Origin of the sequence: Streptomyces sp. AK08-02 (assembly GCF_033795085.1) — a bacterium.
In the GTDB taxonomy this organism is placed as follows: domain Bacteria; phylum Actinomycetota; class Actinomycetes; order Streptomycetales; family Streptomycetaceae; genus Streptomyces; species Streptomyces echiniscabiei.
Map to the genome: position 1 here is coordinate 57,672 of NZ_JARAZV010000028.1, position 57,671 is coordinate 115,342.

The following is a 57,671-nucleotide window of genomic DNA, read 5'->3' on the forward strand; positions in this document are numbered from 1 at the left end:
CCCGGCGGTATGCGGGCGCGACAATCTTCTGCAGGTTTCGTGCCTGAGGGAAACGGGCAATCGGCCGTGTTTCGGGGGACTGCGGGCACGGGTTTGGCCTGGCGTTCGAAGATTGTTCGAATTTCGCAGGTCGTTCAGCGCTCATGACCGGCCTGTGGGAAGGGTTTTGGGCGGGCCCTACGCCACGGTCAGGCCGCCTGTTCGCGCCCGGTCGGACCGTGCTCCGGCGGTGAGGACGTCGTCGCTCTGGTCCAACGCCTCCCGTATCCCGGTCGCGACGGCCGGGTGCACGGGCAGGGCGAGGTGACCGACGCCGGTGACCTGCACGTTCTGTGCCGACAGATCCGGGTGGTCGACGCGGGCCGTCTCCGGCGGGTCCATCACATGGTCCAGATCGCTCCAGAAGCTGACGAAGCGCGTACGGCAGTCGGGTGCGGGCAGGCGCAGTTCCTCGATGACATCCGAGCCGGGGCGCATCTGCCGGACGATGGGATGCGCGTCCGCCAGCGGAACGACGCGGGTGCCGCAGTGCGGGGTGCCGAGGGTGACGAGCGTACGGACGCGGAGATCACCGCCGAGGCGCTGGACGTAGTACCGCGCGATCAGGCCGCCCAGGCTGTGCCCGACGATGTCCACCCGCGGCTGGCCCGTGCGCCGGCATGTCTCCTCTATGTGCCGGCCGAGCAGCTCCGCCGCGGTGCGGATGTCGCAGGTCAGCGGGGAGTAGTTGAGTGACTCGATCTGCTGCCGGCCGTGCTGGGCGAGGGAGCGGCGCAGCAGAACGAAGACGGAGCGGTTGTCGATGAAACCGTGGAGGAGAACGACCGGGGGCTTCGGCTCCACCGGCAGGTGCGCGGTGACGGTCTCGGGGGGCACGGTGGGGTCCGGGACGGTCGCGGCCCTGCGTTCCTGGGCGATGCCCGACGGATAGAGGAGCAGGTGCCCCGCCAGGATCGCCAACTCCAGGGCTGTCGCTTTGAGGAGGGCGACGGAGAGTCCCGTCAGTCTGCTCGGCAGAACGCGCTGGCAGAGCGGAAGCAGGGGCAGTGCTGCCCGTGTGACCTTCATGGCCGACCTCCTGTCGGCACGCGGAGGACTTCTCCGGCCCCCGTGTGCCCTCGTGGGGGTCGCGCCGAGGGCGGCCGGTGGTGGTTGGCGTCGGGGGTGGGGCACGAGTGGGGCATGTGACGTGTGGGACGCCAAGGGGGTGGTGAAGCTCCTTGCCGTACGGCGACGAAGCTCCCCGCTGTCGTGCCCTGCTGCCCTTCGTTGCCATCTCCGACACACCGCCCCGCCTTGCCCGCCCCGGCGCGTGGCTCGCGACGCGGTGGTGCGACGACCTCGATGCGGCTCCCCTTGCGCCGGTCCCACCGGTGCGTGGCGAACGTGTCCCACCGTGTGATTTCCCCCTCGGCACCGGTCGCGAAACTGCCGGTTGCGGGATGCTTGACATAACGTTCGTTCACTTCAGGGAGGCAGCGATGGGTGCGGCAGCCGGACCGATCCGCGTGGTGGTGGCGAAGCCGGGGCTCGACGGCGACGACCGTGGAGACGAGGTGATCGCGCGGGCGCTGCGTGACGCCGGAATGGAGGTCATCTACACGGGCCTCCACCAGACGCCCGAGCAGATCGTCGGCACCGCGATCCAGGAAGACGCCGACGCGATCGGACTCTCCGTCCTCTCGGGCGCCCACAACGCCCTTTTCCCGGCCGTGATCGACCTTCTGCGGGTGCATGACGCGGCCGACATCAAGGTCTTCGGCGGCGGGAACATCCCCGCCGCGGACATCGCCGCGCTGAAGGAGAAGGGGGTCGCGGAGGTCTTCACACCGGAGGCGACCAGCGCGTCGGTCGTGGAGTGGGTACGGGCGAACGCACGGGAGTCGGCGGGGGCGTAGGGCCTGGGCGCGGAGCGCTCTCGGTCGCGGCTCAGGCTCCGCCCACCGGCTCGCCCGCCGCCAGTTCCTCCGCCATCGCCGCGCGCAGGCGCAATGTGCCCATGAGGCGCTGGAACGCCTCCGCCCAGTAGCTTCCCGCGCCCGGCGACGCGTCCTCCCCCTCGTCCGGGATCGCCAGCAGGCCGTCGAGGCGGCCGGCCTCGGAGGGATCCAGGCAGCGCTCCGCCAGCCCCATCACTCCGCTGAAGCTCCATGGGTAACTCCCCGCGTCCCGGGCGATATTGAGCGCGTCGACCACTGCCCGCCCGAGCGGTGGAGCCCACGGCACCGCGCACACCCCGAGCAGTTGGAAGGCCTCGGACAGCCCGTGCGTCGCGATGAACCCGGCGACCCATTCGGCCCGTTCGGCGGAGTCCAGCGTGGCGAGCAGCTTCGCCCGCTCCGCCAGGGACGCTGCTCCGGGCCCGCCGGCCTCGGGTGTCGAGGGCCTGCCGAGGAGGGCCCGGGACCAGTCGGCGTCCCGCTGTCGCACCGCCGCCCGGCACCACGCGGCGTGCAGCTCACCCTGCCAGTCGTCTGTGACCGGCAGGGCCACGATCTCCTCAGACGTACGTCCGCCGAGCCGCGCCGACCACGAGCCGAGCGGGGCCGCCTCCACCAACTGGCCGAGCCACCAGGACCGTTCGCCCCGCCCTGCCGGGGCCTTGGCCACGACACCGTCGCGCTCCATGCCCGCGTCGCACTCGTGCGGCGCCTCGACGACGAGCGCGGGTCCGTCCCTCCTCTCGTCACCGCCGCTGCCATCTGTGACATCCGTGCTGTTCGTGTGGTCGAGCGCCACACACGCTCCCGCCCGGACCGCCATCCGGGCGGCGAGCGCCGAATCAGGCAGGGCGGACAGCAACTCGGCCGCTGTCGCGCGGACGTTGCGGCTGCGGTCGGCCAACGCCCGCTCCAGGAAAGGCTCGTCCGCGGCGAGCAGTCCTGTGCGGAGCGAGTCGAGGAACATCAGCCGGTCCTCGGCGCGCTCCGTCGACCAGGTCGTCTCCAGCAACTCCCGGGCGGCGGCGGGCTCCCGCGCGCGAATCGCCGCGAGGAGGGAGACGCGCTCGGCGAACAGGCCCTCCTGCCACAGCCGCCGGATCCGGTCGGACTCCTCGGCGCCGGGCAGGGCCGCGCCCCCGCCCGGGGTCGAGCGCAGGGCGAACCGCCAGTCCGTGTTCAGCCGTGCGAGCCACAGAGCGCGCGGACCCGCGAACGCCAGCGCCGCCGGCCGCAGATCCGTGCGCCCCCGGGCCGCGTCGAGCAGTGCGGGCAGTGTCTGAGGAGGGGCCGCGTAGCCGTGTCTGTTCGCCGCCGCGAGCCATTGGGGCAGCAGTTCCATCAGATCCGGTGCCGTACCCCTGCGACCGCTGCCGCCGGGAGTGCCGGGCCGGTCGGCCAGCAGCAGCGCGAGTCTGCGGGCAGCGGCGGGGGGCAGCGGCGGGCGTGGGTCCGCCGCCGCGGGCTCCGGTCGCTTCGCCGCCCGGGCCGGCCGCAGCCCCGCCCGCCGCCGTACGGTCTCCACGGCCGCCGCGCCGAGCAGCGCGACCGGCGCCTGGCTGCCCGGCGGGCAACCCGGGGGCGTACGCCGCTCCGTGCCGAGCAGTGCCGCGGTGACCAACTCCTCCCAGACACGCGCGGAGGGCGAGCCTGTGGGGGAGGAGGCGCTGCTGGCGTTCATGACATTCCCTTTCGCCGGGCCAGGAGTGGAGTCGTGGGGAGTCGTCGTGTCGTGAGCCGTGGAGTGCCGCGCCGCCTCAGCACAGCGGGACCGCCTGTCCCGCCGTCCCCTGCGGCCAGGCGGTCAGAGGGGTGAAACCCCGGTGACCGCACTCGCCGAAGACCGTGACGGGGGCCCCGCCCGACAGGGCGACGAGGCGCCACAGGCCCGGGTGAGCGACCGCGGAGGGGGCCAGGGGCAGCGCCAGGTCGGTGTCGGCATCCGCCAGTTGCCAGGAGCCGCCGTCCGGTACGGGTATGACCCGGCCCAGCGTCACCGGGAAGGAGTCCAGCCAGGGATCACCCTGAAGTGCCTCCCCGTAACGCTCGGCCGCGCATGTGGTCGTCGTCCCCGGTGGCCGTACGTCCGTCGGCGCGGGCGGTGTGAACCGCTCGCCCAGGGCCGCCCTGAGCTGACCGGACCCGGGGTACACGGACACCTCCGCCTCGAACGCCAGACCGACCGGCAGGGCCAGTTCGGGGGCGCGGCCGGCCGCCCCGTAAGAGAGGAGCAGGGCGGTCCGGCCCGACTCCACGCCGTGCAGCCAGATCCGGCGCGTCGTCAGACGGGCGTCCGCCGTCTCGTACTGGGCGAGGACCAGCCAGCGGTCGCGCACCGGCGGACCGTCCGCCGAACCGGGCAAGCCGATCCGGGACCGCACCGTCGCCGCCAGACCCTCCGGCAGCTCGTCCCGGCGCAGCCAGCCCCGGTTGAGCAGGTGAAGAAGCGCGCACTCCTCCAGCAGCCGCACCGGCCAGCCCGGACCGGACGCCGGGATCGCCCCCAACTCCCTTACCCGCGCTGCCAGTCCGGGGGCCTGTGCGTCGACCATGCGGGCCGCCGTCTCCTCCCACAGCCCGTAGCCCGCCTGTTCCGACGTGGCCAGGCCGCCGCGCAACAGGTCGGCGAGGCGCTGCTCCAACTCCGTCGCCCCCGCCGTGATCCGCTCGGCCCGGCGCTCCGCCCTGCGCCGTGCCGCCTCCGGATCAGCGGACCCGGCCGGGGAACCGGCCGCCCCCGCCGCCCGTTTCTCCTCCGTACGCTTCCGCCGGCCCGCCAGCCACTCCTCCGCCCAGCCCGGCGCCTCTCCTCGCGGCACCGCCCCATCGCCGCCCGCCCAGAGCAGCAGCAGGCCGAGCGCGTGCTTGCACGGGAACTTGCGGCTCGGACAACTGCACTTGTACGCGGGCCCGGTGGCGTCCGCGATGTCGACGACCGTCTGATACGGCTTGCTGCCACTGCCCTTGCACAGCCCCCACACCGTCCCCTCGTCAGTACTGCCGGCCTCCGACCACGGTCCGGCCGCGCCGAGTTTGCTTCCCGCTTTGCGTGACGAGACGTCAGGCGCCAGTGCCAGCACCTGATCCGCCGTCCAGCGCACCCCCTGCTGAGTCATGACATCGAAGGTAGATCCCGGCACTGACAATCGGTCCTCGCAGCGATCGCCGCCCAGCCCTAAAAACCGTATTTCCGCAGGTCAGAACGCATTGTCAGTGGTGTGGTGCAGTGTGGTCACCAGATCCGAACGGGCCAAGACCGGCCGAGCTGGAGGGGGACCGAGCCATGCCTGTTTCCGCTGAACCGACATCCGTCGACCCGCGTCACGAGCAGTCCGCTCACGCGAACGGCACGGAGGAACTGCGCCCGCACGCCGAGGACGCCTTCGCCGCCGAACTCGCGGCGCTGGCCGCGCAGGACGACCGCCCGCGCCCGGCCCGCTGGAAACTGTCGCCGTGGGCCGTCGCCATGTACCTGCAGGGCGGCACGCTGCCCGACGGCACGGTGATCACCCCGAAGTACGTGGGCCCGCGCCGCATCGTCGAGGTCGCCGTCACCACCCTCGCGACCGACCGTGCCCTGCTGCTGCTCGGCGTGCCCGGCACGGCGAAGACCTGGGTGTCCGAGCACCTGGCGGCAGCGGTCAGTGGCGACTCGACGCTACTGGTCCAGGGCACGGCCGGCACACCGGAGGAGGCGATCCGGTACGGCTGGAACTACGCCCGGCTGCTCGCGCACGGCCCGAGCCGCGAGGCCCTCGTGCCCAGCCCCGTCATGCGGGCGATGGCGGAGGGGATGACGGCCCGCGTCGAGGAGCTGACCCGCATCCCGGCCGACGTACAGGACACGTTGATCACGATCCTGTCGGAAAAGAACCTGCCGATACCGGAGTTGGGACAGGAGGTGCAGGCGGTCCGCGGGTTCAACCTGATCGCGACGGCCAACGACCGCGACCGAGGGGTCAACGAACTGTCCAGCGCCCTGCGCCGCCGCTTCAACACGGTGGTGCTGCCGCTGCCGGAGAGCGCGGACGCCGAGGTCGACATCGTCTCGCGCCGGGTCGACCAGATCGGCCGCTCGCTCGACCTGCCGGCCGTGCCGGACGGAGTCGACGAGATCCGTCGCGTCGTGACCGTCTTCCGTGAACTGCGCGACGGCATCACGTCGGACGGCCGGACGAAGCTGAAGTCGCCCAGCGGCACCCTGTCCACAGCCGAGGCGATCTCGGTCGTCACCAACGGCCTGGCCCTGGCGGCCCACTTCGGCGACGGAGTCCTGCGGTCCTCCGACGTCGCCGCGGGCATCCTCGGCGCCGTGGTCCGCGATCCGGCGGCCGACCGGGTGGTCTGGCAGGAGTACCTGGAGGCGGTGGTCCGCGAACGCGACGGCTGGAAGGACTTCTACCGCGCGTGCCGTGAGGTGAGCGCGTGAGCCGGCGCAGGCGCAGGCGCAGGGGTGTGGGTGTGGGTGTGGATGTGCGGGGGCGTGTGTACGGGTTGTCGATGGAAGGCGGTTCGGTGTCCATGCGGGTGGGTGGCGTGAGTACGGCGGTCGACGACGGTGACTCGACCTGGCGCGGGAGGCGAGTGGCGTGACCGAGGTCGAGGGGGGCGCCGGGCCGTTGCTGCTCGGCGTACGTCATCACGGGCCCGGGTCGGCGCGGGCGGTACGGGCCGCGTTGGCGGCGGCGCGGCCGGCGGTCGTACTGATCGAGGGGCCGCCCGAGGCCGACGCCCTGATCCCGCTTGCCGCCGACGAGGACATGCGACCGCCGGTCGCCCTGCTGGCCCACGCCGTGGACGAACCCGGCCGCTCGGCGTTCTGGCCGCTGGCCGAGTTCTCCCCGGAGTGGGTGGCGATCCGCTGGGCCCTGGAACACGGGGTTCCCGCCCGTTTCATCGACCTCCCCGCCACTCACACGCTGGCGTGGGAAAAGGAGGGCGGGGGCGAGGGCGGGGGTGGGGGTGGGAGCGAAGGCGAGGGCCAGGAGGGGGCAGACGCGGGCCGGGTGCCGGCAGCGGATGCGGGTACCGCCCGGGAGACCGCCCCGGACGCCGACCCGGATAGTGCCCCGGACATCGTCACGGAAGCCGAGGTGCGGGTCGATCCGCTCGCCGTGCTCGCGCGGACCGGCGGTTACGACGATCCCGAGCGCTGGTGGGAGGACGTCGTCGAGCACCGGGGGACGGGGGAGGGGGACGCGTTCGCTCCCTTCGAGGTGCTCGAAGAGGCCATGGGTGCGCTACGGGAGGTGTACGGCACCGGGGGCCACGACCGGGATCCGGTGCGGGAGGCGTACATGCGCCTCCAAGTGCGGGCGGCACAGCGGGAGTTCGGCGACTCCGCGGTGGCCGTGGTGTGCGGCGCGTGGCATGTGCCCGCACTGCGGCAGAGGGTCGGCGTCGGCGCCGACCGGGCGCTGCTGAAGGGGCTGCCCAAGGTCAGGGTGGACGTGACTTGGGTGCCGTGGACGCATCGCAGGCTCGCGCGGGCGAGCGGGTACGGGGCGGGCATCGACTCGCCCGGCTGGTACGGGCATCTGTTCGGTGCGCGGGACCGGCCGGTCGAGCGGTGGATGACCAAGGTGGCCGGGCTGCTGCGCGACGAGGACAGAATGGTCTCCTCGGCGCATGTCATCGAGGCGGTGCGGCTGGCGGAGACGCTGGGCGCGATGAGGGGCCGCCCACTGCCCGGGCTGACCGAGACGACCGACGCCGTGCGGGCGGTGATGTGCGAGGGCTCGGATGTTCCGCTGGCCCTGGTGCACGACCGGCTCGTTGTCGGGGATGTGCTCGGGGAGGTTCCCGAGTCGGCGCCCGCCGTCCCGTTGCAGCGTGACCTGACGCGGCTCCAGCGCCGGTTGCGGCTCAAACCGGAGGCGCTGGAGCGGGAGTTGGAGCTCGATCTGCGCAAGGACACCGACGCGGCGCGCAGTCGGCTGCTGCACCGACTGCGACTGCTCGGGGTCGGGTGGGGAGAGCCGGCGGCGTCGCGCGGCAGCACGGGTACCTTCCGGGAGACATGGCGGCTGCGGTGGGAGCCGGAGTTGGCGGTGCGGATCGCCGAGGCCGGTGTGTGGGGGACGACCGTCCTCTCGGCGGCGACCGCCAGGGCGGAGGCCGACGCCGTGGGAGCGGGTTCGCTGGCCGACGTGACCGCCCTCGCCGAGCGCTGTCTGCTCGCCGAACTGTCGGACGCGCTCCCCGTGGTGATGCGCGTCCTCGCCGACCGCGCGGCCCTGGACGCTGACGTGGGCCACCTGGCCCAGGCCCTGCCGGCGCTGGTCCGGTCCCTGCGCTACGGCGACGTACGCGGCACGGACACCCGGGCGCTGACCGAGGTCGCGGCGGGCCTTGCCGAGCGCGTCTTCGTGGGCCTGCCCCCGGCCTGCGCCGCCCTCGACACGGAGGCAGCCGAGGAGATGCGGCGCCATGTGGACGCGGTGCACGGGGCGGTGGGGCTGCTCGGCGAGACCGCGCGCCCGGCCCCCTTCTCGGGTACTCCCGGCACTCCCGCCTCGGGTACTCCCGCGAGCGGCCCCTCGGGTGCGGAGGCGAGAGGCGTCGCGGCTGCCGTCGCGCCGGGACGCCGCAGTGAGCTGCGGCGCCGCTGGCACTCCGTGCTCCGGGTGCTGTCGGCGCGGGACAGCGTGGCCGGAGTCGTGCGGGGGCGGGCCGTACGACTGCTGCAGGACGGCGGGGAGTTGGCGCAGGACGAGGCGGCCGTGCTCATGGGGCTCGTGCTGTCACCGGGGACGCCGCCGGGGGACGCGGCAGCGTGGATCGAGGGGTTCGTCGGAGGCGGCTCCGGGGGCGGGATGCTGCTCGTGCACGACGAGGGGCTGCTCGGGCTGGTCGACGACTGGCTGACCCGGGTGCCGGCGGAGGCGTTCACCGATGTGCTGCCCCTGCTGAGGCGCACGTTCTCGGCGTACGAGCCCGGCGTGCGCAGAACGCTGGGGGAACTGGTCCGGCGCGGTCCGGGAAAGCGGGGGAGCGCGGTGACCGGCGCCGCCGGTATGCCGGGCTTCGCACCCGATCTGGACGCCCGGCGAGCGGACGCCGTGTTGCCGGTGCTGCGGCTCCTGCTGGGGCCGTCGGACGCGGGTGCCGGGGGAGTCGACGACAACAACCTGGTGGGGGTGGGGACATGACGACGGCGACGACGGCGACGAAGTCGGCAGATCCGGCAGATCCTGCGGATCCGGCACAGGAGCGGTTGCGGCGGTGGCGCCTCGTACTGGGAGGTGACTCGGCGGACGGTGTCGGCTGTGCGCTCTCCAAACAGGACGCGGCGATCGACGGGGCGCTCACCGCGCTCTACGGGAGGGGGGACGGGGGCAAGGACAAGGCGGGGCGGGACCGTTCGGCGGGGCTCGGGGCATCCGCGCCGTCGGTCGCGCGGTGGCTCGGCGACATCCGGACGTACTTCCCGTCGTCCGTCGTCCAGGTCATGCAGCGGGACGCCATCGACAGGCTCGGACTCTCCGCCCTTCTGCTGGAGCCCGAGATGCTGGAGGCGGTCGAGGCGGACGTCCACCTCGTCGGCACACTCCTCTCCCTCAACAAGGCGATGCCGGAGACGACGAAGGAGACGGCAAGAGCCGTCGTACGCAAGGTCGTCGAGGACCTTGAGAAGCGGCTCGCCACGCGGACCCGGGCCACCCTCACCGGCGCGCTGGACCGCAGTGCCCGGATCAGCAGGCCGCGCCATCACGACATCGACTGGAACCGCACGATCGCGGCCAACCTCAAGCACTACCTCCCCGAGTACCGCACGATCGTGCCGGAGCGGCTCATCGGCTACGGCCGTGCCTCCCAGTCGGTGAAGAAGGAGGTCGTCCTCTGCATCGACCAGTCCGGTTCGATGGCGGCGTCGGTGGTGTACGCGTCGGTGTTCGGGGCGGTGCTGGCGTCCATGCGGTCGATCGACACCCGGCTCGTCGTCTTCGACACGGCGGTCGTCGACCTCACCGACCAGCTCGACGACCCGGTGGATGTGCTGTTCGGTACGCAGCTCGGTGGCGGTACGGACATCAACAGGGCGCTCGCCTACTGCCAGTCGCAGATCACCCGGCCCGCCGAGACCGTCGTCGTACTGATCAGCGACCTCTACGAGGGAGGCATACGCGACGAGATGCTGAAGCGGGTCGCCGCGATGAAGGCGTCCGGGGTGCAGTTCGTGACGCTGCTCGCGCTGTCGGACGAAGGGGCGCCGGCGTACGACAGGGAGCACGCGGCGGCACTCGGGGCGCTGGGCGCACCGGCGTTCGCCTGCACGCCCGATCTGTTCCCGGACATCATGGCCGCGGCGATCGAGAAGCGCCCACTGCCGATACCCGACACCGCGTGAACCGAGTCAATCCAGTCAACCCGGTCAACCGCGTCAACCGCCTCAACGGGGTGACGTGAGTGTCATGAGGGCGGCTTAGGTCGGCAAAGAGGACATGAGGGCGCATCGGTAACGGCCGACTTGCGCGACCTCGGGAGGGCCGTGCAAAAATCGGCGCCGCCTCGTCCTGCTCCTCGCTGATCCATGACGTTCGTCGTCGTATCGCCGCCCGGGAGAGTTTTCCCTCGTGAACCGGCCAGCCGCCCTGCCCGTTGCCGTACTGCGTGTGACACGCGCGGTGGCGGGGCGGCGCGCGCTGCGAGTGGCGGTGCTGGTGGGCGGGCTGTTCGCCTTCGGGTTCCTCTGCGGGGAGCGGGCGCACGCGGCGGAGGGCATGCCGTCGATCCCAGGGGCCGTGATCGCACCTCCCGCATCTCCACCCACCTCCCCCTTATCCCAGGCTGCTCATTCGGTGCCGGTGTGCCCCGAGCCGGGGACCGCCCCGCGCACGGCTGGTGCCGAGGCCAGGGACAAGTGCCGGGACCTCCCGGTTCTCCCCGCCTGACGGGAGCCTTCTCGTTCCGTCGCCGTGCGCGAATTCGTCCGGCCGTGAGGGCGCGCGACAACTGCACGGAGTGCCAGCGCAGCCGGGTGCCCGGTCTCCGCGCATCCCCTCCGTGTGTACCCCTCCCGCGTCCGTACCCCTCGGGGGTCGCACCCCTCCGCGTCCGTACTCCTCGGCGTCCGAGATACTCCCCGCTCCGACACTCGCGTCCCGGTCCCCGTACGCCTCCTGGTGTGCGGATCATGCGGACTCCGCCGGGAAAGCCCCCGTACGGCCGAATGCCATCGGTCCGGTCAGGGCGTGCCCGACGGAGGGCGGCGAGCGGCTCCCCAGGGGAGGGGACCGCTTGCCGGAGGTCCGTCGACGCCGTTGACGGACCTTCCAGAGGCCTCACCGGGCTCACCCCGGCCCGGTGAGGCCTCACCTTTGCCCCCTATGCGTCCCTAACGCGTCTTTACGCCCGTCGCGAGGGCTGAGCGCGGGCCCGTCGCAGGCCGAGAGTGGCACTCTGTGACAGGTATCACCGCTCAGGTGTGATTCCTGATTTAGGGACCTGCGGCGTGCGGCGATAACCTGCGGGACGGACATGCCGCGCGCTCGGTCACCGTGTGCGCCACCCTTGTGACAGCGGACGTCACGTTGCCCTTCGCGGCACGCCCACGCAGACAGCAGACCGCTGAGCGGCGAGATCACTGATAGGGACGGACGCGCGTGGACCTGTTCGAGTACCAGGCGAGGGACCTCTTCGCCAAGCACGGTGTACCGGTGCTGGCCGGTGAAGTCATCGACACGCCTGAGGCGGCCCGCGCGGCAACTGAGCGTCTTGGCGGCAAGTCCGTCATCAAGGCGCAGGTGAAGGTCGGTGGGCGTGGAAAGGCCGGCGGCGTGAAGCTCGCGGCCACCCCGGACGAGGCCGTCGCCCGCGCGACGGACATCCTCGGCATGGACATCAAGGGCCACACGGTCCACAAGGTGATGATCGCCGAGACCGCGCCCGAGATCGTCGAGGAGTACTACGTCTCGTACCTCCTCGACCGCACCAACCGCACCTTCCTCGCCATGGCGTCCGTCCAGGGCGGCGTGGAGATCGAGGTCGTCGCGGAGGAGAACCCCGAGGCCCTCGCGAAGGTCCCGGTCGACGCCAACGAGGGCGTGAGCATCGAGAAGGCCCGCGAGATCGTCGCGCAGGCCAAGTTCCCGGCCGAGGTCGCCGAGCAGGTCGCCGAGATCCTCGTGACCCTGTGGGACACCTTCATCAAGGAGGACGCCCTCCTCGTCGAGGTCAACCCCCTCGCCAAGGTCGCCTCCGGCAAGGTCATCGCCCTCGACGGCAAGGTGTCCCTGGACGAGAACGCCGAGTTCCGCCAGCCGGAGCACGAGGCGCTCGAGGACAAGGACGCGGCCAACCCGCTCGAGGCCGCCGCGAAGGCCAAGAACCTCAACTACGTCAAGCTCGACGGCGAGGTCGGCATCATCGGCAACGGCGCGGGTCTCGTCATGAGCACCCTCGACGTCGTCGCGTACGCCGGTGAGAACCACGGTGGGGTCAAGCCCGCCAACTTCCTCGACATCGGCGGTGGCGCCTCCGCCGCCGTCATGGCGAACGGCCTGGAGATCATCCTCGGCGACCCGGACGTCAAGTCCGTCTTCGTCAACGTCTTCGGCGGCATCACCGCCTGCGACGAGGTCGCCAACGGCATCGTGCAGGCGCTGCAGCTGCTCGCGGACAAGGGCGAGGAAGTCACCAAGCCCCTCGTCGTCCGCCTCGACGGCAACAACGCCGAGCTGGGTCGCAAGATCCTCTCCGACGCCAACCACCCGCTGGTCCAGCGTGTGGACACCATGGACGGCGCGGCCGACAAGGCCGCCGAGCTCGCGGCTGCGAAGTAAGGGAAGAGGGACAGAACAGCCATGGCTATCTTCCTGAACAAGGACAGCAAGATCATCGTCCAGGGCATGACCGGTGCCACGGGCATGAAGCACACCAAGCTCATGCTGGCGGACGGCTCCAACATCGTCGGCGGCGTGAACCCGCGCAAGGCGGGCACCTCCGTCGACATCGACGGCACCGAGATCCCGGTCTTCGGCACGGTCGCCGAGGCGATCGAGAAGACGGGCGCGAACGTGTCGGTCCTCTTCGTACCGCCGGCCTTCGCCAAGGCCGCCGTGGTCGAGGCGATCGACGCGGAGATCCCCCTCGCGGTCGTCATCACCGAGGGCATCGCCGTCCACGACTCGGCCGCGTTCTACGCGTACGCCGTGGCGCAGGGCAACAAGACCCGGATCATCGGCCCGAACTGCCCCGGTCTCATCACGCCGGGTCAGTCGAACGCCGGCATCATCCCGGGCGACATCACGAAGCCGGGCCGGATCGGTCTGGTCTCGAAGTCGGGCACGCTGACGTACCAGATGATGTACGAGCTGCGTGACATCGGCTTCTCGTCGGCCGTCGGCATCGGTGGCGACCCGGTCATCGGTACGACGCACATCGACGCGCTGGCCGCGTTCGAGGCGGACCCCGACACCGAGCTGATCGTGATGATCGGTGAGATCGGTGGTGACGCGGAGGAGCGTGCCGCGGACTTCATCGCGAAGAACGTGACGAAGCCGGTCGTCGGTTACGTCGCGGGCTTCACCGCGCCCGAGGGCAAGACGATGGGCCACGCCGGCGCCATCGTCTCCGGCTCCTCCGGCACGGCCGCCGCGAAGAAGGAAGCCCTTGAGGCCGCCGGTGTGAAGGTCGGCAAGACGCCGACCGAGACGGCGAAGCTGGCGCGCGAGATCCTCGCCGGCTGAGTCGGTCGGCTGAACCCTGGTGGGCCCGTTCCCCTTGTCGGGGGCGGGCCCACTGGCGTTGGTACGGGTGCCGTGGGACTGCCGGCACCCGCGGCCGGGCGGCGGGGCCCGTCACCTCACCTGGGCTCCGGCAGGACTCTCTCAGGACCGGTCGGTGTCGTGCTCTGCAGCAGCTTCTTACGCAGCTTCAGTTCCGTCCGGGACAGCGCCCCCGGGGCCGCCTGTGGTGGCACCCCCAGCACGGTCGCTCCCGGGGCCACCGGTGGCTCGTAGCGCGTCGGGGCCGTGTGCAGGGTGAACGCGGTGGCGCCGATCAGGGCGACGGTGAAGGCGATCGCCGCCTGCGTCCAGTTCCGGGCACGGCGTTCGCTGCCCGCGCGGACGGTCGAGGGGCGGGCGGCGCGCAGCCGGGCGTGGGTGGCCAGGCCCGCCAGACGGGACGAGAGACGGCCCGGGTCCTGGAGGTCCGGCAGGCGGGTCGCCACCGTCTCGCGGGCGTGCAGGAGCCGGTTCGCCGCCGCCCGGGTGCTCGCCTCCGTCTCCGCCGCCGTCTCGGCCAGGCCGAGGCCCACACCGTCGTGGAGGAGCAGGGTGCGCCGGTACGGCGGGGGGAGTTTCAGGAGGACGGACAGCAGCGCGCGGTCCGACGCGTCCGCGGGCGGGGCCTCCGGGTGGCGGTGCCGGGCGCGGAAGCGGTGCCAGGGGGAGAGAGCGCACTCGTACGCCGCAGCGCGCACCCACCCCGCCGGGTCCGGATCCACGGCCACCTCCGGCCAGCGATGCCAGGCCAGCTGGAACGCCCGTTCGACGGACTCGCGCGCCAACTCCCGTCGCCCGGTGAGGAGATAGGTCTGCCGTACGAGGGCGGGGGCGCAGAACGCGTAGAGCGCGTCGAAGGCCTGAGCGGGAGTCAAAGGGGCGGCGGCAGGCGTGCCGACCGTCGCCTTTCCGACGGCGGCGGCAGCGGCGGCAGCGGTGACCGTGCTTGAGGTGGCCGAGATGCTCGAGATGGTTGAGGTGGTCGTGGCGGTGGGTGTCGGTGCCGCTGCCAGCAGGCTCGCGTATGTCTGGGCCCTGCGCCCGCGCGGTGTCGTGCGGCCGGTCTCCCACGCGCGTACCGTCTCGCGACTGACGCCCACCCGTTTGGCGACCTGGGCCTGCGTCAGCGACTGGGACTCGCGCAGGCGTCGGCGTTCGGCGGGCGGGGGCAGCGGGATGGCGGGGCTCTGCGTCACCGGGTGCCCCTTCGCGCGTGAAGGTACATAAAACGTATATTGAGTGACACGTCGTAAGTTCGCCTGTTACGCCGGGAAAGCGCGTGTCGTTGGGAGCATGGCGTTCGTGACCCAGACGACCGACCGCCGGCTTCCCTTCCCCCTCCTGCGTACCAGGATCCGTGACCGGGCCCGTGACCGGATCCGCGACCGACTGCGTGACCGTTCCCCCGGACTGGGCGTCGGCCTGCTGGGCGGCGCGGTCGCGGCCGGGCTCGGGCTCGGTTCGTTCGCCGTACTCGTCATGGTGCTGTGGATCAGCTCGCCGTACCCGGACAGCGGCCCCGACGGCGCCCTGCACATCGCCGCCGCGCTCTGGCTGCTCGCCCATGGAGCCGAACTCGTCCGGGTGGACGGTCTGTCCGGCGCCCCCGCCCCCGTCGGCCTCACCCCGCTCCTCCTGCTCGCGCTCCCGGTCTGGCTGCTGCACCGCGCCGCCCGCGACGCGACGGAGGGCCCGGAGGAGGAGGGGGCGGCCCAGGACGCGCCTCCCCTTCCCGCCCGTACCGTCTGGCTCGGTGTCGTCGCCGGCTATCTGGCCGTCGGCGGATGTGTCGCGCTGTACGCGTCCGGGGGCGGCCTGCGTCCCGACTGGGCGTCTACGGCCGTCTGCGTGCCGCTGCTCACCATGGCGGCGGCGGGCGCCGGGGTGTGGACGGCGTACGGCCGCCCGCACGGGCCCGTCTCGCCACGGGTGCTGTGTCTGCTGCCCAGGCCGGTACGCCGGCCGGTCCTGGACCCGGATGCCCGCGGCCGCTTCCTGGCCGCCGGCCGGGCCGCGGGGGCCGGTACCGCCGTGCTCGTGGGGGGCGGGGCGCTGCTCGTCGCGGTGTCGTTGGTGGGGCACGGCGGGGCCGCCCGGACTTCCTTCCTCCAGCTGACGGAGGCGTGGTCGGGCCGGATCGCCGTACTGCTGCTGTGTCTGGCCCTGATCCCCAACGCGGCGTTGTGGGGCGCGGCCTACGCCCTCGGCCCGGGTTTCACCCTCGGCGCGGACCACGTCACGGGGCCGCCGGCCTCCGACCCGGCGCCGCTGCTGCCACCGTTCCCGCTGCTGTCGGCGGTGCCTGACGCCGGGCCGGGCACTCCGCTGGTCTGGGCTGTCGTCGCGGTGCCGGTGGCGGCCGGGCTGACGCTGGCCTGGTTCACGGCGCGGGCGGCGGCAGGCCCGGGCGAGCGGAGAACGCCCTGGTCGGGCAGGCGTACCGCCGCGAACGCGGGTCTTGCCGCCGCCCTGTGCGCGGGCGCGCTCGCGGCGCTGGCCGCCCTGGCGGGCGGGCCGCTCGGAAGCCGCGCCCTCGCCCATGTCGGGCCGGTGTGGTGGCAGACGGGCGCGGCGACGCTGGCGTGGACGGCGGCCGTCGCCGTTCCGACGGCCCTGGGGATGCGGGCCTGGCGGCTGCGAAAGCGGCCGAAGGGCTCGGGCGCGGACACCGGAACGTTGAAGCTGAGGCCCGCGGCGGCACCCGCCGGGGTGAGGAAGCCGCACGGGAGCGTGACAGACGACGCGTACGACGCGTACGAGGCGAGCGACCCCTACGGGCTGGAGGCCGTCTACGACTTCCTCCCCGCCGACCCGCCGTCAGGGTCCGGGTCACCGTCACCCTCGCCCTGGTACGGCGACACCGCGTCCCGAGAGGCCCGCTGGGCGGCGCTGAAGGAGGCGTCTTCGACGCCGTCGCGGGAGACGGAACCGGAACCGGACGTGGAACCGGAAACGGCATCGGAAGAGTCGCAGTCGTAGGCGCAGCCGAGGCTAGCTGTTCGTGCCGAACACCTTCCGGAGCGGCTTCGGGAGCAGGTCGTCGCAGGCCTTCTGGGAGGTGGTCGTGAGGGCGTCGTTCGCGCACGTGTAGTAGTCGCGGTACACGAACTGGAGGGCGATCGTCCCGGCGACCATGGCGAGGGCGAGGGAGGCCGTGACCAGACCGCTGATCGCGGCCGTCCGCTGCTGCCGGTTCACGGTGCTCGTCCCCGGTGAGGGCGCCGGGACGTCCGGGTTCGGGGTGCGGGGCTTGGCGCGCAGGGCGCTGATGCCCCAGTTCAGAGCGAGCGCGCCGAGCAGCAGTGACACGTAGGGCCAGCCGAAGAGGACGAAGAAGAAGGCCCACATGCCGCACAGCAGTGCGTACCGTGCGTGGCGCTGGGCCGGGTCCGTCGGGTCCCAGCGCGGGTCGGTGCCCGATCCGTCGCCCTTGCCCTCGGGGCCGCCCTGCCCGCCGGGCCGGCCGGAGCGGTCGCCGAATCCGCCCGGGGAGCGGCCGGGCTGCCGATCGCTCCACTGGCTGCCCCACGGGGAGTGACCGGAGTCGCCGGAGGCGTCGTCGCCCGCCGGACGCCGGGGCTGCCACGGCTTGTCCGGTGTGCCCTCGGGCGGCGGGGCGAACGGGTTGTCGTCCTGGGCCGCGCTTCCCTGCCGGTCGCCGTTCGCGCCGGAGTCGCCGGTCTTCTTGCCCGAGGGCGCGTCGGGCGGCGACGCGGGGCGCTCCCGCAGCAGCACCGACTGCGGAGTGAGCGTGAGGAGTCGCAGGCTGCGGTCGGACATCAAGTGAGCGTCTTCCCCTTGGTGATCACGGTTGTTCACGGCCGTTGGTTCACGGCCGCTGGTTCACGGCTGTTGATTGAGAGTGCTTCGGCTGAGGCTGCTTCGGCATGAGCCGCCACCCTGTGAACGCACCGCATGACGACCGCGTTCCCGAACCGGCTCCTCCCAGACGCTACCTTCCGGCCACGCCCCCGTCCCGTGGGGGCTGTCCGGAGTGCCGGTATCGTTGCTGCCGGTCGGCCGCTTCGTAGACTTCCCCGTATCCCGGGGCGCGAAGCATTCGTACGACCGTACAAACGCTCCCCCGAGAAAGGGCCCCGCCGTGGCCGAGTCCCAGGCTGCCAAGTCCATGGGCAACGTGGACAACGCGGTCACCGCGGTCAAGCGCCTGGTCGTACTGGTCTCCGGATCCGGTACGAATCTGCAGGCGCTCCTCGACACCGTCGCGGCCACCGGCACCGAGGCCTACGGGGCCGAGATCGTCGCCGTCGGGGCCGACCGCGACGGCATCGAGGGGCTCGCGCGCGCGGAGCGTGCCGGGTTGCCGACCTTCGTGTGCCGGGTGAAGGACCACGGCACCCGGGCGGAGTGGGACGCGGCGCTCGCCGAGGCGGTGGCCTCGTACGAACCCGATCTGGTCGTCTCCGCCGGGTTCATGAAGATCGTGGGCAAGGAGTTCCTGGCCCACTTCGGTGGGCGGTTCGTCAACACGCATCCCGCCCTGCTGCCCAGTTTTCCGGGAGCCCACGGCGTTCGCGACGCGCTCGCGTACGGCGCCAGGGTCACCGGCTGCACCGTCCACTTCGTCGACGACGGCGTCGACACCGGACCGATCATCGCTCAGGGCGTGGTGGAGATCCGGGACGAGGACGACGAGAGCGCTCTGCACGAGCGCATCAAGGAAGTCGAGCGAAGGCTGCTCGTCGATGTCGTGGGGCGGCTCGCCCGCAACGGCTATCGCATTGAGGGACGAAAGGTAGTTATCCAGTGACCGCCGACATCACTGTCACCGCCGAGAGCAACAAGCGGGCCCTTCGCCGGGCGCTCGTCAGCGTCTACGACAAGACCGGTCTGGAAGAGCTGGCCCTTGGTCTGCACGAGGCCGGCGTGGAACTCGTCTCCACCGGATCGACGGCGGGCCGGATCGCCGCCGCCGGAGTCCCCGTCACCAAGGTCGAGGAGCTCACCGGCTTCCCCGAGTGCCTGGACGGCCGGGTCAAGACCCTGCACCCCAAGGTGCACGCGGGCATCCTCGCCGACCTGCGCCTGGAGGACCACCGCAACCAGCTCGCAGAACTGGGCGTCGAGCCCTTCGACCTGGTCGTGGTCAACCTCTACCCGTTCCGCGAGACGGTCGCCTCCGGTGCCTCGCCCGACGAGTGCGTGGAGCAGATCGACATCGGCGGCCCGTCGATGGTCCGCGCGGCGGCGAAGAACCACCCGTCGGTGGCCGTGGTCACCAGCCCGGCGCGGTACGCCGACGTCCTGGCCGCGGTCAAGGACGGCGGCTTCGACCTCACCGCCCGCAAGCGGCTGGCCGCCGAGGCCTTCCGGCACACCGCCGAGTACGACATCGCGGTCTCCAGCTGGTTCGCGAACGCCTACGCGCCCGCAGACGACTCACCCTTCCCCGAGTTCATCGCCGCCGCCCTGGAGCGCAAGAGCACCCTCCGCTACGGCGAGAACCCGCACCAGCCCGCCGCGCTCTACGTCGACGGCACGGGCACCGGTCTCGCCGAGGCCGAGCAGCTGCACGGCAAGGAGATGTCGTACAACAACTACACGGACACGGATGCCGCCCGCCGTGCCGCGTACGACCACGACGAGCCCTGCGTCGCGATCATCAAGCACGCCAACCCCTGTGGCATCGCGGTCGGTTCGGACGTCGCCGAGGCGCACCGCAAGGCGCACGCGTGTGACCCGCTGTCGGCGTTCGGCGGGGTCATCGCCGTCAACCGGCCGGTTTCCAAGGAGTTGGCCGAGCAGGTCGCCGAGATCTTCACCGAGGTCATCGTCGCGCCCGACTACGAGGACGGCGCCCTCGAAGCCCTCGCCAAGAAGAAGAACATCCGCGTCCTGAAGGCCCCGGCCGCGCCCTCGCACCCCGCCGAGGTCAAGCCCATCGACGGCGGCGCGCTCCTCCAGGTGACGGACCGTCTCCAGGCAGACGGCGACGACCCGGCCAACTGGACCCTGGCGACGGGCGAGGCGCTGTCCGAGTCCGAGCTCGCGGACCTCGCCTTCGCCTGGAAGGCGTGCCGCGCGGTCAAGTCCAACGCCATCCTGCTCGCCAAGGACGGCGCCTCGGTCGGCGTCGGCATGGGCCAGGTCAACCGCGTCGACTCGGCGAAACTGGCGGTCGAGCGGGCCGGGGAGGAGCGGGCGCGCGGTGCGTACGCGGCCTCGGACGCGTTCTTCCCGTTCCCGGACGGGCTGGAGATCCTCACGGCGGCCGGCGTCAAGGCGGTTGTACAGCCCGGCGGTTCGATGCGCGACGAGCTGGTGGTCGAGGCGGCGCGGAAGGCGGGCGTCACCATGTACTTCACGGGGACGCGGCACTTCTTCCACTGAGTCCTGAGTGCCTTGTGAGTTCCGTGAGTTCTGCTGAACGACGCGTGCCGCGGCCCACCGGAATCCGTTCCGGTGGGCCGCGGGCGTTTTCGTGAGCGGGATCGCGCATACGCGGGCTGCCCCGCCGGCTCAGGGACTTGGAGTGGGCGATGCCGTGCCGCCGCCGGCGGCTCGTTCGCAGTTCGGCCAGTCGTGGAAGTCGTGGTTCCTGTCCCACAGGCGCTTGGCCGCCGTGATGTTCCACGCCGGGTCCAGCGCCTGCCGCGGGGTGCCGCCCAGCTCGCGCAGACGGGCGTCGGAGATCTGGAACACGCCCCAGTTACGGGTGCCGTTGGTGTTGGGCAGGATGTGCAGCGGGTCCAGGAAGGACTGGCAGTCCGCGATGGCGACGGCCTTGGCGGGCGCCTCCTTGAACACCGCGCGGATGCGCTGCCGCACCTTCTCAGGCGACCACACGTTCATGCGCACCTTCGGCGACGCGTACAGCGCCTCCTTCGTCGCGTCGTCCACGATCCCGTTCGGCGGGAGGCCGGCGAACACCTGGAACGCGGTGACCCGGCGCAGGGTCTGCGGCCCGAAGTCCGAGTCGACGCCGATGTCCGCGCCCTTGTCGTGCAGCAACTGCTGCACCTCGTGCACGCAGTTGTCGTGCTCGCCCATGGCGACCACCGAACGACAGCCCGACGAGAACAGCACACGGTCGTCATGGCTGGCGGATGCCGCCTCCTGCGCCGACAGGAACCAGGCGGAGCCGCCGAGCGTCACGACCGCCGCCACCGCGGCGGCGACCACGGAGTAGCGGGCGCGGCGCACCGGGGCGGGGGCCGGCGTCGCGGGCTTCCCGGCGACCGGGTCCGTCACCGCGTCCCCGGACTCCGCACTCGCCTCCCCGCTCGTTTCCGCACTCCCCTCCGCACTCCCCTCCGCGCTCGACTCGGCACTCGCCTCCGTACTCGACTCCGCGATCTCCTTGAGCCGGGCCGTGTCCGCGAGTGCCCAGAGTCGGTGCAGTGACCGCAGTTCGTCCGGGGACGCCCCGCAGACCGTGCCGAGGCGGTGGACGCTTCCGTAGTCCTGCGGCACCGAGGTGCCCTTGCAGTAGCGGTGCAGAGTGGAGCCGGCTATCTCGGTCCGCTTCGCGAGTGCTTCGTAGCTGAGTCCCGATCTGTTCTTCAACGCGCGCAGTGCCGCGGCGAGTTGTTCGGATTCCTGGTGTGCGGGCATGGTTTCCCCCCATGGCACGTTGGTCAGACGCTCCAGTAGCCGGGCCACTGTGCCATGGAGGCCGTCCCATGGCCGTTCCAACGATCTCAGAACGTGCCAGGCGAACGGCGTCCCACCGTCCCGGCATCCCACGGGGCCCCGTTTTCTTGCCCGACAGACGAGTTCGCTGCTACTGCCAGGACCGTGTCGGGGACGCGTCAGGGCCGTGTCCCCTCGTACGGGGGACACGGCCCTGGTGGACGAACGGCGTCAACGTGACGCCCGAGCTCAGTTCTTCTGGATGACCATCGTGCTCGCGGCCTTGTCGTGCCAGCCCTGCTGACGCCCCGACTTGTCCCAGAACGGGGACAGGAACACCACGAGCTGGCCGATACCGCAGGCGAAACTGCCGACGACCGGGATGATCCAGCGGATGAACGACGAACCCAGGCCGGGCTTCTCGCCGGTTTCGGCCTTCACGACACGGATACCGACCGCCATCTTGCCCAGCGTCGCGCCGAGCAGGCCGGTCATCAGCCACTCGTAGAGCAGGCCCGCGAGCGCGAGGAGGAGGAAGACGGCACCGAACTTCCCCACCATGTCCGAACTCGCGTTGTTCATGCAGGTGTTGTAGTCGGTCGCGTTCGGGTCACAGTCCTTGGCCGAGTCGATGAAGCTCGCGATACCGGCGAAGCTCAGGGCGAAGGACAGCACACCGAGGATCAGCCAGTCGATCACGCGGGCGCCGAAGCGGCGGCCCATCGAGGCGACCCGGGGACCGGGGCCGCCCGGGTAGCCGGGCTGCTGCGGATAGCCGTACCCCTGCTGGGGCGGGAGGCCCGGGGCCTGCGGGTAGCCGTAGCCGGGCTGGCCGGGCTGACCCGGCTGCTGGGGATAGCCGTAACCGGGCTGGCCCGGCTGCGGGGGGCCGAAACCCTGCTGGGGGTTCTGTGGCTGTTCGTACGGGTTCTGCGGGGAGCCGAAACTCATGGTTGATCTTCCTCCGTTGCGCTGCGGGGACGATGCGGATGGCGCGGAGGAACGTCAGAGAAACGAGCGGTTTGCCCCCCAACACGGACCGCGATGCTGCGCGGCTCATCGTCGTAGGTGAGGTAAGCCCCTGTCCAGCGGCATTCGGTAGACGTTGTGCAAGTGCAACATCTGTGATCATGAGCGGACAGGGTGGGCAAAGGGTTCGGGCGGACCCGGATTGGAACCCGGAGGCGGTCATCCGCGAGGATGGGGGCATGACCGCCCAGATTCTCGATGGCAAGGCCACCGCAGCCGCGATCAAGTCCGATCTGACCGCCCGCGTGGCGGCGCTGAAGGAGAAGGGCGTCACGCCCGGCCTCGGCACGATCCTCGTCGGGGACGACCCCGGCAGCCAGAAGTACGTCGCGGGCAAGCACCGCGACTGCGCCCAGGTGGGCATCGCCTCCATCCAGCGTGAACTGCCCGCCACTGCCTCCCAGGAGGAGATCGAGGCGGCGGTCCGCGAGCTGAACGAGGACCCCGCCTGCACCGGTTACATCGTCCAGCTGCCCCTGCCCAAGGGCATCGACGAGAACCGCATCCTCGAACTGATGGACCCCGACAAGGATGCCGACGGCCTCCACCCCATGAACCTCGGCCGCCTCGTGCTGAACGAGCCGGCCCCGCTTCCCTGCACCCCCAACGGCATCCTCACCCTGCTCCGCGCCCACGGCGTCGAGATCAAGGGCGCCGAGGTCGTGGTCGTCGGCCGCGGTGTCACCATCGGCCGCCCGATGCCGCTGCTGCTCACCCGGCGCAGCGAGAACGCGACGGTGACGCAGTGCCACACGGGTACGCGTGACCTGGCCTCGCACCTGAAGCGGGCGGACATCATCGTCGCTGCCGCAGGCTCGGCCCACCTCGTCCGTGCCGAGGACGTGAAGCCGGGCGCCGCCGTCCTCGACGTCGGCGTCTCACGCAACGCCGAGGGCCGGATCGTGGGCGACGTCCACCCGGACGTGGCCGAGGTCGCGGCCTGGATCTCCCCGAACCCCGGCGGAGTCGGCCCGATGACCCGTGCCCAGCTGCTCGTCAACGTGGTCGAGGCGGCGGAGCGCAGTGTCGGCTGAGGCGGAGGACAGGCGGGCGGAGCCCGCGACGGAGTCCGGTGAGGTGCCCGAGCCCACCGTCGTCGACCCCGTCAGCGCGCCGGACGCCCATGGGCGCCCCCGGCGTACGACGCGGCGCTTCCCTCTCTTCACGCGGGACACCGCGCGACCCGAGGGCGGCGGCCGGGCGGCTCCCGGAGACGCGCCCGCGCCCGCCCGGCAGTGGCCGATCCTCGCCGTGCTGGGCACGGTCGGACTCGGCCTGCTGCTGACCGCGCTCGACGTGTTCCGGTACGGGACGCTGCTGATCGGGGCCGCCCTGCTGGCCGGTGCGGTGCTGCGCTGGGTGGTGCCGGACGTCGGGATGCTCGCCGTACGGTCCCGGTTCACGGACATGGTCACGTACACGCTGCTGGGTACGGCCATCGTGCTGCTGTCGATGATGGCGCAGCCCGACCCGTGGCTGACGATCCCGTTCCTGGACGACACGCTGCACTACACGATCAGCGGCCAGGGCGGCTAGGCCAGGGGGCAGGTCCTGGGCATCATCAGAACCGGACGACGGACGGCCGGAGCGCGGAGGGCCGGAGCACCCGGGGCCGTACTTCGCCCCGGTGGGAACCGATCCGCCCCCTGACATCGTCGAATGCCTCGGACCGGCCGACGAACGTCGAGGAGGACGCCCGATGAGCGCCTGGCAGCCGCTGCCGGACGATCTGCCGCCCGAGGTGCGGCACTTCGTGGAGCAGGTGCGGCTCCTCAAGGACCGCACCGGGCTCAGCCTCGCCGCGCTCGGGGCGCGTACCGCGTACAGCAAGTCCTCCTGGCAGCGGTACCTCAACGCGACCCAGCCGCCGCCCCGGCAGGCGATAGCCGCCCTGTGCCGGGTCGCGGGCCTCGACCCGGCCGACGCCGAGCGCTTCGCCGTACGCCTGGAGCTGGCGGTGCGGGTCTGGCCCCGCCCACCGGCTCCGGATCCGGCGAAGCCGGAGCGGCAGGGCGGGGTGGACGGGGGCGACGGGGTGTACGAGGAGGAGGTGCCCACCCTTCCGTGGTGGGTGGAGTCCGGGTCCGACGGGGCTTCCGGGGCTTCGGGGGCCTCCTGGGAGAAAACCGTGGACGCTTCCCGGAGGGTGCTTCTCGTCGCCGTACTCCTCGCGCTGGCGCTCGCGCTTGTCACGGTGGTCGGCGCTGTCGCTTTTGGTTGAGGCTGTTGAGGAAATTGACACAAGAGAACCCGATGTGACCGTTCTTGTACTTTCCGTGTGGCGATGTGTCGATAAGTTCTATGATTTGCAACCGGGGTGCAATACGACCGGGTTAATGTGGGCAATCGGGACGGTCCTGGGCGTCCCGTGTGCCAGCCGGAGGTTCGGCCGACCGGGAGGGTTGTCGGTGGAACACTGGACCGCGAGTCAGGGGCGTGCAACGGTGCACCTCCAGGCCCGACAATGCTCCCGTGCGCCCCCACCCCGGGAACCGAGATCCTGACCGGGCGCATCCGTGTGGGTAGCCAAGACAGTCGGGACGGATTCGGCCAAGGGGATCCGAGGCGCCACGCACGGAGACACGGAGAACAGCCAGCACGACCGGGGGGAAGAGGGGGGAAGTAATGCCTCGTTGGAGGGCCTTGCCGGATGAACTGGATCCGCAGGTCAAGGAGTTCGCGAGCCAGCTGCGCAGGCTCGTGGACCGCAGCGGCCTGAACATCGCGGCGGTGGCCGACCGCACGGGCTACAGCAAGACGTCATGGGAGCGCTATCTGGGCGGTCGGCTTCTCGCGCCCAAGGGCGCGATCGTCGCTCTGGCCGAGGTCACCGGTACCAACCCGGTGCACCTGACCACGATGTGGGAGCTGGCCGAGCGCGCCTGGAGCCGCTCGGAGATGCGTCACGACATGACCATGGAGGCGATACGGATCTCCCAGGCGCGCGCCGCGCTGGGGGAGTTCGGGGCGCCCGCCGTCGAGACGAAGAACGGGAGCGGCAAGAACGGTCGGGCCGCCCGGAGCGCGACGGTGACTCCGGGGATCGCCGGACCCGCGGGCGTCTCGCCGACCGTGCCGCCGCAGCCGACACCCCCGGAGGCCCGGGACTCGGTGGGCGACGTACGGGCGGGGGCGGCGCGGGGCGGTGTGTCCGGAGGCTCGGTGAGCTCCGCGAGTTCGGCGAGTTCCGTCTCGGCCGAGAGCAACTCGTGGGGCCTGGCCGGGTACCAGGGACCGGCGGTGAGGGGCGGCGCCGGGGGGCGCCAGGCCCCGCCCGCGGATCCTGCCGGACCGCTCGGGCCCTCCGGGGCGTCGGGGGTGCCCGGATATCCGGGCGCGGCACCCTGGACTCCGGGTACGCCCGTACCAGGAACCGGCGGTCAGCCGCAGGACGCCCGGCCGGGCGCCGGCGGGGGATCCGGCGGTTCGCGGCGCAGACGGCGGCTCACGATGTTCCTCGCGGGTGTCGTGGGAGCCTCGGTCGTGGTCGCGGCGGCCTGGTTCCTCACCAACCCGGGCGACGGCACGCCGGAGGCCAAGCCGAGCCCGTCGCCGACCACCTCGGCCGCCACCAATCCCGACCTGCCGGTCGGTGTGGAGTGCAGCGGCGCCGCGTGCACCGGTAAGGACCCGGAGAGCATGGGCTGCGGCGGCGAGCTGGCGCAGACCGCCAACAGCGTGACCGTCGGCACCACGCTCGTCGAGGTCCGCTACAGCAAGACCTGCCAGGCGGCCTGGGCGCGCATCACCCAGGCCGCCCCGGGCGACCAGGTCGACGTCACCGCCTCGGGCGCGGCGAAGCAGACCGGCGCGGTCGACACGGACACCGACGCGTACACGCCGATGGTGGCCGTGAAGGACGCGGGCGACGCGACGGCGTGCGTCACGCTCAAGGCGACCGGGCAGAAGGGCTGCACGCAGTAGCCCGGGCGGTCCGAACCCGGGCCGGGTGGTCCGGGTGGCCTGCACCCGGTCCGGGTGGTCGTCGTAGTCTGGCGCGGTGCCCCCAGGGCACCCTCGTATGCCGGATTTTCGTCAATCGGCGTGCGAGGGGCATGCCCGCGCCGGTTCGGGGCACCCGGACAGACACCCCCACGGGAGTCCGGCAGAGTCGGCCCCGGGCGGCGGCCGCCCTTCACTCCTCTCCCGGAGGGGCGGCCGTCGCCGTTCGCGACGCGGTGAGCGCGACTCCGTGGCTGGGTCCGTGGGCTGGGTCCGCGGGGCGGGTCTGTGGGGTGGGCCACACGGGACCCGGACATCCGGGATCCCGGATGCGCGATAGCCTGGCGGCGGATCTCTCTTGACGCCAAGAGATCGATCATCCGAACCCCGGGGCAGCGACGCCCCACCGCCAGCTGTCCTACGGAGAACGCCATGACCCGCACTCCCGTGAACGTCACCGTCACCGGCGCGGCCGGCCAGATCGGTTACGCCCTGCTCTTCCGCATCGCCTCCGGCCAGCTGCTCGGCGCGGACGTGCCGGTCAGGCTCCGCCTCCTGGAGATCACCCCGGCGCTCAAGGCCGCCGAGGGCACCGCCATGGAGCTGGACGACTGCGCCTTCCCGCTGCTCCAGGGCATCGACATCACGGACGACGCGAACGTAGCCTTCGACGGCGCCAACGTCGCCCTCCTGGTGGGCGCTCGCCCGCGCACCAAGGGCATGGAGCGCGGTGACCTCCTCTCGGCCAACGGCGGCATCTTCAAGCCCCAGGGCAAGGCCATCAACGACAACGCCGCGGACGACATCAAGGTCCTCGTCGTCGGCAACCCGGCCAACACCAACGCCCTGATCGCCCAGGCCGCCGCGCCGGACGTACCGGCCGAGCGGTTCACCGCGATGACCCGCCTGGACCACAACCGCGCGCTCACGCAGCTGGCGAAGAAGACGGGCTCGACGGTCGCCGACATCAAGCGTCTGACGATCTGGGGCAACCACTCCGCCACCCAGTACCCCGACATCTTCCACGCCACCGTCGGCGGCAAGAACGCCGCCGAGGTCGTCAGCGACGAGAAGTGGCTCGCGGAGGACTTCATCCCGACCGTCGCCAAGCGCGGCGCCGCGATCATCGAGGCCCGTGGCGCGTCCTCGGCCGCCTCCGCCGCCAACGCCGCCATCGACCACATCCACACCTGGGTCAACGGCACGGCCGACGGCGACTGGACCTCCATGGGCATCCCGTCCGACGGCTCCTACGGCGTCCCGGAGGGCCTCATCTCCTCCTTCCCGGTCACCACGAAGGACGGCGTCTACGAGATCGTCCAGGGCCTGGACATCAACGAGTTCTCGCGCGCCCGCATCGACGCCTCGGTGCAGGAGCTGTCCGAGGAGCGCGACGCGGTCCGCGCCCTCGGTCTCATCTGAGTCCTCGTCCCAGACCCAACAGCTTTTCCCCCGGGCCCCGTTCAGGCTTCCGCCGGACGGGGCCCGGCCACGTCCGGCCGACGGGCTCCGACAATCCACTGTCCCCCGAACGCCTGTCCCCCTATGCTGATTTGTCGTCAACTGGCCGTCTGACAAGGGCTGTTACACGCATCGGGGGATTGTGTGAGTACCGGACACGTGCCGCAGCAGCCACAGCCGACACCAGGCGCACCGCCCGCCCCGGCGCCCACACCACCCCACGCCAGCGAGGCCACCCGGCTGCTGTGCGCCGGCACCTATCTGGACTCCCACTACCGCGACCGGGTCATCGAGGAACTCCACCTCAACGAACAGCGGATCGTGGCGCCCTCGCTCGGCTTCGACGCGGCCCGCGTCCTCGCGCACGCCCTGCGGGCGAGACGCCAGGAGCTGCTGTGGGCAGGGGCGATCCTGGGCCTGTGGGCGATCGGTGCGGTGCTGACCGGTGGTCTGCTGGCCCTCTTTCTGTTCCCCATCGTGTACCTCGCGGTCGCGTCCTGGATCCGGGGCCGCGACGCGTACCCGCCCCTGTACCGGCGGGTGCCCGCCTTCCTGCTCCGCTGGTGGGGCCGCGCCCTGTTCGCGCTGCTGCTGATCCTCACGACGGCCGTCGCGTTCGGCGTCCTCGACAAGGACTCGTCGCGCGGCTCGTCCTCCGGTTCGTACGACTCCGGACTGTACGGCGGTGACGGCTTCTCCGGCTCGCCGAGCGCGACGGACGTACTGGTGCCCTCCAGCGGTGACGTCGACAGCCTGATCGACCCCTGGCAGGCCTGGGTCACCTTCACCATGTTCGCCCTGATCGCCCTGTGCGTGGCCGCGCAGCGAGGTCAGTTCGCCCGGGCGCTGGCCGCGGAGCTGTCCCCGCAGCGCTTCCCGGACGCCGCCTCCGACCCGGCCGAGCGGGCCGAGGGACTGCGGTTCCAGCGGCTGAAGGAGCGTATCCGGCTGGAACAGCACGCGCCGTTGATCATGTACAACGAGGCGCGGCCGTTCCGAGGGGCGGGCGCGGCCTACCAGACGTGGGTCCTCGCAGTGGAGTTGCGGCCCGACGAGGCGAAGAAGCAGCAGCCGCTCGGCAACCGTGTCGTACTGGAGCGGATCCGGCCGCTGATCGAACAGCTGCGGCTGCCCGCCGAGTACGCCGGTCAGCTCGGGCGCGACCGGCTGCGCCGGCTGGAGATCGACGAGTGCGTGTTCCTGCCCGCCGAGGGTATCCGGCGGCGCGAGGAGGCGCCGTACCATCCGCAGGCCTTCGAGGAGCACCGGGCGAGGGCGGTCGAGGAGGGCGCCGAGAAGAGACGGCACTTCCTGCGCATTCGCGTCGGCGGCTGGGAGGAGGAGCTGGTCGTCACGGTCTTCGTGCGCATTCACACCCAGGGCCGGATGCTCACCCTGGAGGTCGCCCCGCACGTGCTGACGCCGGTGCGCGAGGACTTCAAGAACGCCGACCGCGCCGCCCACCGCTTCCGCCACAACAACGCGCTCGGCAAGGCCGCCTGGGCCGTCGCCCAGGTCCCCGGCTCCGTGGCCCGCTCGCTCGTCACGCTGGGCAGGGGCCTGCTGTACGTCTGGCGGCTGCTGACCGGCGGCTACGCGGGTGCGCTGCCCGACGGACCGAGCCTGTCCGTGCGGGAGCTGGGCTCGGTGCCCCTCGGGTCCGACTTCCAGGAGATGGACGTCCTGCGCTACCTGAAGAACGTGCAGGACCGGGTGGCGAACGGAGTACGGGTCGCGCTCGCCGAATCCGGTTACCTGACCGGCGAGTTCATGCAGAAGATCACCACCATCAACAACAACGGCGACGTGACGAACATCGCCCGCGTCGAGAACAGCACCTTCGCTGTCGGCAGTCACGCCACCGCCTCCTCCACGACCGGCGGCGCCGCGCCGCAGACAGGATCCGGCACCAATGGCAACGGATGAACCGAACGTCAGCCTCGGCGATGTCTCGCACAGCACCTTCGCCATCGGCAGCCACGCGCGCGCCGTCACCCACCACGGCACGGCTCCCCAGCGCGACGAGGCGACCGAGGAACTGCTGAGAGCGGTACGCGAGTTGCGTGCCGACCTGGCCCGGGTGCGCGCGAGCGAGGAGACCGACGCACTGCGTACGGCCCTGGCGGAGACGGAGGCGGAGATCACCACGACCGGCCGGGCGGCACCCACGCGCCGGGAGAGACTGCGGGAGCTGCTCGCCGACTCCCAGGCACTGCTGGGCGTGCTCACCTCGGCCGGGGCCGTGGCGAGCCTCCTGGGGCTGTGAGGGGGCCACGATGAGCGGGGGATCGCGGTACTGGAACGAGGACACGCAGCGCTGGGAGGACACCGAGAGCCACGGCGCCGCGCCGGCGACTCCGCCACCACCGACCCGGCCGGACTTCCTGCCGGAGGCGCTGCCCCTCCCGTCGGGGCCGCCCGAGGCACCCACCGCGCCGCCACCCGGCCCGCCGACGGTCGATGGTGCGGGGGCGGGTGCGGGTGAGTGGCCGTCCGTAACGCCGCCGGCCGAGGCGCCCACGGTGTCGGCGCCCGGCGGGTGGCCGGGAGCCGGGGCGCAGGACGTCTGGCCGCCACCGGCGACCTGGGAGCCCGAGACAGACGGTGGCGGCCTCTACGGTCACTTCGCCGAGGAGCCGAACCTGTCCTGGCCGCCTGCAGGACCGCCCACACGACCGCCCACAGGGGCGTCCACCGAGCAGCCCGCCGGGCCCTTCGGCGCCGAAGGGCGGAGACGGCGGCTCCTGTGGTCCGCGCTGATCGGAGCTGCCGTCGTCGCCGTCGCCGTGAGTCTGGTGCTGACCTTCATGGTCGGCACCAAGGACCCCGGCAAGGACAACGACAGCCGCACGACGGCGGCCCACGAGTCCACCCGGTCCACCCCGTCCACGCAGCCCCCGACACCCGTGACGTCGGAGCCGACGGACGTGACCGCGTCGCCCACCGGGACGACGGCTCCGCCCTCCGCGCCCGCTTCCGAACCGCCCGTCGGCTACACGCTGTCGGAGGACGCGGAGGGCTTCCGGATCGCACTCCCAGAGAGGTGGACACGCACCACGGCGGACTCCTCGTACGGCATCCGCGTGGTCAACTACCACAGTCCTGACCGGACCCACCGAGTACAGGTGTACCAAGTGTCGGAGCCGTCGCCGGCCGAGTCGTTCCAGCTGTATCTGTCGGGCGCGACCGCCAAGGCGCCCGGATTCTCGAAGCTCCGTCTGCAGACCCTCGACGACGGCACGTTCACGGGAACCAGGCTGGAGTATCTGGCCGACTCGATCAGGGGTGAAACCGACCTCGGCACCTGGCACGTCTACGACGAGCGCTTCGTGGCCTCGGACGGCAAGATCTACGCGATCGCCGCGTACGGCCCGGACGCGGACGGCCGCGACGACGAACTGGAGCTCCTCACCACGGCGTTGGACTGGTTCTGCCCACCCCTTGGCGCCTGCGACCCGCCGGTTCCGCAGGATTCCACACCACAGAACCCCTGAATTGAGAACACCCGAATTCGGTGAAATCGGGTGTCCGGCAAGCACTTTGTGTGCACGCTCAGTACATGAGCGACTACAGAGGTGACTTCAGGGACGATCTCCCGGCGTATCTGACGGTCCGGGTCACCGCCCAGGACGGCCCGATCGCCGCCTTCGCCGAACAGGAGGCGGGAGAGGCCGCGCGGCGGTACCCCGACCTGATGGGGGTGGGCATCCCCGAGTTCTTCCATGCCAGGGAGTGCGAGACGGGCGGCTGGGAGCTCTACGGCTACGGCAGCGACACCCCGCAGGGTTCCCGGGACTCCCTCGGCTCGGTGTTCCGGATGCGCGCGGGCGACGCCCAGGAGGCCGGGGACGAGGCCGCCCGGCGCAAGTGGATGGCGGCGGCGGTGCGCATGGACCGGGAGGTGGTGGACGACGTACGGGTGCGTGGCGAGCGCTTCCGGATCGTACGGGCCTCACGCTTCGTCCGGATGGGGCCGAACGGGCCCGAGCCGCCCCGCCCCTCCGACCCGGACCCGGCGGAGGTCGGCGAGGCGTACCGGGTGGGACCGCGCACCAAGGGCTTCGTGGTCGACCCCGTCACCGGCACCGGGCTGTCCGACGGCATCCTCAAGCTGGACCTCATCCAGTTCGTCGGCGTCGCGCCCGGCGCGCCGCAGGAGGTCCGGGACGAGGCCAGGCGGGCGATCCACACGCATCCGGGCGGGGTGCTGCTGCCCGCCGTCTACATGATCTCCGAGCGGGTGGACGGGAGTTGGCGCGCGCACAACCCCGGCGCCTCCGACTCCACACCCCAGGGCGCGCGGGACTCCCTCGCCTACTGGCTGCGCGTGATGGCCCCCTTCACCCTGCGACTGAGCGAGGAGAAGGCCGCGGAGTACGCCCTGGCCGCCGACCGCGTCGACGAGAGGCGCTCCAACGTCGCGACCGTCGACGGCGTCCGCTACCGCGTCACCCGGGTCGAACGCCTCGTCAGGGTCGGCCCCGACGGCCCCGAGGGCCCGCGCCCTTCCGACTTCGACCCCGAACCGCCCGTCGACGTACAGACACGCCGGCTCAAGGAACAGGGCCTGTGGCGGGAGGAGGACGAGGAGCCGGTCCCCCTCAGCGAACGCGGCCTGGAGTTGAAGCGCCGCTGGGACGCGGAGGAGGAACGGCGACGGACGGTGCGCGAGAACAGGAAGAAGGAGAAGGAGAAGGGGACGGATGGCTCGCAACCGGCGTCGGATGCTGACGGGTGACGGGCTCGTTCCCTTTCCGTTGATTTTCTGATCCCGGAGCAGATTTCAGCGTATACAGTAATCCCATGACCACCACCGAACCCATATCCAGAGTAGCCCTCAAGAAAATCACCCCCGAGGTCTCCGCCTCGATGGGCGCCCTGCACGGAGCCGCCGTTTCCGCAGCGCAGGACGCCAAGGTCGAACCCGAAATACTGGAACTGATCCGGATTCGCGCCTCCCAGCTCAACGGCTGCGCGTTCTGCCTCGACATGCACACCAAGGACGCCCGCGCCCAAGGAGAGACCGAGCAGCGGATCTACGCCCTGAACGCCTGGCGGGAGACCCCCTTCTTCAGTGAACGGGAGCGCGCCGCACTGGCGTTGACCGAGGCTGTGACCCTGGTGCACGACGGACACGTGCCCGATGACGTCTACGCCGAAGCCGCCGCCGTCTTCGACGAGGCGCAGGTCGCCGCGCTGATCTGGGCGGCCACCGTCATCAACGCGTACAACCGGATCGCCATCGCGACGCGGATGGTTCCCGGTGGTTATCAGCCCGTTCAGAAGAACAGCTGAATTCGGGAACGGAAAATCAGGGCAGGGCGATTTCGAATCGTCCTGCCCTGATTTTCTTCCTGATTACTGAACTGGCTCCGCCAGGCCCTCCAGCCATTGCCTCCATTCGGCGGCCCGCACCGCACGCCCCGCCCGCAGAAGGGGTTTCACTTCACCCGTCCATTCCGTCACCGGGCGGATTCCGTGCAGGGCGTTCACCAGCCACACCTCGCGGTCCTCCAGGTCGGCGAGGGTGCGTTCGCGGTGGGCGACGCGGATGCCGGTGCGCTGGGCGCGTTCCTGGATGAGGGCGACGGTGACTCCGGCCAGGACGGGGAGTTGCGGCGAGGGCAGACACAGGGTGTCGTCCTCCCACCACAGGAGGCTGGAGGTGGCGCCCTCCAGAACCAGGCCCGACGGTGTGATCAGCACCGCCTCGTCCGCGCCCTCGGTGGACGCCCGCTGCCGGACCCGGCCCAGGATGTCCAGGTCGGGCCCCTTGCGGCGCGGGACGGTACGCGGGTCCAACTGGCCCGCCGCCCAAGCCCGTACGCCCGTGCCGAGCGGCGGAGCGTGCCGGAGCAGGAGCCGCAACTCCCTTGATTCAGCGCCTAGTTCGACTCGGGGAAACCACTCTCCGGTGCGTGGCAGCGCGTCGGTCATGTCCCGCCAGAAGTCGATCAGTTGACGCAGCGAGGGGCCACCGGAGTCGCCGCACGCCCGCAGGAAGCGCTCCCGGTGCCTGCCCAGGCCGCGTACCCGGCCGTCGCGCAGCAGCCACGAGTCGGCGACCGCCAGTCGCTCACCGAGCGCCGGCCCGGATCCGACGGAGTCCGCCCCGGTCAGGCCCCGGCGCGGCGACCACGCCAACCGCCCTTCCGTGACCGCTGCTTGCGTTGCTGTTCGCGTCATCAAGTGTGCTCTTTCTTGATACTCGGTCAGTACTTGCGGCCCGCCACCGCCGGTGCCCCGTTCCGGGGGCCGTACGGTGCGTGCTCCAGCCACGATCCGCACCACGGCAGCATCGGTGCGAGGGCCGCCGCAGCGCGCTGCTTGGCCCGGACGATCCGGCGCCGTGGACGCAGGTGGTCCAGCGCGTTGCCGGCGGCGGCGCTGTTGAACACGGCCGCCGCGTGCCGTACTTCGGCGAACTCGGTGACCGCTCCCACCAGCCCAGTCCTGGCCACCGCCGCGATCGCCTCCGCTGCTGCCGCCGCGTCCGCGATGCCGCTGTTCATCCCGCGTGCCCCGAACGGCGGGAACAGATGCGCCGCCTCTCCGACGAGCAGCACCCGCCGGTGCCGGTCGGTGAAGGCGTCCGCGACCTTGCGCAGGAAGCGGTACGTCGACACCCACAGGATCTGGTTCCCGTACCCGGGCGCCTCCAGCACCCCCGGCAGCCAGTTCCGTACGGCCTCCTCCGTGCCGTACGCCTCCTGCGGGTCGTCGTCGCGGCACTGGAGGTCGACCTGGAAGCCGCCGGTGAAGGGCACGCGCATCACGCTTCGGCCGCCCACGCCCGGGTGTTCGTAGTGGAAGACCCGCTCCAGGGGGAGTTCGGCGCCGGGGATGTCGGCGACGTCCACGACCACGTGGAACCCCTCCGAGCGCGTCCCCTCCATGGTGATCCCCAGCTCCGCCCGTACGGCGGAACGGGCGCCGTCGGCCGCCACGACATGGGTGCCGTGCCAGACGCCGCCGTCGGAGTCGGTGAGCGTGACCCCGGTCGGTGAGGAGCTGACACCCGTCACCCGTACGCCCCACGCGAACTCCACCCCCGCGTCCCGGCAGGCGGCGCGCAGGAAGCGCTCGGTGTCCACCTGGCGCAGGCTGGTGAAGGGCGGGGTGGTGGCGGACGCCTTCGGCTGCTCGGGGAAGGTGCGGGAGTAGACCTCGCGGCCCCGGTACAGCGTGCGGCGGGTGTGCCACGTACGCCCGTACGACGTGAACTCGGCGGCCAGGCCCGGGCGCATTCCGTCCAGCAGACGCAGGGTCTCGCGGTGCACGAACAGGGCGCGGCTGCCCGGGCGTTGACGGTCCTCGGGGTCCGCCTCCAGGACGACGACGGGCAGCCCGTGGGCGCGCAGACCGAGGGCGGCGGAGAGACCGACGGGACCCGCGCCGACGACCAGGATCCGGTCGGCCGCCTGTTCCGGGGGGTTCATGCGCGTGCGCCCTCGGCCAGCATGCGGGTGATCTCCACCCGTTTCACCTTCCATGTCGCCGTCATCGGCAGCTCCTCGAACCGCCACTGCCGGGGCTCGGCCATCGTCGGCAGATCGGCGGTGGCCTGACGCCAGCGGTCCGGGTCCAACGGCAGCTCGTCCCGTACGCAGACCACGGGCACCGGCTCACGGTCGGCGCCCGGCACGATGACGACCTCGCGCAGCTCCTCCAGCCGGTCCATCAGCGTGTCCTCGACCTCCAGGTTGCTGTGCACGGAGTCGATCTGGTCGACCTCGCGGTCGATGAGATACAGCGCGCCGAGCCTGCTCCGGTACCCCATGTCGCCCATCTGCCACCATCCGCCGCCGTCGAGCTGGCGCTGGTACTGCTCGCGGGCGCCGAGGTAGGTGAGGATGCGTCCGCGCGTACGGGCCTCGATGCGACCCGGCTTGCCGGGCGCGGCGGGCCGGCCGTCGTCGTCCGTGACCCGGACCCGGGTGAAGCCGGGTATCCCGATCCCGACCCGGCGGCCGTCCGCCTTGGCGACACTGCGCCGGGTGAACCACTGGAAGGCGACGGGCCCGGTCTCGCTCTGCCCGTACAGCTGGATCAGCCAGGCGCTACGGCGCTTCGAGGCGCCCAGCAGCCGTCGTACGGTCCGCGGGTGGATCGCGTCGAACGTGGAGCCGTACGACCGTACGCGCGACAGCGGTTGACCCGGCGCGTCCGCCAACTCCTCCCACAGGACGAAGGTGTTGGGGTGGGTCTCGACGATGCCCGGGCGGTGGCGGGCCAGCAGGGGGCCCACGGCGGCCGGGGTCGGGTCGGTGATCAGGAGCAGCGGGCTGCCGAAGTGCAGGAGCACGCCGAGGAGATGGTAGAAGCGCGAGTGCACGAACGACATGTGCAGCGCGGCCGTCTCCCCGCGCGTGGGCCAGCCCATCGCCTGCTGCGGTACGAGCCGGTTCCACATGGTGTTCGCGCAGTGCACGGCGAGTTTGGGGATGCCGGTGGTGCCCGAACTGTGGGTGATCAGGGCGGGTTCGCGGGGGTGGAGGCGGACGGCGGCAGCGGGCTCGGCACCGGCGTACATGGCCAGCGGCTCGGCGCCGGGCGCGTCGGCGTCGGCTCCCGCGTCGGCGTTCACGGCGAGGGTCCTGCGTACGAGCGGGGAGAGGTCCAACTCGCTCAGCGGACCGGTGAGTTTGGCGCTGTCGGTGAGCAGCCAGGGGCGGTGCAGCCGGGCCAGCAGCTGGCCGACGACCGGTCCGGCGAGGCCGGGGGAGAGCAGCACCGGGACCGCGCCGATCCGGGAGACGGCACAGGTCAGCAGCACGATGTCGACGTTGTCCGTCTTGTGGACGACCACCTCCTCCGAGGGCCGCACCCCGGCCGCCCACAGCCGCGCCGACAACTCCTCGACCAGGTCGGCCAGTTGGGCGTAGCTGAGATCGACTCCGAGGTCGGGGCTGACGTCGAGCGGCCGGTCCAGGGTGACGAAGACGGCTCCGTGGCGGTCGGCGGCGCGCCGGAAGACCGGGCCCAGATAGAAACCGCGGTCGGCGAGCAGGGGCTGCGGCTGTGGCATGCGCCCGTTCCCTTCTGAAGTAAGGCTGGTGGTCGCGTTGGCCGCCGTCGTCGCGGTGGTCGCGGTCGGCGTGGTGGGCGGGGTTGTCGCCGTGTTCACCAGGCGCCCTGGCGGACCAGGTGGCGGCGGAGCTTGCCCGTCGAGGTGCGGGGCAGCGACGGGACGAAGCTGACACTCCGGGGGACCTTGAAGGCGGCGAGACGGGCGCGGGCGAGCTCGATGAGTTCCGTCTCCAGCCCTGCCCGGGCCGGTCCGACGGGGACGACGAAGGCGCGCAGTCTGCTGAAGCCCCGCTCGTCGGTGAGAGCGGCGACGGCGATCTCCCGCACCGCCGGATGGGTGCGTAATACGGCCTCCACCTCCAGCGGCGAGACCGTGATGCCGCCGACCATCTCCATGTCGTCGGCGCGGCCCAGATGCCGGTAGCTGCCGTCCGGTTCACGCACCGCCCGGTCGCGGGTCGCCAGCCAGCCGCCGACCAGTGAACGGGCGCTGTCCTCCGGCCGGTTGAGGTATCCGCTAGTCAATGTGGGCCCCCGCACCCAGAGTTCGCCCTCACCACCGCCGTCGACCTCGGTCTCGGACAACGGAAGCCCGGCCCGGTCGCGCAGCTCGACCTCGAATCCGGGGACGGGGCGGCCGACCGTGCCGGGGTGGTTGTGGTCGAGGCTGTTGGCGCAGAAGGCGTGTCCGGCCTCCGTCGAGCCGATCTGCTCCAGCACCGGCGCGCCGAGCAGCTCGCCGACCCGCTGCCCGAGCCCGTCCGGCAGCGCCTCTCCGGCCGAGACGGCGGCCCGTACGGAGGCGAAGCAGGCCTGGTGGTCGTTCCCCCGGTCGGCCACCAGGGCCGCGTAGGCGGACGGCACGGAGTAGAGCAGCGTCACCCGGTGCCGGGCGACGAGTTCGTCGATGGCGGCCGGGGTCGGACGCCGGTCGACCAGGACGGCCGAGGAGCCGGAGAAGAGCGGGAAGACGAAGGCGTTGCCGAAGCCGTAGGCGAAGTACAGCTTGGAGACGGAGAGGGTGACGTCGTCCTGGGTGATCCGCAGCAGACGGCGCCCGATGAGGTCGTGGTAGGTCTTCGGGTCGCCGTGACAGTGCACAACTCCCTTGGGATGCCCGGTGGTTCCGGACGTGTACTGCACGTACAGGGGAGTGTGCGCGTCCACCGGGTGGGCGCCGGCGGCCGGTTCGGCGGTGGGGGCGAGGGCGGCGAGCTGGTCGGCGCCGAGGAGGGGCCGGCCCGCGAAACGTTCCGCCTCTCCGGCACCCTCCTCCATCCAGGGCCCGGTCACGCACAGCACGGCCTCGGCGTCCTCGGTCATGAACGCGTGCTCGGCGGCCGGGAGTTCGGGGTTGACCAGGACGGCCACTGCACCGAGCCGGGCGACGGCGAGGAAGGCGGTCACCCAGGTGATGCCGTCGGGCAGTGCGAGGACCACCCGGTCGCCGGCGGCCACCCCGTGCCGGGCGAGCACCGTCGCCGTACGGGCGGCCAGGTCGTGCACCTCACCGTGCGTCCAGGACCGGTGGCCCTGCCGGCTCTGGTGGAAGGCGGCCCGGTCGCTCCAGCCCCGCCGTTCGGACAGCGCGGCCAGATGGGCGGCGAGGTTGCCGGGGGCGTCGGCATCGGCGGGGAAGGGCGCGGACAGGGGCGTCTGCGCGGGGGGAACGGTGGTGGACGGGTGGATCGTCACCGGGCGGCCTCCTCGGCGGCGATCGACAGGGACGAGGACCGCTCGTACTCCGGGTGCTCCCCGTACTTCCAGTACTCCGAGTGCTCAGAGCGCTCGGAGTACTTCTCGTGCTCCCGGTCGTCCTGGTGCCGCTGCTGGTACTCCTCGTATGCCCGCATCTGCGCGGCCGTCTTCAGCAGCATCTCGTCGTACTCCGCGTCCGGGTCCGAACCGAGGACGATCGCGCCGCCCGCGCCCAGCTGCATCTCGCCGTCGGCGATCACCGCGGTCCGGATGACGATGCTGAGATCGGCGCCGCCGCTGCATCCCAGATAGCCGAGAGCCCCCGAGTACACGCCTCGGGCCTCGGTCTCCAGCGAGTCGATGATCTCCATCGTGCGGAGTTTGGGCGCGCCGGTCATGGAGCCGCCGGGGAAGCAGGCGCGGACCGCGTCGACCGCGCCGGTGCCCTCGCGCAGCCGCCCCTCGACGTAGGAGACGAGCTGGTGCACGGTGGCGTACGTCTCGGCGACCATGAGCCGGGAGACGCGGACCGTGCCGGTACGGCAGACCTGGCCCAGGTCGTTGCGGAGCAGGTCGACGATCATCAGGTTCTCGGCGCGTGTCTTGTCGTCGGCGGCGAGCGAGTCGCGGAGACGGTCGTCCTCCGCCGGGTCCTGGCCGCGCGGGGCGGTGCCCTTGATGGGCCTGGCCTCGGCCATGCCGTCCCGGGTGATCCGCAGGAACCGCTCGGGGGAGGAGCCGGCCACATCGAGGTCCCCGAACCGCAGGAAGGCCGAGTACGGAGCCGGGTTGACCCGGCGCAGGACCCGGTAGTAGTCGTACGCGTCCCGTGGGGCCGGCATCCGGGCCGCGTTGGTCAGACAGACCTCGTAACTCGTGCCGGCCGTCAACTCCCGTCGGCAGGCCGCGATGTCGGCGAGATAGGTGGCCCGGTCGCGCACCAGCCACGGTTCGGCGGCGGCGGGGTCCGGCTCGGCGGCCGGCAGGGGCGCCGACGGCTGCTGACCGGACACGAAGGAGAGCTCGGCCAGGGCGCTGCCGAGCCAGTCGGCGGCCTCCAGCGTGGCCTGCGGAGTGTCCTCGGCGACACAGACCGCGTACGTGTAGCCCTCCTGGTGGTCCACCGCGATCAGCCGGTCGGCGAACAGCCAGCAGGCGTCGGGGGTCTGGGCCCGGTGGACGTTGGGCGAAGCTCCGCAGTCGGCCTTCGTCTCGTACCCGAAGTAGCCGACGTAGCCACCGGTGAAGTCGAACGGCAGGCCGGTGGCGTCGACATGACGGTTCGTCAACTGACGCTTCAGATAGTCGAAGACGCTCGCCCTGACCTTGCGCGTCGGCCGTCCGGCCCGCTCGATCTCGCAGACGCCGCTCGTGACGTCGTAGCGCACGAACTCGGCGAGCGGGCCGGACCCGTCCCCGAAGAACGAGAACCGCGACCGCCCCTTCTCGACCTGTGAACTGTCCAGCCAGAACGCGCGCGGCGAGCCGGCGTACATCCGGCCGAACGCGGCCTCCGTGTCCACGGCGGTGGCGATCCGGCGGGTGTGGAGACGGTGGGTGGGACGCTGCTGGGGGGAGCGGCGCTGGGCGGGAATGCGGGTGGTCCGGGGGACGAGCACCGGGGAGGAGGGCTCGGGCATCGCCGCCGCGGTGCGGGTGACGGCGGTGTTCTTGGCACGGAGCTTGCGGGCGCGTTCCGCCGTGAGGTTGCGGAAGTTCATGAGCATGCGGCGGCCGTACTCGGTGAGGACCGACTCCGGGTGGAACTGCACTCCCCACAGGGGGCGCGTGCGGTGCCGCAGACCCATCAGCACGCCGTCCTCGGCCCAGGCGGTGGCCTCAAGGGTGTCGGGCAGCGGCTCGCGCACGGCGAGGGAGTGGTAGCGCACGGCGGTGAAGTTCTGCGGCAGGCCCTTGAAGAGGTCCCGCTCGTCGTGCCGGATCGTCGAGAGGTACCCGTGCCGGGGTTCGGGGGCGGGTTCGATCCCGCCGTGCTCGCCGAGCGCGATCCCCTGATGGCCCAGGCAGACGCCCAGTACGGGTATCCGGGACTCGGCCAGTACACGTGCGCTGATCCCGAAATCGCGGGGAGTGGCGGGGTGTCCCGGGCCCGGGGAGACGACCACGTTGTCGAACTTGTCGAATTCCAGCAGACTGTCGATTCTGCTGGTCAGCGCGTCGTTGCGGATCACCGACGGCTCCTCGCCGTTGACCTCCGCGATCAGCTGGAACAGGTTGTACGTGTACGAGTCATAATTGTCGATGAGCAGGGTCTTCACCACGCCCACCTCCCTTGCATCGTTCATGCCGCCGTTCACGCGGTCTTCCGTTTGTGCCGTCCACGGAGCGCCTGGAGCGGTGGATACAGCCATTTCTTGAAAAAGCGCTGAAGACGTGGCATGAGGATATAAGTGACGAGTGCCGTCACAGCCAGACACAGTAATAGCGTGCGAATGATCGCATTGATTCCGCCGAGGTAGGGGAGAACGACCAGGTTGAATATGAGGATAGGCGGAAAAACCGCGCTCAAATTCACGAGCCAGAGTTTCCACTTGTCCGGAGGCCGTGGCGGCGCCGGGGCGGCGGCCGGCGAGTCCGTCTGGGACTCGAACCATGTCCTGGAGCCCTGGACGCTCCGGCGTCCGGTCTCCCGGGCGAGCCCCTGTGCCTTGGCGGCCCACTGGGCCCAGGCGACGGAGTTCTCCCAGGCCACGCCCGTACTTTCACTGTCGAAGCGGTAGACCACATGCCATTCCGCCTCTCCGTCGACAAGCACACCACCCCCAAGGAATCCCGGCTCGCGCGCGGTCGCACGCAGCACGGCCCACCCCCAGGAGTGGAACTCGGTCTCGCGGCCCGGGATCACTTGATACGCCACCGTGATGGTGACGGGATTCCTGGTCACGCCGTCGTATACGCAGCGGGAGGCGGTCGCGCTCAAATATTCAACGAAGATTTTCCAAACCTCCGCGAGGATGTCCGGAAGGTAACTTTTTATCGCCTTTTAGGATGTCTTGCTGTGCTCTTTCGAGTGATACTCGGGGTAACTTTCCTGGAATTCAGGAAAGGGCTTGCCCCGGAGAGCGGGAAAGCTGCACGATCGCCATTCGGCCGACGCGAGGGAGATTTCATGTCCAGGTACGACTGGGATATGACCCACGAGGGAATCGAGCGGGCCCGGTCCGTGATCGAACCGGTGCGAAAAGAAGTGACCGCCCACCCGATTTACCAGCGGATAAACACCAGGGAACACCTGGCGACGTTCATGGAACACCATGTCTTCGCGGTGTGGGACTTCATGTCCCTGCTCAAGTCGCTGCAGCGGGAGCTGACCTGTGTCGACGTCCCCTGGGTGCCGCGCGGATCGGAGGTGAGCCGACGCCTCATCAACGACATCGTGCTCGTGGAGGAGAGCGACGAGCTGAACGGCGGCTTCACCAGCCACTTCGAGCTCTACCGGGCCGGCATGAGCGAGGCGACGGCGGACACGTCCGGTATCGACACGTTCATCGCCCTGGTGGGGGAGGGGCACGCGGTGGACTCGGCGCTACGAGTCGCCCAAGTCCCCGCTCCCGCAGCCGAGTTCGTCCGCACCACGTTCGAGATCATCAAGGACCGCCCGCTGCACTGCCGGGCCGCGGCCTTCGCCTTCTCCCGCGAGGACCTGATCCCGGACATGTTCGACCAGGTGATCAAGGAGGAGGGCACCGACAGCTTCCCCCTGTTCCGCGACTACCTCTCCCGCCACATCGAGGTCGACGGCGAGGAGCACACGCCGATGGCGATGCAGATGGTCGCGGACCTGTGCGGGACCAGCGACAAGCACTGGACGGAGGCGGCGGAGACGGCGACGGACGCGCTGGAGGCGAGGGTGCGGTTGTGGGACGGGGTGGTGGACGCGATGGGGTGAGCGATTCCCTGTCACCGGCCCGCACCCTCAGCCGTCCGGCGCCTGAGGACAAGGCACGCACCCCCAGCCCGTCCGGCGTTTGAGGACGAGGCCCGTACCCCCAGCGCGTCCGGCGTTTGAGGACGAGGCCCGCCCCCCAGCCCGTCCGGCGCTTGAGGACGAGGCCCCTTCAGGGCCGAAAGGGGGGTCTGGGGGCGCAGCCCCCAGGTACAGGATGGGACGGGTAGGGGCGGCGGGGGCGAAACACCTATTCCGGCGCCTCACCGAACCTGGCCAACGCCAACGCCCCCACCACGGCGACCCCGAACCCCGCGACCGCCAGCCACCCCAGCCCCTCCCGCGTACGGTCCCCCAGCCACACCACCCCGATCAACGCGGGCCCGATCGTCTCCCCGATCACCATCCCCGCCGTCGGCACGGTCACAGCCCCCCGCCGCAACGCCGACGTCAGCGCCAGAAACGCCGACCCACCCCCCACCACCAGCGCGTACACCGCCGGGTTCGTCACCAGCGCCCCCACCGACACGTCGTCGACGAGCCGCACCGACACCTCGACCACCCCGAACCCGAACCCGGCCCCCAACCCGAGCAGCAGCCCCCGCCCCCGCTCCGGCAACCGCCCGCCCAGCAGACCCAGGACCAGCACGCCCACACCGGTCGCGAGCATCGCGTACCGCAACGTGTCCGTTCCCGCCCGGTCCCCCTCCGTGCCCGACGCCAGCCCCAGCATCCCCAGCCCGGCGCACACCACCCCCACCGAGGCCCACTCCATCCCGCTCAGCCGCACCCGCAGCAACCGGGCGGCGACCACCGCGGTGACGGCGAGACTCGCGGCCAGCGCCGCGCCGACGGCGTAGATCGGAAGGGACCGCAGCGCGGCGATCTGGAAGACGAAGCCGAGCCCGTCCAGGGCCAGCCCGGCGATGTACCGCCACTGCCGCAACGCCCGCAACAACAACGCCGCGTCGTCACCCGGCCCGCCGCTCCCCGTCGGGTCGGTTCCGGCCGCCGCCCGCGCGGCCACCGCCTGCAACACCGTCGCCGTACCGAAGCAGACCGCCGCGCTGAGCGCGCACACCATTCCAAAGAGCACAAAGCGACTCTAGGCGGGAGGGCTGCGGGCGAGAGGAACAGGGGGTCAGTCGAGCGCGGTCCTCAGGTGATCCCTAAGCTGCACCAAACGCCAACGGGGAGACATGACATGGCCGACGCAAGCAGAAAGACGCGCAGACAGCTCCGCTCGGGAACCGTCGTCCTGGGCGGTGTGGGCCTGCTTGCCGCCGCCCTCACCGCCTGCTCCTCCGACGACCCCGCCAAGCGCTGCGTCGACCGCGACAGTTACCGCGCCGCCAAGGGCTACAAGATCGTCGCCGAGAAGAACTGCAAGACCGTCACGGCCGTCAACGCCGCCCACTACTACGGCGGCAAGAAGAAGTCCGGCTGGGTGAAGGGCGGCTCGTTCACCAAGTCCGGCAAGAGCGGCGGCGGTTCCGGGAGCAGCGGCAGCGGCGACGACGACAGCAGCCGCACCGGCGTCCACCGCGGCGGTTTCGGCGGCGGCGACAGCGGCTCGGGCGGCTGAGCCCCGCCGTGCGGCGCCACACGATCGAGCCCCGCCCCGACTGGCAGCGGACCGTCGAGGAGCAGGGGCTCATCTATCCGCTCACCCGCCACCCCGACGACTCCCTGCGCCCCTACTGGGACGAGAGCGCGTACTACGTCTTCTCGCTCCCGGAGGTGGAGGCGCTGGAGGAGACCGTCGAGGAACTCCACGCCATGTGCCTGGCCGCGGCCGACCACATCGTCACCGCGAACCGTTTCGCCGACCTCGGCATCACCGACCCGCGCATCGCGGCAGCGGTCACCGAGGCCTGGCACCGCCGTGCCGAACTGCCGTCCGTCTACGGCCGGTTCGACCTCCGCTACGACGGCACGGGCCCCGCCAGACTCATCGAGTACAACGCGGACACCCCCACCTCCCTCGTCGAGGCCGCCGCCCCCCAGTGGTTCTGGATGGAGGACCGCTTCCCCGGCGCCGACCAGTGGAACTCCCTCCACGAACGCCTCGTCGCCGCCTGGAAGAAACAGGCGGCCCTCCTCCCGCCCGGCAGCCCCCTCCACTTCGCGCACTCCGCCGCCGACGAGATCGGGGAGGACCTGATGACCGTCGCGTATCTGAAGGAGACCGCGGAGCAGGCGGGGCTGGACACCGACTGGATCTCCATGGAGGAGATCGGCTGGGACCCGCTCTCGGGCCGTTTCGTCGACAACCAACTCCGGTTCATCCGCAGCTGCTTCAAGCTCTACCCGTGGGAGTGGCTCACCTCCGACGAGTTCGCCGGTCATGTCCTCGACACCCTGGACAACGGCGGCGGCACGGGCAGCACCCTGTGGATCGAACCGGCCTGGAAGATGCTCCTCAGCAACAAGGCCCTCCTCGCCGTCCTGTGGGAGCTCTACCCGGACCACCCCAACCTCCTCCCCGCCTACCTGGACGGCCCCCGGGAACTGGCACACACCACCGGCTACGTCGCCAAGCCGCTGCTGGGCCGCGAGGGCGCAGGGGTGACGGTCCACGAGCCGCACGCCACCCCAGGTCCCACCCCCGCCCATGGGCCCACCCCCGCTTCCCTCGCCGTACCCGACCCCGAAAACCCGTGCTGCTACCAGGAGTTGGCGCCCCTGCCCGCCTTCGACGGCAACCACGTCGTCCTCGGCGCCTGGGTCGTCGAGAACGAGTCGGCGGGCCTCGGCATCCGTGAGTCGGCCGGCCTGATCACGGACGAGTACGCCCGCTTCCTGCCCCACGTCATCCTGTGACGCCCGCCGTCACCCGCACCGGCGGGCATCGCTCGTATGGTGGACAGGGCGGCCCGGTCATCCGACCTGCCCGGTAGGCTGCCCGCGGGCCGTGACTGGCGCGCTGGGATGGGACCGACCATCGGGAAGCGGCCCCAGGACCGACGCAACCCGTTGCCGGGGTCCGTGAGTGAGTGCCGTGCGCCTGGGCCGAGCCGTGAACGCCGAAACGCCACGTCCGGAGGTCCCCATGTCAGCCGAACGCTCAAGTGAGCCCCTCTCCACCCAGGCTCTCTCCACGGAATCCACCGCCTTCCGCAGCGCCCTCGACGTGATCCGCGCCGTCGAGCCGCGCGTCGCCGACGCCATCGGCCAGGAGGTCGCCGACCAGCGCGAGATGCTCAAGCTGATCGCCTCCGAGAACTACGCCTCCCCGGCCACCCTCCTCGCGATGGGCAACTGGTTCAGCGACAAGTACGCCGAGGGCACGATCGGCCGCCGTTTCTACGCAGGCTGCCGCAACGTCGACACCGTCGAGTCCCTCGCCGCCGAGCACGCCCGCGAGCTCTTCGGCGCCCGGCACGCCTACGTCCAGCCGCACTCCGGCATCGACGCCAACCTCGTCGCCTTCTGGTCCGTCCTCGCCGACCGCGTCGAGGTCCCGTTCCTGGAGAAGACCGGCGCCCGCCAGGTCAACGACCTCTCCGACGCCGACTGGGCCGAGCTGCGCCAGGCCTTCGGCAACCAGCGCATGCTCGGCATGTCCCTCGACGCCGGCGGCCACCTCACCCACGGCTTCCGCCCCAACATCTCCGGCAAGATGTTCGACCAGCGGTCCTACGGCACCGACCCGGCGACGGGCCTCATCGACTACGAGGCGCTGCGCACGTCGGCCCGTGACTTCAAGCCGCTGATCATCGTCGCCGGCTACTCCGCGTACCCCCGCCTGGTGAACTTCCGGATCATGCGCGAGATCGCCGACGAGGTCGGCGCGACGCTCATGGTCGACATGGCGCACTTCGCGGGCCTCGTCGCGGGCAAGGTCCTCACCGGCGACTTCGACCCGGTCCCGCACGCCCAGATCGTCACGACCACCACGCACAAGTCCCTGCGCGGCCCGCGCGGTGGGATGGTCCTGTGCGACGACTCGCTCAAGGACCAGGTCGACCGCGGCTGCCCTATGGTCCTCGGCGGCCCCCTTCCGCACGTCATGGCCGCCAAGGCCGTCGCCCTCGCCGAGGCCAGGCAGCCGGCCTTCCAGGACTACGCCCAGCGCATCGTCGACAACGCCCGTGCGCTCGCCGAGGGCCTGATGGGCCGGGGCGCCACCCTCGTCACCGGCGGCACCGACAACCACCTCAACCTGATCGACGTCGCCTCCTCCTACGGCCTCACGGGCCGCCAGGCCGAGACCGCGCTCCTCGACTCGGGCATCGTCACCAACCGCAACGCCATCCCCGCCGACCCGAACGGCGCCTGGTACACGTCGGGCATCCGCATCGGTACCCCCGCGCTCACCACGCGGGGCCTGGGCACGGCGGAGATGGACGAGGTGGCCGGCCTGATCGACCGCGTCCTCACCGCCGCCGAGCCGGGCACCACGAAGTCGGGCGCCACCTCCAAGGCGTCCCACGTCCTGGACGCGAAGATCTCCGACGAGATCTCCCGCCGCGCGACCGACCTGGTGGCCGGCTTCCCGCTGTACCCGGAGATCGACCTCGGCTGATCGCCCCCTTCCGGGGCAGCGCCACGCAAGGGGCGCGGGGAACTGCGCGACCAGCCACAACTGGTCCGCAGTCCCCGACGCACCGAACCACCCCCCACCTCCCGGGCCAAACCCACCCTCGCCCTCTGAGAGAATGGTGAACATGGCCTCTGACCGTCCCCGCGTGCTCTCCGGAATCCAGCCCACCGCAGGCTCGTTCCACCTCGGCAACTACCTCGGCGCCGTGCGCCAGTGGGTGGCCCTGCAGGAGTCCCACGACGCGTTCTACACGGTCGTCGACCTGCACGCGATCACGCTCCCGCAGGACCCGAAGGAGCTCACGGCCAACACCCGGCTGGCCGCCGCCCAGCTCCTCGCCGCAGGGCTCGACCCGGACCGCTGCACGCTGTTCGTCCAGAGCCATGTCCCCGAGCACGCCCAGCTCGCCTGGATCATGAACTGCCTCACCGGCTTCGGCGAGGCGTCCCGGATGACCCAGTTCAAGGACAAGTCCGCCAAGCAGGGCGCCGACCGGGCGAGCGTCGGGCTGTTCACGTACCCGATCCTCCAGGTCGCCGACATCCTGCTCTACCAGGCGCACGAGGTGCCGGTCGGCGAGGACCAGCGCCAGCACATCGAGCTGACCCGTGACCTCGCCGAGCGCTTCAACGGCCGCTTCGGCGAGACCTTCACGATCCCGAAGCCGTACATCATGAAGGACACGGCGAAGATCTACGACCTTCAGGACCCGTCGATCAAGATGAGCAAGTCGGCGTCCACGCCCAAGGGCCTCATCAACCTCCTCGACGACCCGAAGACCACCGCCAAGAAGGTGAAGAGCGCGGTCACGGACACGGACACGGTGATCCGCTTCGACCGCGAGGAGAAGCCCGGCATCAGCAATCTGCTCGGCATCTACTCCACCCTCACGGGCACGGACATCGCCGAACTTGAGCGGAAATACGACGGCAAGGGCTACGGTGCGCTCAAGGTGGACCTCGCCGACGTCGTCGTCGACTTCGTGACGCCGTTCCGGGAGCGCACCCAGCAGTATCTGGACGACCCGGAGACGCTCGACTCGATCCTCGCCAAGGGCGCGGAGAAGGCACGGGCCGTCGCCGCGGAGACCCTCGCCCAGGCCTACGGAAAAGTCGGCTTCCTGCCCGCGAAGCACTGATCCGCGGTCCCCTGGGTACCTGTACCACCGCACGGCGCACGAAGCGGCACCAGAGCGCTGCACATCACTACGGTTGCGCCTGCCCGCGGACCCGCCGTGGCCGTACAGTCGATAGCCGACCGGTACGAGCAACAGCCGATATGAGCAACAGCCCATACGGCGACAGAGCACGAGCAACACCGAGACGACGAACAGGAGACGACGTGGGGACCGTAACGATCGGTGTGTCGATCGCGGTCCCGGAGCCCCACGGCAGCCAGCTCCAGGAGCGGCGCGCGGGCTTCGGCGACGCCGCTGCTCACGGGATCCCCACTCACGTCACCCTGTTGCCGCCCACGGAAGTCGACTCCGCGGCGCTGCCCGCCATCAAGGCACACCTCCTGGAGGTGGCCGCCGCGGGCCGGCCGTTCCCGCTGCGGCTCTCCGGGACCGGCACGTTCCGGCCGGTCTCGCCCGTCGTGTTCGTCCGGATCGTCGAGGGCGCGGAGGCCTGCACCTGGCTGCAGAAGCAGGTCAGGGACGCCTCCGGGCCCGTGGCACGCGAACTGCAGTTCCCGTACCACCCGCATGTGACGGTCGCGCACAGCATCGCCGAGGAGGCGATGGACCGCGCCTACGCGGAACTCGCCGACTACGAGGCCGCCTGGCCCTGCACCGGCTTCGCGCTCTACGAGCAGGGGGCCGACGCGGTGTGGCGCAAGCTGCGCGAGTTCAGCTTCGGCGGGTCGTTCGTACCGCCGCAGGCGGCCCATGTGGAGCGCGGCCCGCTTCCGGCCAGGTAGAACCACGACGAGGTAGAACCACGGCCAGGTAGAACCACGAGATCCGGCGCCCGCAGGGTAGAAGTTCCCTATGGACTGGCTGAAGAAGCTCCCCGGCGTCGGACCGATCGTCGTCCGCCTGACCGCCACACACATCTGGCGGTCGTACGAGCGCCTCGACCGGGTGAAGTGGTCGCGTCTCGCCGCGGCGATGACCTTCATCAGCTTCGTCGCCCTGTTCCCGCTGCTCACCGTGGCCGCCGCGATCGCCGCCGCCACGCTCAGCACCAGCCGGCAGAACGAGCTCCAGGACAAGATCTCCGAGCAGGTGCCCGGCATCTCCGAGCAGCTGGACATCAACGCTCTCGTCCAGAACGCCGGGACGATCGGCCTGATCGCCGGCGCCGTGCTGCTGTTCACCGGCATCGGCTGGGTCGGCTCGATGCGGGAGTGTCTGCGGGCGGTGTGGGAGGTGCCCGAGGACGAGGGGAACCCCGTCCTGCGCAAGGTCAAGGACACCGGCGTGCTGGTCGGGCTCGGCGGGGCCGTCCTCGTCACGATCGCCGCGTCCACCGTCGCCTCGGCGGCCGTCGGCTGGGCGGCACGGGGACTCGGTATCGACGAGGCCGGCTGGGGCGCGGTCCTGCTGCGCCTCGCCGCGTTCGCCGTCGCCGTACTCGCCGACTTCCTGCTGCTCCTGTATGTCCTCACCCTGCTGCCCGGCGTCGAGCCGACCCGGCGCCGGCTGGTCGTCGCCGCGCTGATGGGGGCGGCGGGGTTCGAGCTGCTGAAGCTGCTGCTGAGCGGCTATATGCAGGGCGTGGCGGCGAAGAGTATGTACGGCGCGTTCGGCGTTCCTGTCGCGCTGCTGCTGTGGATCAACCTGACGTCGAAACTGGTGCTGTTCTGTGCGGCGTGGACGGCGACGGGGGTGAGTCGTCCGGAGAGTGAGGGGTGAACGCGGCTCCAGTCGAGGTCGTGTTCACCCACCCACCCGCTCGTTTACGGTCTCTGTCCAGCGCGGGCCGAGGCGTCTCAGCCGGGCCGGCGTGCACAGCTTCGGGCCGGTTCCGCCGAGGCCGTGTTTCCCGCCCGCCCGCCCGTTTGCTGGCTGTGTCCAGCGCGGCCCACGCCCGTCATCGTTGGCGGCGGCGCACCAGCTCCGGCAGGGGCCAGCGGCGGTTGATCAGGAACCCGGCGCCCGCCAGCAACACCATTACGCCCCCGGCGATCCCGAGCGCGACGCCCATCCCGCGTCCGTCGGTCCCGGACGCGGAGGACGCCTTCGCGACCGGTGACGCGGAGGAGCCGTCCGTGCCGGACTCGTCGCCGGAGCCGCCCCCCGCCTCTCCGGAGTCGGAGCTGGGCTGGGCGCTCGCCCCCGTCGCGCCCTTGGGAGCGACCAGTTCACCCACCGGCTGCACCTTCCCGGCGGCCCGGAAGCCCCAGTCGAGCAGCTTGGCGGTCTCCTTGTAGACCTCGTTGTGCTCGGTCTTCTCCGGGTTCATGACCGTGACCAGCAGCACCTTGCCGCCCCGCTCGGCCACCCCCGTGAAGGTGGCGCCCGCGTTGGTGGTGTTGCCGTTCTTCACCCCCGCGATGCCCTGGTACACGGAGATGTCCGAGTCACCGGCGAGCAGCCGGTTGGTGTTCTGGATCTCGAAGGACCCGCGGACCAGCTTGCCCTGCTTGTTCTTCTTCGTCTCGCCCGGGAACTTGGCCGAAACGGTCGAGCAGTACTCGCGGAAATCCTTCTTCTGCAGCCCCGAGCGCGCGAACAGCGTCAGGTCGTACGCCGACGACACCTGCCCCCGCTCGTCGTAGCCGTCCGGGCTGACCACGTTCGTGTCGAGGGCCTGGAGCTCCTCGGCGTGCTCGTTCATCTCCTTGACCGTGGCCGCGACGCCACCGTTCATGTGGGACAGCACGTGCACCGCGTCGTTGCCGGAGCGCAGGAAGACACCGAGCCACAGGTCGTGGACCGTGTACGTCTCCTTCTCCTTTATGCCGACCATGCTGGAACCGGCGCCGACGTCCGCCAGGTCGGAGGGCGCGACCTTGTGCTTCATCGTCCTCGGGAACTTGGGCAGCACGGTGTCGGCGAACAGCATCTTCAGCGTGCTGGCCGGGGGCAGCCGCCAGTGCGCGTTGTGGGAGGCGAGCACATCCCCGGACTCGGCGTCCGAGACGATCCACGAGCGGGCGGTGATGTCCTTGGGGATCACCGGCACCCCGTCGGAGAGGTTCACCTGCGTCCCGGCCAGGCCGAGCCGCTCCCCGCCCACGCTCGACATCTTCGCCGGGGGAGTCACCGACGGCGTGGGACTCGGAGTCGGCTTGGGAGCCGCGAACGCCGGTACGGGCGCGATCAGCGCGGCGGACAACAGGGTGGCGGAGGTGACCAGCAAGGAGCGCTTGGCGGTCTTTTTCGAGGCGGACACGATCGAGAACGTACATGTACCGGCCCGGGAAGTCGTACCGCCCTGCCCACCCCGGCCGAAGGACCCGGAGGAGGGCGGCGATACTGGGCTCATGAAGCTCAGCCGCCCCGTCTCCTGGTTCCTGCTCGCCTTCGGGGTGTGGAGCTGGGTCATCTGGGTCACTTTCATCAAGAATCTGGTCAAGGACGGCAGCGGACTCGCGTTCGACGACGCGGGCACCCCGACCACGTACTTCTGGGTGCATCTGGTGCTCGCGGTCGTCTCCTTCGTATTGGGGACGGTCGTCGGGGGCATCGGGTTGCGCGGACTGCGCGCTTTGCGTCAGACCTCATAACGGGAGACCCACCCGCAACAACGGGAGACACACCCGCATGGTCATCGTCTTTCTGCTCGCCGGGCTCGCGGCGCTCGCCGCTCTCGTCGGCCTGCACTGGTACGTCTGGCGCCGTCTGGTGCGCGACACGACGGCGGGGCCCGGCCTCGCCCGCCGGGCCGGCACGGTGGTGTTCGTCGCGCTGCCCGTCATGATGGTCGCGGCCCTGGCCGCCGAGCGTGGCGGGGCGCCCTTCTGGCTCCAGCGCACACTGGCCTGGCCGGGCTTCCTGTGGCTCGCCCTGTTCGTCTATCTGGGGCTGGCCCTGATCGCGGGCGAGGTCGTACGGCCACTGCTGCGACGCTTCCTCGATCGGCGCGGGCCGGCCCGGGCTCCCGTACCGTCTCTGCGGCTCCGGAAGGCGGAGACCGTACCGGCTGGGGCACCCGAGAGCCCGGAAGCCGCCGAGGGGGCCAAGGGTGCCGAGAGGGCCTCGAGCACCTCGGACGCCCCCGATGCCCCCGAGACTCAGGGCGCTTCGGGCAGCACCACCTCCGGCGCCCCGGACTCCCCTCGTCTCCTCGCCGCGCCCTCCCGGCGTCTCTTCGTCTCCCGGGTGGTCGCCGGTTCGGCCGCCGCCGTGGCCGCCGGGACCGTCGGCTACGGCACGTACGGCGTCCTGCGCGGCCCCCGGGTGAAGCGCGTCACCGTGCCGCTGGCCAAACTCCCGCGCGGCGCCCACGGGTTCAGGATCGCCGTCGTCAGCGACATCCACCTCGGGCCCGTCCTCGGCCGGGGTTTCGCGCAGAAGGTCGTCGACACGATCAACTCGACCCAGCCCGATCTGATCGCCGTCGTCGGCGACCTGGTCGACGGCAGCGTCAAGGACCTCGGCCCGGCCGCCGCCCCCCTCGCCCAACTCCGGGCACGGCACGGGGCGTTCTTCGTGACCGGGAACCACGAGTACTTCTCCGGCGCGCAGCAGTGGGTCGACGAGGTACGGCGGCTCGGTCTGCGCCCGCTGGAGAACGCCCGCGTCGAACTGCCCGCCTTCGACCTCGCCGGTGTCAACGACATCGCTGGGGAGAGCGAGGGCCAGGGCCCCGACTTCACCAAGGCGCTCGGCGACCGGGACACCTCACGGGCGAGCGTGCTGCTGGCCCACCAGCCGGTGCAGATCCACGACGCCGTCGAGCACGGCGTCGACCTGCAGCTTTCCGGCCACACCCACGGCGGCCAGCTGTGGCCCGGCAACTTCGTCGCCGACCTCGCCAACCCCACCCTCGCGGGCCTGGAGCGGTACGGGGACACGCAGTTGTACGTCTCCCGGGGCGCCGGCGCCTGGGGTCCGCCCACGCGGGTGGGGGCGCCGTCGGACATCACCGTGGTGGAACTGGCGTCCAGGCAGGCCTGATCGCAACCCCTGATCACACCCAGTGAGGATCACGGGTCGATAAAGGTTCACGGTCGCCGGAACCTCCGGCGCGACCCGTGAGTCCGGGGTCCGCTCGTCGGGGTCGGGTCCGAGGTGTCCCATTCGTCGAAGTGGTCCCACAGGAAACCCTCAGCGGAAGGTCAACTTCCGCGTGGCCGAAACTTGTTGATCGAATTCGAGTCAAGGCTATTGAGGAGGATCTGAGGATCACTGTGTGCAACGAGTGGTGAAGCCATGAAGAACTCTTTACCAGGCACTGCTTTGATCAGCCCCGCTCCGGACGCATGAGGTGTCGGGGCGTGATCACAGGAGTGTGCATGGGACTCAAGGGAAGACGTGTCTTCCCTGCCTCACGGGGGCGGGACAGAACAACCGGGACATCGCTACGGCGGACCGCGCTGGCGGTGGCGGCCGTGCTCGCGGCCGAAGCGGCACTGGTGTCGTTGAGCTCGGGCCAGGCCTTCGCGGCCGCCGACTCCGGCACCGCGAAGGTGACGTCGACGGCCGCCAAGTCGGCCGCCAAGTCGGCCGCCTCGACGGCCGATTCGACCGCGGCGGCGCTGCTGACGGCCCGTCTGCAGGGCCGGAAGATCGAGGTGCTGTCGGAGCGTTCGGCGTCGTCGACGACGTACGCGCTGCCGAACGGGCAGTTGCAGACATCGACGTACGCGGCGCCGATCCGGCAGAAGGTGGACGGCGTCTGGCGGAACATCGACACCTCGCTGTCGGACGCGGGTGCGGCGCTGGAGCCGGACGTGGCGGCGGCGGACATCGCGGTCTCCGACGGCGGGGACACCGCGCTGGCGTCGGTGACCAAGGGCGCGCGGTCGTTCGGGATGGGCTGGGAGTCGAAGCTGCCGACGCCGTCCGTGAAGGACGACACCGCCTCCTACGCACTCGGTGACGGCGAGACCCTGACGGTCACCGCGCTGTCGCAGGGCTTCAGCCAGAACGTGATCCTGGACAAGGCGCCCACCGGTCCGCTGGAGTACCGGATACCCATGCGGCTCAAGGGACTTGAGCTGGCGGTGGCCGAATCCGGTCACCTGCTCCTGAAGGACAGGGCCGGGAAGCTGGTCGCCGAGGCGCCCGCGCCGATGATGTGGGACTCCTCCAAGGACCGCAGGTCCGGCGAGTCGAAGCACCAGGCCAGGGTCGCCACGAAGGTCGAGACGGCCGCGGACGGGTCGCAGACTCTCGTCCTCACCCCGGACGCCGACTACTTCACCGACAACAAGCTGACGTATCCCGTCACCGTCGACCCGACCACGACCCTCGCCGTGACCACGGACACCTGGGTGGCCACGAACTACACCGACTCGCAGATCTCCTCGGACGAGCTGAAGTCGGGTACGTACGACGCGGGGACCACCAAGGCCCGCGCCTACATGAAGTTCGACGTGTCGCCCTTCACGGGCAAGCACATCACCGACACGAACCTCGCCCTGTACTCGTACTACTCCTCGACCTGTGACACCACCGGCGCGGGCACCGAGGTGCGGCGGATCACCGGGACCTGGACCTCGGCCGACATCACCTGGGCCGCCCAGCCCGCCACCACCGCCACCGGCGCCGTGACCAACAAGGCGGCGCTCGGCTACAGCACCTCCTGCCCGGCCGGCACGATGAACTTCGACATCGACGCCATCGTGCAGGCGTGGGCGGACGGCGCCACCAACCAGGGCGTGCGGATCGCGGGCGCCTCGGAGACCGACTCCACCACCTGGCGCCGCTACCGCTCCGCCAACTACGTCTCCGGCGACGGCTCCACCGAGCCTCACCTGACGGTCACGTACAACTCCTACCCGGCGGTGCCGAGTTCGACCGCCATCGCGCCCTCGCAGGTCAACTCCTACAACGGCAAGCGATACGTCACCTCGCTCACCCCGACCCTGTCGTCGAAGGTGACAGACCCGGACGGCTCCAACTCCCAGGCGCAGTACGAGATCACCGCCGACCCCGCCTACGCGGACACGACGTACGCGTACACGGCGTACGGCAAGACCGTGGCCTCGGGCTCCACCTCGACCCTCGCGATCCCGACGGCGTCCGCGTTCCCGGCCGGCAGCCACCTGCGCTACCGGGCACGCGCCTACGACGGCACCGACTTCGGCGCGTGGTCGGGTTACACGACGTTCGTGCTGAACACGGCCAAGCCTGCCGCGCCGACCGTCACCTGCGACACGTACACCCAGAACGGCTGGACGGCGAAGGCCTCGGCCGCCGTGTCCTGCACGCTCACCACGGCCGCCACGGACGGTGCCGGCTTCCAGTGGGGCCTGGACGACTCGTCCCTGCCCAACAAGAAGCTCGACACCACCAACGGCACCGGCGGCGACGCGCAGACGATCAGCATCAACCCGGCCAACGGCTGGCACACGCTGTACGCGCGCACCATCGACTCCGGCGGCAACCTGTCGACGGCAACGACCGCCTACTCGTTCGGCGTCGGCGCCGACGGCGCGGCGATCCTCTCCCCGGCCGACGGTGACAGCACCGCCCGCCGGCTGACCCTCGCCGCCAAGGGCCTCACCTCCTACACGGGGGTGACGTGGCAGTACCGGCGCGGTGAGACCGACTCCTGGCGCACCGTGCCCGTCGGTGACGTGACCGCCGCCGGCGCCGCAGTGTCCGCCTGGCCGGTCGCCGTCAGCAGCGGCACCGCCACCAAGCTCGTGTGGAACACCGTCAACAGCCTCACCGAGGACGGCGTCATCCAGCTGCGGGCCGCCTTCACCAACGGCACCACCACCGGCTACTCCCAGACCACCGACGTCACCCTCGACCGCGACGCGGGCACCGCACCGACCACCCAGGTCGGGCCGGGGGACGTGAACGAGCTGACCGGTGACTACACCTTGTCGGCCACGGACGCCTCCGCCTTCGCCGCGAGCGTGGACCGGACGTACTCCTCGCGTGCCAACAGCACCGACACCGAGGGCCAGGCAGCGATCTTCGGCCCGGGCTGGAACTCCTCGGTCGCCGCGTCCGGCACCGACTACACGCAGCTCCGCAAGACCTCCGACACCTCGGTGGAACTGCTCAGCGCGGACGGCACCTCGGTCGCCTTCACCGCGACCAGCGACGGTGGCTGGCAGCCGCAGACCGGCGCGGGATCCCTGACCCTGACGGGCTCGCTCACCGGTACCACCTTCACGCTGAAGAACGACGACGCGGACGTCACCGTCCTCACCAAGGCGGCCACCGCCGCGACGACCTGGACGCTCGCCTCCTCCGCGACCGCCGGCAACAACACCACCGTCACCGTCGCCTCGGAGACGGTCACGGTCGGCGGCAAGACGTTGGCCCGTCCGAAGTACGTGATATCCCCGACCGGCGCGGTCACCGCGGCCACCTGCCAGGCCACCCCGGCCACCAAGGGCTGCCGCGTCCTGGAGTACGTCTACGCGACGGCCACCACCGCCACCGCCGGCGCGCTCGGCGACTACGCCGGCCAGGTCGCCTCGGTGAAGCTGTGGGCCACCACGCCCGGCGCCTCCGCCTCGACCGCCGAGACGATCGCCTCCTACGCGTACAACGCCTCCGGCCAGCTGCGCCAGGTGTGGGACCCCCGGATCAGCCCCGCGCTGAAGACGGAGTACACCTACGACACCAACGGCCGCGTGGCCACGTCCACCCAGCCCGGTGAACTCCCCTGGACGTTCACCTACGGCACGGCCGGCTCGGCGCTGACCTCGGGCCCCGGCATGCTGCTCAAGGCCTCCCGCCCGGCACTCGCCGAGGGCTCCGCGAGCACCACCTCGGGCACGGCGGCCACCTCGGTCGTCTACGACGTGCCGCTCTCCGGCACAGCCGCCCCGTACCAGATGGACACCACGACCGTGGCCACCTGGGCGCAGGACGAGGCACCCACCGACGCGACCGCCGTCTTCCCGGCGGACTCCGTCCCGGCCTCCAACACCGGCAGCGCTCTCACGGCCACCGCGTACGACCGTGCGAGCATCACCTACATCAACGCGGACGGCGCGGAGACCAACCGGGCCGGACCCGGTGGTGCCATCACCACGACCGAGTACGACGAGTTCGGCAACACGGTCACCCAACTGACGGCCGCCAACCGGAAGCTGGCACTCAGCAGCGCCGACGACCGGCTGACCGCGCTCGGCCTGGACGGCCTGTCCACGGCTGACCGCGCCCGCCGACTGGCCACCGTCTCCGAGTACTCGGCGGACGGGGAGCGCCTGAACGACGAGTACGGTCCGCTGCACGAGATCACGCTCACCAAGGAACTCGCCGGCACCACCGCCGAGTCCACCCTGGCGGCGGGCTCGGTGACCCCGGCCCGTACACACACCGCGTACACCTACGACGAGAACCGGACCAGCGGCGCCGCCGTCTCCGGGCTGGTCACCTCCACCGTGACCGGTGCCGCGCTGGCCGGCTACGCGGCCGACGCCGAGACGCACACGGTGACCACCACGTACGACTGGTCCACCGGCCAGGAGCTGAAGACCGTGGGCGGCGACACCACGGACATCGTGGCGACGTACGACGCCGCCGGTCGCGTGGCCACCACCCGGACCGCCGCGTCCACCGGTTCGGACGCCTCTGCCCTCAACTACACCTACTACCAAGCCGGTTCCACCGGTACCTGCGCGTCGACGGAGTGGGACGGTCTGCTCTGCAGCACCGCTCCCGCGGCCACGATCACCGGCGGTGGCAGCAACCCGGCCACCGCGGTCACCAC

At 71.1% G+C, this 57,671-nt stretch carries 44 protein-coding genes (1 of these 44 only partly in view); 29 read left to right on the forward strand and 15 right to left on the reverse strand.

Annotated features, from left to right (window positions below; genetic code table 11):
* Positions 1–177: 177 nt before the first annotated feature.
* A complete protein-coding gene (locus PV734_RS41840; protein ID WP_319092474.1) occupies positions 178–1,068 on the reverse strand; it encodes an esterase/lipase family protein in 891 nt (296 codons plus the stop codon).
* A 413-nt stretch (positions 1,069–1,481) separates the two neighbouring features.
* On the opposite strand from PV734_RS41840, the gene PV734_RS41845 reads away from it, so the two are divergent.
* The gene (locus PV734_RS41845; protein WP_319294637.1) at positions 1,482–1,898 is read left to right on the forward strand and encodes a cobalamin B12-binding domain-containing protein; all 417 of its coding nucleotides are present in this window, start codon (positions 1,482–1,484) and stop codon (positions 1,896–1,898) included.
* A gap of 31 nt (positions 1,899–1,929) precedes the next feature.
* On the opposite strand, the gene PV734_RS41850 is transcribed toward PV734_RS41845, so the two are convergent.
* The gene (locus PV734_RS41850; RefSeq protein WP_319294639.1) at positions 1,930–3,621 is read right to left on the reverse strand and encodes a DUF5691 domain-containing protein; all 1,692 of its coding nucleotides are present in this window, start codon (positions 3,619–3,621) and stop codon (positions 1,930–1,932) included.
* A 76-nt stretch (positions 3,622–3,697) separates the two neighbouring features.
* Positions 3,698–5,056: an SWIM zinc finger family protein gene (locus PV734_RS41855; RefSeq protein ID WP_319294641.1), complete on the reverse strand. Its 1,359-nt coding sequence runs from the start codon at positions 5,054–5,056 to the stop codon at positions 3,698–3,700.
* Between the two features lie 167 nt (positions 5,057–5,223).
* On the opposite strand from PV734_RS41855, the gene PV734_RS41860 reads away from it, so the two are divergent.
* The 5 genes from PV734_RS41860 to sucD all read left to right on the forward strand — a co-directional run bounded on the left by PV734_RS41860 (position 5,224) and on the right by sucD (position 13,630).
* Entirely contained in the window at positions 5,224–6,369 is a 1,146-nt protein-coding gene (locus PV734_RS41860) for an AAA family ATPase (protein WP_319092470.1), read from the forward strand.
* Between the two features lie 160 nt (positions 6,370–6,529).
* Positions 6,530–9,091 carry a DUF5682 family protein gene (locus tag PV734_RS41865; protein ID WP_319294643.1) on the forward strand — a complete coding sequence of 854 codons (2,562 nt, stop codon included), beginning with the start codon at positions 6,530–6,532 and terminating at the stop codon, positions 9,089–9,091.
* Positions 9,088–10,290, forward strand: a complete 1,203-nt coding sequence (locus PV734_RS41870) for a VWA domain-containing protein (protein WP_319092468.1) — start codon at positions 9,088–9,090, stop codon at positions 10,288–10,290. Before PV734_RS41865 ends, PV734_RS41870 begins: the two co-directional genes overlap by 4 nt.
* A 1,255-nt stretch (positions 10,291–11,545) precedes the next feature.
* Positions 11,546–12,724 carry an ADP-forming succinate--CoA ligase subunit beta gene (sucC, locus tag PV734_RS41875; RefSeq protein ID WP_319092467.1) on the forward strand — a complete coding sequence of 393 codons (1,179 nt, stop codon included), beginning with the start codon at positions 11,546–11,548 and terminating at the stop codon, positions 12,722–12,724.
* Between the two features lie 21 nt (positions 12,725–12,745).
* Positions 12,746–13,630 (forward strand): succinate--CoA ligase subunit alpha, encoded by an 885-nt coding sequence (gene sucD / locus PV734_RS41880; RefSeq protein WP_319092466.1) that lies wholly within the window; start codon positions 12,746–12,748, stop codon positions 13,628–13,630.
* 116 nt (positions 13,631–13,746) lie between these two features.
* Here the strand turns inward: sucD and PV734_RS41885 are convergent, their stop codons facing one another.
* Positions 13,747–14,865 carry a helix-turn-helix domain-containing protein gene (locus tag PV734_RS41885; RefSeq protein WP_319294645.1) on the reverse strand — a complete coding sequence of 373 codons (1,119 nt, stop codon included), beginning with the start codon at positions 14,863–14,865 and terminating at the stop codon, positions 13,747–13,749.
* Positions 14,866–14,962: 97 nt separating this feature from the next.
* Between PV734_RS41885 and PV734_RS41890 the strand changes: the two genes are divergently transcribed.
* A complete protein-coding gene (locus tag PV734_RS41890) occupies positions 14,963–16,648 on the forward strand; it encodes a DUF6350 family protein (protein ID WP_319294647.1) in 1,686 nt (561 codons plus the stop codon).
* 12 nt (positions 16,649–16,660) lie between these two features.
* Here the strand turns inward: PV734_RS41890 and PV734_RS41895 are convergent, their stop codons facing one another.
* Positions 16,661–17,449: a hypothetical protein gene (locus PV734_RS41895; RefSeq protein ID WP_319294649.1), complete on the reverse strand. Its 789-nt coding sequence runs from the start codon at positions 17,447–17,449 to the stop codon at positions 16,661–16,663.
* A 349-nt stretch (positions 17,450–17,798) separates the two neighbouring features.
* On the opposite strand from PV734_RS41895, the gene purN reads away from it, so the two are divergent.
* Positions 17,799–18,440, forward strand: coding sequence for a phosphoribosylglycinamide formyltransferase (gene purN / locus PV734_RS41900; RefSeq protein ID WP_319092612.1), 642 nt, complete (start codon positions 17,799–17,801; stop codon positions 18,438–18,440).
* A gap of 8 nt (positions 18,441–18,448) precedes the next feature.
* Entirely contained in the window at positions 18,449–20,020 is a 1,572-nt protein-coding gene (gene purH / locus PV734_RS41905; protein ID WP_415924360.1) for a bifunctional phosphoribosylaminoimidazolecarboxamide formyltransferase/IMP cyclohydrolase, read from the forward strand.
* A 129-nt stretch (positions 20,021–20,149) separates the two neighbouring features.
* On the opposite strand, the gene PV734_RS41910 is transcribed toward purH, so the two are convergent.
* Together PV734_RS41910 and PV734_RS41915 are read right to left on the reverse strand one after the other, a co-directional pair.
* On the reverse strand, positions 20,150–21,244 hold the full coding sequence (locus PV734_RS41910) for a helix-turn-helix domain-containing protein (protein WP_319294651.1): 1,095 nt from the start codon (positions 21,242–21,244) through the stop codon (positions 20,150–20,152).
* Positions 21,245–21,511: 267 nt separating this feature from the next.
* Positions 21,512–22,213, reverse strand: a complete 702-nt coding sequence (locus tag PV734_RS41915) for an RDD family protein (RefSeq protein ID WP_319092460.1) — start codon at positions 22,211–22,213, stop codon at positions 21,512–21,514.
* Between the two features lie 257 nt (positions 22,214–22,470).
* Here PV734_RS41915 and PV734_RS41920 point away from each other — a divergent pair, with 257 nt between their 5' ends.
* The 10 genes from PV734_RS41920 (at position 22,471) to PV734_RS41965 (ending at position 32,989) form a co-directional block, all read left to right on the forward strand.
* Entirely contained in the window at positions 22,471–23,325 is an 855-nt protein-coding gene (locus PV734_RS41920) for a bifunctional methylenetetrahydrofolate dehydrogenase/methenyltetrahydrofolate cyclohydrolase (protein ID WP_319092459.1), read from the forward strand.
* Entirely contained in the window at positions 23,315–23,827 is a 513-nt protein-coding gene (locus tag PV734_RS41925; RefSeq protein ID WP_415924359.1) for a DUF3017 domain-containing protein, read from the forward strand. The genes PV734_RS41920 and PV734_RS41925 overlap by 11 nt, the downstream gene beginning before the upstream one ends.
* A 163-nt stretch (positions 23,828–23,990) precedes the next feature.
* Complete coding sequence (locus tag PV734_RS41930; RefSeq protein ID WP_319294653.1) at positions 23,991–24,512, forward strand: helix-turn-helix transcriptional regulator; 522 nt, start codon at positions 23,991–23,993, stop codon at positions 24,510–24,512.
* Between the two features lie 404 nt (positions 24,513–24,916).
* Entirely contained in the window at positions 24,917–26,215 is a 1,299-nt protein-coding gene (locus PV734_RS41935) for an XRE family transcriptional regulator (protein WP_319294655.1), read from the forward strand.
* A gap of 450 nt (positions 26,216–26,665) precedes the next feature.
* Positions 26,666–27,655, forward strand: a complete 990-nt coding sequence (locus tag PV734_RS41940) for a malate dehydrogenase (RefSeq protein WP_319294657.1) — start codon at positions 26,666–26,668, stop codon at positions 27,653–27,655.
* Positions 27,656–27,838: 183 nt separating this feature from the next.
* Positions 27,839–29,620, forward strand: a complete 1,782-nt coding sequence (locus tag PV734_RS41945; RefSeq protein ID WP_319092454.1) for a hypothetical protein — start codon at positions 27,839–27,841, stop codon at positions 29,618–29,620.
* Positions 29,607–29,960, forward strand: coding sequence for a hypothetical protein (locus tag PV734_RS41950; RefSeq protein WP_319092453.1), 354 nt, complete (start codon positions 29,607–29,609; stop codon positions 29,958–29,960). The genes PV734_RS41945 and PV734_RS41950 overlap by 14 nt, the downstream gene beginning before the upstream one ends.
* A gap of 10 nt (positions 29,961–29,970) precedes the next feature.
* Positions 29,971–31,188, forward strand: a complete 1,218-nt coding sequence (locus tag PV734_RS41955; protein ID WP_319294659.1) for a hypothetical protein — start codon at positions 29,971–29,973, stop codon at positions 31,186–31,188.
* Between the two features lie 65 nt (positions 31,189–31,253).
* Positions 31,254–32,432 carry a DUF5954 family protein gene (locus tag PV734_RS41960; protein WP_319092451.1) on the forward strand — a complete coding sequence of 393 codons (1,179 nt, stop codon included), beginning with the start codon at positions 31,254–31,256 and terminating at the stop codon, positions 32,430–32,432.
* 65 nt (positions 32,433–32,497) lie between these two features.
* The gene (locus PV734_RS41965) at positions 32,498–32,989 is read left to right on the forward strand and encodes a carboxymuconolactone decarboxylase family protein (RefSeq protein WP_319294661.1); all 492 of its coding nucleotides are present in this window, start codon (positions 32,498–32,500) and stop codon (positions 32,987–32,989) included.
* A 63-nt stretch (positions 32,990–33,052) separates the two neighbouring features.
* On the opposite strand, the gene PV734_RS41970 is transcribed toward PV734_RS41965, so the two are convergent.
* The 6 genes from PV734_RS41970 to PV734_RS41995 all read right to left on the reverse strand — a co-directional run bounded on the left by PV734_RS41970 (position 33,053) and on the right by PV734_RS41995 (position 41,363).
* Positions 33,053–33,880, reverse strand: coding sequence for an aminotransferase class IV (locus PV734_RS41970; RefSeq protein WP_319294663.1), 828 nt, complete (start codon positions 33,878–33,880; stop codon positions 33,053–33,055).
* 26 nt (positions 33,881–33,906) lie between these two features.
* Positions 33,907–35,133 carry an FAD-dependent monooxygenase gene (locus PV734_RS41975; RefSeq protein WP_319092448.1) on the reverse strand — a complete coding sequence of 409 codons (1,227 nt, stop codon included), beginning with the start codon at positions 35,131–35,133 and terminating at the stop codon, positions 33,907–33,909.
* Positions 35,130–36,722, reverse strand: coding sequence for a class I adenylate-forming enzyme family protein (locus tag PV734_RS41980; RefSeq protein ID WP_319294665.1), 1,593 nt, complete (start codon positions 36,720–36,722; stop codon positions 35,130–35,132). The genes PV734_RS41975 and PV734_RS41980 overlap by 4 nt, the downstream gene beginning before the upstream one ends.
* A gap of 95 nt (positions 36,723–36,817) precedes the next feature.
* Positions 36,818–38,419, reverse strand: a complete 1,602-nt coding sequence (locus PV734_RS41985; protein ID WP_319294667.1) for a benzoate-CoA ligase family protein — start codon at positions 38,417–38,419, stop codon at positions 36,818–36,820.
* Complete coding sequence (gene pabB, locus PV734_RS41990; protein ID WP_319294669.1) at positions 38,416–40,728, reverse strand: aminodeoxychorismate synthase component I; 2,313 nt, start codon at positions 40,726–40,728, stop codon at positions 38,416–38,418. Before pabB ends, PV734_RS41985 begins: the two co-directional genes overlap by 4 nt.
* A gap of 8 nt (positions 40,729–40,736) precedes the next feature.
* A complete protein-coding gene (locus PV734_RS41995; RefSeq protein ID WP_319092443.1) occupies positions 40,737–41,363 on the reverse strand; it encodes an antibiotic biosynthesis monooxygenase in 627 nt (208 codons plus the stop codon).
* 189 nt (positions 41,364–41,552) lie between these two features.
* Between PV734_RS41995 and PV734_RS42000 the strand changes: the two genes are divergently transcribed.
* Complete coding sequence (locus PV734_RS42000; RefSeq protein ID WP_319092442.1) at positions 41,553–42,332, forward strand: DUF3050 domain-containing protein; 780 nt, start codon at positions 41,553–41,555, stop codon at positions 42,330–42,332.
* A 247-nt stretch (positions 42,333–42,579) separates the two neighbouring features.
* Here the strand turns inward: PV734_RS42000 and PV734_RS42005 are convergent, their stop codons facing one another.
* Positions 42,580–43,413 carry a hypothetical protein gene (locus tag PV734_RS42005; RefSeq protein ID WP_319092611.1) on the reverse strand — a complete coding sequence of 278 codons (834 nt, stop codon included), beginning with the start codon at positions 43,411–43,413 and terminating at the stop codon, positions 42,580–42,582.
* Positions 43,414–43,533: 120 nt separating this feature from the next.
* Here PV734_RS42005 and PV734_RS42010 point away from each other — a divergent pair, with 120 nt between their 5' ends.
* From PV734_RS42010 to PV734_RS42035, 6 genes are all read left to right on the forward strand, one after another.
* The gene (locus tag PV734_RS42010) at positions 43,534–43,914 is read left to right on the forward strand and encodes a hypothetical protein (RefSeq protein ID WP_319294672.1); all 381 of its coding nucleotides are present in this window, start codon (positions 43,534–43,536) and stop codon (positions 43,912–43,914) included.
* Positions 43,915–43,922: 8 nt separating this feature from the next.
* Positions 43,923–45,152, forward strand: a complete 1,230-nt coding sequence (locus PV734_RS42015; RefSeq protein WP_319294674.1) for a glutathionylspermidine synthase family protein — start codon at positions 43,923–43,925, stop codon at positions 45,150–45,152.
* Positions 45,153–45,381: 229 nt separating this feature from the next.
* On the forward strand, positions 45,382–46,857 hold the full coding sequence (locus tag PV734_RS42020) for a glycine hydroxymethyltransferase (protein WP_319294675.1): 1,476 nt from the start codon (positions 45,382–45,384) through the stop codon (positions 46,855–46,857).
* Positions 46,858–46,999: 142 nt separating this feature from the next.
* The gene (gene trpS, locus PV734_RS42025; protein ID WP_319092438.1) at positions 47,000–48,013 is read left to right on the forward strand and encodes a tryptophan--tRNA ligase; all 1,014 of its coding nucleotides are present in this window, start codon (positions 47,000–47,002) and stop codon (positions 48,011–48,013) included.
* A gap of 203 nt (positions 48,014–48,216) precedes the next feature.
* Positions 48,217–48,795, forward strand: a complete 579-nt coding sequence (locus PV734_RS42030) for a 2'-5' RNA ligase family protein (RefSeq protein WP_319294676.1) — start codon at positions 48,217–48,219, stop codon at positions 48,793–48,795.
* 70 nt (positions 48,796–48,865) lie between these two features.
* Entirely contained in the window at positions 48,866–49,732 is an 867-nt protein-coding gene (locus PV734_RS42035) for a YihY/virulence factor BrkB family protein (RefSeq protein WP_319092436.1), read from the forward strand.
* A gap of 178 nt (positions 49,733–49,910) precedes the next feature.
* Here PV734_RS42035 and PV734_RS42040 read toward each other — a convergent pair whose 3' ends face one another.
* On the reverse strand, positions 49,911–51,215 hold the full coding sequence (locus PV734_RS42040) for a D-alanyl-D-alanine carboxypeptidase (RefSeq protein ID WP_319198814.1): 1,305 nt from the start codon (positions 51,213–51,215) through the stop codon (positions 49,911–49,913).
* A gap of 91 nt (positions 51,216–51,306) precedes the next feature.
* On the opposite strand from PV734_RS42040, the gene PV734_RS42045 reads away from it, so the two are divergent.
* The 3 genes from PV734_RS42045 to PV734_RS42055 all read left to right on the forward strand — a co-directional run.
* Positions 51,307–51,549, forward strand: coding sequence for an SCO4848 family membrane protein (locus PV734_RS42045; protein ID WP_319092434.1), 243 nt, complete (start codon positions 51,307–51,309; stop codon positions 51,547–51,549).
* Between the two features lie 37 nt (positions 51,550–51,586).
* On the forward strand, positions 51,587–52,942 hold the full coding sequence (locus PV734_RS42050; protein ID WP_319294677.1) for a metallophosphoesterase: 1,356 nt from the start codon (positions 51,587–51,589) through the stop codon (positions 52,940–52,942).
* A 338-nt stretch (positions 52,943–53,280) separates the two neighbouring features.
* Positions 53,281–57,671: the 5' portion of a DNRLRE domain-containing protein gene (locus PV734_RS42055; RefSeq protein WP_319294678.1), read on the forward strand. 1,786 nt of this gene lie beyond the right edge of the window; 4,391 of the gene's 6,177 nt are visible here — the first part of the coding sequence; the start codon lies at positions 53,281–53,283; its stop codon lies off the right edge, out of view.

Coding starts and splice junctions, on each gene's coding strand:
- PV734_RS41840 (WP_319092474.1), bottom strand. CDS start 1,068: ATGAAGGTCACACGGGCAGCACTGCCCCTGCTTCCGCTCTGCCAGCGC.
- PV734_RS41845 (WP_319294637.1), top strand. CDS start 1,482: ATGGGTGCGGCAGCCGGACCGATCCGCGTGGTGGTGGCGAAGCCGGGG.
- PV734_RS41850 (WP_319294639.1), bottom strand. CDS start 3,621: ATGAACGCCAGCAGCGCCTCCTCCCCCACAGGCTCGCCCTCCGCGCGT.
- PV734_RS41855 (WP_319294641.1), bottom strand. CDS start 5,056: ATGACTCAGCAGGGGGTGCGCTGGACGGCGGATCAGGTGCTGGCACTG.
- PV734_RS41860 (WP_319092470.1), top strand. CDS start 5,224: ATGCCTGTTTCCGCTGAACCGACATCCGTCGACCCGCGTCACGAGCAG.
- PV734_RS41870 (WP_319092468.1), top strand. CDS start 9,088: ATGACGACGGCGACGACGGCGACGAAGTCGGCAGATCCGGCAGATCCT.
- sucD (WP_319092466.1), top strand. CDS start 12,746: ATGGCTATCTTCCTGAACAAGGACAGCAAGATCATCGTCCAGGGCATG.
- PV734_RS41890 (WP_319294647.1), top strand. CDS start 14,963: ATGGCGTTCGTGACCCAGACGACCGACCGCCGGCTTCCCTTCCCCCTC.
- PV734_RS41895 (WP_319294649.1), bottom strand. CDS start 17,449: ATGTCCGACCGCAGCCTGCGACTCCTCACGCTCACTCCGCAGTCGGTG.
- purN (WP_319092612.1), top strand. CDS start 17,799: ATGGGCAACGTGGACAACGCGGTCACCGCGGTCAAGCGCCTGGTCGTA.
- PV734_RS41910 (WP_319294651.1), bottom strand. CDS start 21,244: ATGCCCGCACACCAGGAATCCGAACAACTCGCCGCGGCACTGCGCGCG.
- PV734_RS41915 (WP_319092460.1), bottom strand. CDS start 22,213: ATGAGTTTCGGCTCCCCGCAGAACCCGTACGAACAGCCACAGAACCCC.
- PV734_RS41920 (WP_319092459.1), top strand. CDS start 22,471: ATGACCGCCCAGATTCTCGATGGCAAGGCCACCGCAGCCGCGATCAAG.
- PV734_RS41930 (WP_319294653.1), top strand. CDS start 23,991: ATGAGCGCCTGGCAGCCGCTGCCGGACGATCTGCCGCCCGAGGTGCGG.
- PV734_RS41935 (WP_319294655.1), top strand. CDS start 24,917: ATGCCTCGTTGGAGGGCCTTGCCGGATGAACTGGATCCGCAGGTCAAG.
- PV734_RS41940 (WP_319294657.1), top strand. CDS start 26,666: ATGACCCGCACTCCCGTGAACGTCACCGTCACCGGCGCGGCCGGCCAG.
- PV734_RS41950 (WP_319092453.1), top strand. CDS start 29,607: ATGGCAACGGATGAACCGAACGTCAGCCTCGGCGATGTCTCGCACAGC.
- PV734_RS41955 (WP_319294659.1), top strand. CDS start 29,971: ATGAGCGGGGGATCGCGGTACTGGAACGAGGACACGCAGCGCTGGGAG.
- PV734_RS41960 (WP_319092451.1), top strand. CDS start 31,254: ATGAGCGACTACAGAGGTGACTTCAGGGACGATCTCCCGGCGTATCTG.
- PV734_RS41965 (WP_319294661.1), top strand. CDS start 32,498: ATGACCACCACCGAACCCATATCCAGAGTAGCCCTCAAGAAAATCACC.
- PV734_RS41970 (WP_319294663.1), bottom strand. CDS start 33,880: ATGACGCGAACAGCAACGCAAGCAGCGGTCACGGAAGGGCGGTTGGCG.
- PV734_RS41975 (WP_319092448.1), bottom strand. CDS start 35,133: ATGAACCCCCCGGAACAGGCGGCCGACCGGATCCTGGTCGTCGGCGCG.
- PV734_RS41980 (WP_319294665.1), bottom strand. CDS start 36,722: ATGCCACAGCCGCAGCCCCTGCTCGCCGACCGCGGTTTCTATCTGGGC.
- pabB (WP_319294669.1), bottom strand. CDS start 40,728: ATGAACGATGCAAGGGAGGTGGGCGTGGTGAAGACCCTGCTCATCGAC.
- PV734_RS42000 (WP_319092442.1), top strand. CDS start 41,553: ATGTCCAGGTACGACTGGGATATGACCCACGAGGGAATCGAGCGGGCC.
- PV734_RS42005 (WP_319092611.1), bottom strand. CDS start 43,413: ATGGTGTGCGCGCTCAGCGCGGCGGTCTGCTTCGGTACGGCGACGGTG.
- PV734_RS42010 (WP_319294672.1), top strand. CDS start 43,534: ATGGCCGACGCAAGCAGAAAGACGCGCAGACAGCTCCGCTCGGGAACC.
- PV734_RS42020 (WP_319294675.1), top strand. CDS start 45,382: ATGTCAGCCGAACGCTCAAGTGAGCCCCTCTCCACCCAGGCTCTCTCC.
- trpS (WP_319092438.1), top strand. CDS start 47,000: ATGGCCTCTGACCGTCCCCGCGTGCTCTCCGGAATCCAGCCCACCGCA.
- PV734_RS42035 (WP_319092436.1), top strand. CDS start 48,866: ATGGACTGGCTGAAGAAGCTCCCCGGCGTCGGACCGATCGTCGTCCGC.
- PV734_RS42045 (WP_319092434.1), top strand. CDS start 51,307: ATGAAGCTCAGCCGCCCCGTCTCCTGGTTCCTGCTCGCCTTCGGGGTG.
- PV734_RS42050 (WP_319294677.1), top strand. CDS start 51,587: ATGGTCATCGTCTTTCTGCTCGCCGGGCTCGCGGCGCTCGCCGCTCTC.